Origin of the sequence: Pseudomonas sp. NFX71 (assembly GCF_048079215.1) — a bacterium.
Taxonomy (GTDB): Bacteria; Pseudomonadota; Gammaproteobacteria; order Pseudomonadales; family Pseudomonadaceae; genus Aquipseudomonas; species Aquipseudomonas fluorescens_B.
Window position 1 is genome coordinate 1,509,986 of the sequence record NZ_CP182230.1, and the last position, 55,390, is coordinate 1,565,375.

Here is a 55,390-nt window from a genome sequence, read left to right on the forward strand (position 1 = left end):
AAGTCGGACGCACCTTGTTTGGCGCTGAACGCCAGCAGTTCAGTGATATCCATAGCACTCCTCAATTCCAGTAGAATGCCGCCAACCTCAGACCGCTGGCGCCTCTTGAATGTCCACGATAGCAGACAACATTGCACTGGTTAGTTCACGCATCCGGGCTGCCGCCCTTGCCGCCCACCGTGACGAGCACAGCGTCCAGCTATTGGCCGTGAGCAAGACCAAGCCCGCTGACGCCGTGCGTGAAGCCCACGCCGCCGGCCTGCGCGACTTTGGCGAGAACTACTTGCAGGAAGCCTTGGGCAAACAGCTCGAATTGACCGACCTGCCCTTGATCTGGCACTTCATCGGCCCCATTCAATCGAACAAGACTCGCGCTATCGCCGAGCATTTCGACTGGGTGCATTCCGTGGATCGTTTGAAAATTGCACAACGCCTGTCCGAACAACGTCCTGCCGATCTGCCACCATTGAACATCTGCATCCAGGTCAACGTCAGCGGTGAAGCCAGCAAATCCGGCTGCACCCCGGCCGACCTGCCCGCCCTGGCCCACGCCATCAGCGAACTGCCGCGCCTGAAGCTTCGCGGGTTGATGGCGATTCCCGAGCCGACTGAAGATCGCGCCGCCCAGGACGCTGCTTTTGCTGCCGTGCAAAGCCTGCAAGCCAGCCTGAACCTGCCGCTCGACACACTTTCCATGGGCATGAGCCACGACCTCGAGTCGGCCATCGCCCAAGGCGCCACCTGGGTCCGCATCGGAACGGCCCTGTTTGGTGCCCGCGACTACAGCCAGCCTTGAACAATGGCTGACACCACTCTTTATAAGGACCTGACATGAGCAAGACTCGTATTGCCTTTATCGGTGCCGGCAACATGGCCGCCAGCCTGATCGGCGGCCTGCGCGCCAAAGGTCTGGACGCCGCGCAGATCCGCGCCAGCGATCCGGGCGCTGAAACCCGCGCCAAAGTGAACGCCGAACAAGGCATTGAAGTATTCGCTGACAACGCCGAGGCCATTCAAGGCGCGGACGTGGTCGTGCTGGCGGTCAAACCCCAGGCGATGAAAGCCGTGTGCGAAGCGATTCGCCCAAGCTTGAAACCGAATCAACTGGTGGTGTCCATCGCCGCCGGCATCACCTGCGCCAGCATGAACAACTGGCTCGGCGCCCAACCGATCGTGCGCTGTATGCCCAACACTCCGGCGCTGCTGCGCCAGGGAGTGAGCGGTTTGTTCGCCACTGCCGAAGTGACCGCAGAGCAACGTCAGCAGGCGCAAGAGCTGCTGTCGGCCGTCGGCATCGCCTTGTGGTTGAACGAAGAACAGCAACTGGACGCCGTCACTGCCGTGTCCGGCTCGGGCCCCGCATACTTCTTCCTGCTGATCGAAGCCATGACCGCTGCCGGCGTGAAGCTGGGTCTGCCGGCGGACATCGCCGCGCAACTGACCCTGCAAACCGCGCTGGGCGCCGCGCACATGGCGGTTGCCAGCGATGTCGACGCTGCGGAACTGCGCCGTCGCGTGACTTCGCCCGCCGGCACCACAGAAGCTGCAATCAAATCGTTCCAGGCTGGTGGCTTCGAAGCCCTGGTAGAAAAAGCACTCGGCGCCGCTGCGCACCGCTCGGCCGAGATGGCCGAACAATTGGGTCAATAAGGAGCCTTACATGATTGGATTGAACACTGCAGCGGTCTACGTGCTGCAAACCCTCGGCAGCCTGTACCTGCTGATCGTGCTGCTGCGCTTTGTGCTGCAACTGGTGCGGGCGAACTTCTACAACCCGCTGTGCCAGTTCGCCGTCAAGGCCACTCAGCCATTGCTCAAGCCGCTGCGCCGGATTATCCCGAGCATGTTCGGCCTGGACATGTCCTCGCTGGTACTGGCGATCCTCGTGCAACTGGCGCTGATGGCCCTCACCCTGCTGCTGACCTACGGCACCACCGGCAACCCGCTGCAGCTACTGATCTGGTCGCTGATTGGCGTGACCGCGCTGTTCCTGAAAATTTTCTTCTTCGCGCTGATCATCAGCGTGATCCTGTCGTGGGTCGCACCGGGCAGCCACAACCCTGGTGCCGAGCTGGTGAACCAGATCTGCGAACCGGCCCTGGCGCCGTTCCGCAAGATCCTGCCCAACCTTGGCGGCCTGGATATCTCGCCGATCCTGGCGTTCATGGTGCTGAAGCTGATCGACATGCTGGTGATCAACAACCTCGCCGCGATGACGATGATGCCGGAAATCCTGCGTCTGCTGATCTGACCCGGTGAGCTACTTTCGCTGGGACGGTGACGACCTGATTCTGGAGTGTCATCTGCAACCGGCAGCCCGCAGCGATGATTTCTGCGGGTTGCACGGGGATCGATTGAAGATTCGCCTGACGGCGCCGCCGGTTGAAGGCAAGGCCAACGCGTACCTGATAGCGTTTCTGGCCAAGGCGTTCGGAGTGTCCAAGAGCCAGGTGAGCTTGATCAGCGGCGAGTTGAACCGGCAGAAACGGGTGCGAATCTGTTCGCCGAAGAAGCTGCCGGAGTTGCCGGATCTGGCGCGCCCGACTGGTTGACCGAGGCGTGGCTTGCCCGCGATGGCCGCGCCTCGGTCTTACGGGGGAAAAATCAGGCCCGGCCTTTGCTTGCCGCTAACCCCACCGGTCTTTAGACTTACGCCTCATTTCAACGAGAGCAGGGTCGATGCCAACTGCCTTTCCCCCCGATTCTGTTGGTCTGGTGACGCCGCAAGTGGCGCACTTCAGCGAACCCCTGGCCCTGGCCTGCGGCCGTTCGCTTCCGGCGTATGACCTGATCTACGAAACCTACGGCACGCTGAACGCCACGGCGAGCAACGCCGTGCTGATCTGCCACGCGTTGTCGGGCCACCATCACGCGGCGGGTTTCCACAGCCCCGACGACCGCAAGCCCGGTTGGTGGGACAGCTGCATCGGTCCCGGCAAGCCGATCGACACCAACAAGTTCTTCGTGGTCAGCCTGAACAACCTCGGCGGCTGCAACGGCTCCACCGGCCCGAGCAGCGTCAACCCGGAAACCGGCAAGCCGTTCGGCGCCGATTTCCCGGTGCTCACCGTGGAAGACTGGGTGCACAGCCAGGCGCGCCTGGCAGACCGACTCGGCATCAGCCAATGGGCCGCCGTGATCGGCGGCAGCCTCGGCGGCATGCAGGCCATGCAGTGGAGCATCACGTACCCCGATCGCATTCGTCACTGCCTGGCCATCGCCTCGGCTCCGAAGCTGTCGGCGCAGAACATCGCTTTCAACGAAGTCGCACGCCAGGCGATCCTCACCGACCCTGACTTCCACGGCGGCTCATTCCAGGAAGCGGGCGTGATCCCCAAGCGCGGCTTGATGCTGGCGCGGATGGTCGGGCACATCACCTACCTGTCCGACGATTCAATGGGCGAGAAATTCGGCCGTGGCCTCAAGAGCGAAAAGCTCAACTACGACTTCCACAGCGTCGAGTTCCAGGTTGAAAGCTACCTGCGTTATCAGGGCGAGGAGTTCTCCGGGCGTTTCGATGCCAACACTTACCTGCTGATGACCAAGGCGCTGGATTACTTCGACCCGGCGGCGAACTTCGACGATGACCTGGCGAAAACCTTCGCCGGCGCCTCGGCCAAGTTCTGCGTGATGTCCTTCACCACCGACTGGCGCTTCTCCCCTGCCCGCTCGCGGGAACTGGTGGACGCATTGATGGCGGCCAAGAAAGACGTTTGCTACCTCGAGATCGACGCTCCGCAAGGCCACGACGCCTTCCTGATTCCGATCCCGCGCTACTTGCAGGCGTTCAGCAATTACATGAACCGCATTACGTTGTGAGAAAGCCATGAGAGCTGATCTGGAAATCATCCAGGAATGGATCCCCGCCGGCAGCCGCGTGCTCGACCTCGGTTGCGGTGACGGCGAGCTGCTGACGTGGCTGCGGGACAACAAGCAAGTCACCGGCTACGGCCTGGAAAATGACCCGGACAACATCGCCGAGTGCGTGGCCAAGGGCATCAACGTGATCGAGCAGGACCTGGACAAGGGCCTGGGCAACTTTGCCAGCAACAGTTTCGACATCGTGGTCATGACCCAGGCGCTGCAAGCCGTGCACTACCCGGACAAGATCCTCGACGAAATGCTGCGCGTCGGTCGCCAGTGCATCATCACCTTCCCCAACTTCGGTCACTGGCGCTGCCGCTGGTACCTGGCGAGCAAGGGCCGGATGCCGGTGTCCGAGTTTCTGCCGTACACCTGGTACAACACGCCGAACATCCACTTCTGCACCTTCGAAGACTTTGAAGCGTTGTGTCGCGAACGTGACGCGAAGGTCATTGATCGGCTTGCCGTGGATCAACAGCATCGGCACGGGTGGGCCAGTAAGCTATGGCCTAATCTGTTAGGTGAGATCGGTATCTACCGCGTCAGCAGCCCCGGGCTGCAAGACCACAAGGTCGCGGTCTGAACCACGACATTCCAAGGAGAACGATAATGGGTCGTCTAGCGCTGTTTGTACTCACTGCCTGCCTGAGCGTCACCGCCATGGCTGCCGATGCCATCAAAGGTGACCGTCAGGAAAAGTTCGGTGATTTGACGGTGCATTACAACACCTTCAACTCCACCTTCCTGACACCGGACATCGCCAAGGCCGCGGAGCTCACCCGCAGCAAGAATCAAGGCGTGATCAACGTTTCGGTGCTCAAGGATGGCAAGCCGCAGATGGCTCAAGTGAGCGGCACGGTCAAAGACCTGACCAGCCAGTCCGTACCACTGAAATTCAAACAGATCACCGAACAAGGCGCGATCTACTACATCGCGCAGTTCCCGGTCGATCAGCAGGAAGTCCGCACCTTCGAGATCAAGGTGCAGAACGGTGACAAAATCAACACCATCAATTTCAACCAAGAGCTTTTCCCCGGCGAATGATCAACTTCACGCAACTCGTACTGGCCAGCCACAACGCCGGCAAACTCAAGGAACTCCAGGCCATGCTTGGCGGCTCGGTGCAACTGCGCTCGATCGGCGAGTTCAGCAGCGTCGAGCCTGAAGAAACCGGCCTGTCGTTCGTCGAGAACGCCATCCTCAAGGCCCGTAATGCCGCGCGCATTTCCGGCCTGCCGGCACTGGCCGACGACTCGGGACTGGCGGTGGATTTCCTCGGCGGTGCGCCGGGGATCTACTCGGCCCGTTATGCCGACGGCCAGGGCGATGCGGCGAACAACGCCAAACTGCTCGATGCCCTGAAAGACGTGCCGGAAGCCGAGCGCGGCGCGCAGTTCGTCTGCGTCCTGGCGCTGGTGCGTCACGCCGACGATCCATTGCCGATCCTTTGCGAAGGTCTGTGGCATGGCCGCATCCTGACCCAAGCCAGCGGTGATCACGGATTTGGCTACGACCCGCTGTTCTGGGTGCCGTCGCGCGATTGCTCCAGCGCCGAGCTAAGCCCGAACGAAAAGAACCTCATCAGCCACCGCGCCCGTGCAATGGATCTGCTGCGCCAGCGTCTAGGCCTGATATGACCCATGAATCATCCGCGTCGCCGCTGATTTTCGGCGGCGCCGCACAATCGCCCCGGGCGGCCTTGCCTTTGTTGCCTCCCCTGGCGTTGTACATCCACATCCCGTGGTGTGTGCGCAAATGCCCTTATTGCGACTTCAACTCCCACACCGCCAGCCCGGTACTGCCGGAAGATGAGTACGTCGACGCGCTACTCGCTGACCTCGATCAGGATCTGCACGCCGTTTACGGCCGTGAATTGAGCTCGATCTTCTTTGGTGGCGGCACGCCGAGCCTGTTCAGCGCCGAAGCCTTGGGCCGATTGCTCAAGGGCGTCGAGCAGCGCATCCGGTTTGCCAGCGACATCGAAATCACCCTGGAGGCCAATCCGGGGACGTTCGAGCAAGAGAAGTTCGTCGCCTACCGCGCATTGGGCATCAATCGCTTGTCGATCGGCATCCAGAGCTTTCAGGAAGAGAAACTCAAGGCACTGGGGCGGATTCACAATGGCGATGAAGCGGTACGTGCCGCCGGCATGGCCCGCGAGGCCGGGTTCGATAACTTCAACCTGGACCTGATGCACGGTTTGCCGGATCAGTCGCTGGACGACGCCCTGAGCGACCTTCGTCAGGCCATCGCCCTGAAACCGACCCACTTGTCCTGGTATCAACTGACGCTGGAGCCGAACACGGTGTTCTGGAACCAGCCGCCGACGCTGCCGGAAGACGACATGCTGTGGGATATTCAGGAAGCCGGTCAGGCGCTGCTCGCCGAACACGGTTACGTGCAATACGAAGTCTCCGCCTATGCCCAGCCCGGTCGTCCGGCGCGGCACAACCTCAACTACTGGAGTTTTGGCGACTTCATCGGCATCGGCGCCGGCGCTCACGGCAAGCTCAGTCACCCGGACGGGCGCATTGTGCGCACCTGGAAGACGCGCCTGCCGAAGGACTACCTGAACCCGGCGAAAAGCTTCAAGGCTGGCGAGAAGGCACTGACCAATGATGAAATGCCGTTCGAGTTCCTGATGAACGCCTTGCGCCTGACCGAGGGCGTCGAATCGCGACTGTACCCGGAGCGTACCGGGCTGAGTCTGGAAAGCTTCGCCGAAGGCCGCCTCGAGGCCGAACAAAGCGGCTTGTTGCAGGTCGAACCGTCACGTCTGGCGGCCACCGAGCGCGGGCAACTATTCCTCAATGACTTGCTGCAGACATTTCTGAGCTGATTTCAGCCTTAAGGGAAAACGAATGGATTTGATACTCGACCTGCTCGCCACCGTCTCCCGCTGGAGCCGCAGCAACCTGTCAGAAATCTCGCTGGCGCTGGTGGGCTGTTTGCTGGTGCTGTTCGGCGCGGACATCAAAGGCTGGGTCGATCAACGCCTGGGCAGCATCGCCGGCGCCTTGCGCGTCCCGCTGATGGCCTTGGTATGCATGGTCGGCAGCGGTCTCGCGCTGATCTACGCCACGCCGTGGATCATCAAAGGCCTGAGCCAGTTCAACAACTACAGCCTGGCGCCGGTGTTGTTGGTGGTATTGGTGCTCATCGGCGTCGTCGCCGACCGCCGCTGACTTCAGCTACAACCGAAAACAACTGTGGGAGCGAGACCGGCTTGCCGGTCTCGCTCCCACAGTTTGTATTGCGTAGGGCTTAGGACTGCTTCTCGAACTTCAGGTCCCACACGCCATGCCCAAGACGTTCGCCGCGGCGTTCGAACTTGGTGATCGGGCGCTCGGCCGGGCGCGGAACGCACTTGCCGTCTTCCGCCAGGTTGCGATAACCCGGCGCAACGCTCATCACTTCCAGCATGTATTCGGCGTACGGCTCCCAGTCGGTGGCCATGTGCAGAATACCGCCGACCTTCAACTTGCTGCGCACCAGTTCAGCGAACGACGCCTGAACGATACGGCGCTTGTGATGCCGGCTCTTGTGCCACGGGTCGGGGAAAAACAGCATCAGGCGATCGAGGCTGTTGTCGGCGATGCAACGGTTGAGCACTTCGATCGCGTCGCAATCGTAGACCCGCAGGTTGGTCAGGCCCTGAGTCAGCACGCCATTGAGCAGCGCGCCGACACCCGGGCGGTGCACTTCCACGCCAATGAAATCCTGTTCCGGCGAGGCCGCGGCCATTTCCAGCAGCGAATGGCCCATGCCGAAACCGATTTCCAGCGAGCGCGGTGCCGAGCGGCCGAACACCTGGTCGTAATCCACCGGCGCGTCGGCCAATGGCAGCACAAACAGCGGCGTGCCTTGATCCAGGCCTTTTTGCTGGCCTTCGGTCATGCGCCCGGCGCGCATCACGAAACTCTTGATGCGGCGGTGTTGGCGCTCGTCGCCTTCTTCCGTCTGGATTGGCGTGTCGTTTGATTCAGTCATCAATGGCTCTTACTTGATCAGACCATCCAGCGGCGAGGAGGCGCTGGCATAGAGTTTTTTCGGCATGCGGCCGGCGAGGTAGGCCAGGCGGCCCGCGACGATGGCGTGTTTCATGGCTTCAGCCATCATGATCGGCTGCTGGGCATGGGCGATGGCCGAGTTCATCAGCACCGCTTCACACCCCAGTTCCATGGCGATGGTGGCGTCGGAAGCCGTACCGACACCGGCATCCACCAACACCGGAATCTTGGCTTCTTCGAGGATGATCTGCAGGTTGTACGGGTTGCAGATCCCCAGGCCCGTGCCGATCAGACCGGCCAGCGGCATGACCGCGATAACGCCGATTTCCGCCAGTTGACGGGCAATGATCGGGTCATCACTGGTGTACACCATCACGTCGAAACCTTCCTTGACCAGCACTTCGGCGGCCTTGAGGGTTTCGATGACGTTGGGGAACAGGGTTTTCTGGTCCGCCAGCACTTCCAGCTTCACCAGGTTGTGACCGCCGAGCAGCTCACGGGCCAGGCGGCAGGTGCGCACTGCCTCGGTAGCGTCGAAGCAACCGGCGGTGTTCGGCAGGAAGGTGTAGCGATCCGGCGACAGGACTTCGAGCAGGTTCGGTTCGCCCGCATTCTGGCCGAGGTTGGTACGGCGCACGGCGAAGGTGACGATCTCGGCACCCGAGGCCTCGATGGCCAGGCGGGTTTCTTCCATGTCGCGGTACTTGCCGGTGCCTACCAGCAAACGCGACTGGTAAGTACGACCGGCCAGGACGAAGGGCTTGTCGCTACGAACGATGCTCATGGGAAATCCTCTGTAGGGGTGAGGTTCTTGCAGAATTCTGTGCCCTTAGGGGCCGGGCGACTAGCCGCCGCCGATGGCGTGCACCACTTCGACGGAATCGCCGTCGTTCAGCGTGGTTTCTGCGTGCTGGCTGCGCGGGACGATATCCAGATTGAGTTCGACCGCCACCCGGCGTCCGGTCAGATCCAGACGGGTCAGCAGGGCCGCAACGGTTTCACCGTCGGGCAGTTCAAGGGATTCGCCGTTCAACTGAATGCGCATGCCGAATGCCGCCATCATTTTTAGGGGCAGGCATTCTAGCCCGATCAGTCTTGGCGACCCAAGCCATTCGTCATGAAATGGACCGCCCGGTCAGCTCAACCGCCAGGCGGCAAGGCCCAGGCAGAGCCAACCCACCAGAAATGCCAGGCCGCCGAAGGGTGTGATGATCCCGAGCTTGCTGACGCCGGTCAGGGTCAACAGGTACAGACTGCCGGAAAACAGCAGGATGCCAATCGCAAACGAGGCGCCGGCCCAAGTGATCAGTCGACCCGGAATCTGTGTGGCCAGCAGCGCGATACCCAGCAATGCCAAGGTGTGCACCAATTGGTAAGTGACGCCGGTGTGGAAGATTGCCAGGTATTCAGGCGTCAGCCGGTTTTTCAGGCCATGGGCGGCGAACGCGCCAAGGGCAACGCCAGTAAAGCCGAAAAAAGCGGCCAGCATCAGAAAGCCACGCAGCATGAAGAACTCCAGTCAGACTCGATCAACAGGGTCTGTATAATGGCCCGCTCAACGGGTTCGGCCAAGCCATCTCTATGCTGCGTTTATTTTTACGACGATTCACGAAGGCCCTGCTCTGGTTCGCGGGTGGCAGCGTATTGCTGGTTCTGATTTTTCGCGTGGTGCCGCCACCGGGTACGGCGCTGATGGTCGAGCGCAAGATCGAATCCTGGATCGACGGGGAGCCGATTGACCTGCAACGCACCTGGAAACCCTGGGATGAAATATCTGACGACCTTAAAGTCGCAGTGATTGCCGGCGAAGATCAGAAATTCCCGGAGCATTGGGGTTTTGACCTGGGTGCGATCCGGGCCGCACTGGCCCACAACGAGCTGGGCGGTTCGGTGCGCGGTGCCAGCACCTTGAGCCAGCAAGTCTCGAAAAACCTGTTTTTGTGGTCCGGGCGCAGTTGGTTGCGCAAAGGGCTGGAAGCCTGGTTTACCGGGTTGATCGAGGTGTTTTGGCCCAAGCAGCGGATTCTTGAGGTTTACTTGAACAGCGTCGAGTGGGATGACGGCGTGTTTGGCGCGGAAGCGGCGGCCAGGCATCACTTTGGTGTTGGCGCTCGTTCTTTGTCGCGCCAGCAAGCGAGTTTGCTGGCTGCCGTTCTACCCAATCCAAGGGTGTGGAGCGCGAGTCATCCGACCAATTATGTTGCGCGGCGGGCTGGGTGGATTCGGCAGCAGATGAGTCAGCTAGGTGGTGATAGCTATCTGCTGGGGCTCAACGATTCACGCCGGGCGCCTTGGTCCCAATAACACCGCAAATCCCCTGTGTGAGCGAGCCTGCTCGCGATAGCGGTAGATTATTCAACATCTGTACCGACTGACCTGACGCCATCGCGAGCAGGCTCACTCCCACAGGGGCCGGCGCCAGCCGGATAAATGGGCAATAAAAAACGCCCCGATCAATGATCGGGGCGTTTTTTATTGCCTTCTCGCAGGTTACGCAGCGATCGACAACTTGAGCTTGTTCATCGCGCTCTTCTCAAGCTGACGAATACGCTCGGCCGACACGTTGTACTTCTGCGCCAGGTCGTGCAGCGTGGCTTTCTCTTCAGCCAACCAGCGCTGATAAAGAATGTCACGGCTGCGGTCGTCCAGCACTTCCAGCGCTTCGTGCAGGTTGTGGTTGGAGTTGTCGCTCCAGTCGGCATCTTCCAGTTGACGGGCCGGGTCGTACCGGTGGTCTTCCAGATAGTTGGCCGGCGACTGGAAAGCACTGTCGTCGTCCGCTTCTGCGGCCGGGTCGAAAGCCATGTCATGGCCGGTCAGGCGACTTTCCATCTCGCGCACTTCCCGCGGCTCTACGCCGAGGCTTTCCGCCACACGGTGGACTTCCTCGTTGTTCAGCCACGCCAGACGTTTCTTCTGGCTGCGCAGGTTGAAGAAGAGCTTGCGCTGGGCCTTGGTGGTCGCGACTTTCACGATGCGCCAGTTGCGCAGGATGAACTCGTGGATTTCCGCCTTGATCCAGTGCACAGCGAACGAAACCAGACGCACACCCATTTCCGGGTTGAAGCGCTTCACGGCCTTCATCAGGCCGACGTTGCCTTCCTGGATCAGGTCAGCCTGAGCCAGGCCGTAGCCGGAATAGCTACGGGCGATATGTACGACAAAACGCAGGTGGGCGAGCACCATCTGCCGAGCCGCCCCCAAATCCTGCTCATAATAGAGACTCTCGGCCAGTTCACGCTCCTGCTCCGGCGTCAGCAATGGAATGCTGTTGACGGTGTGCACGTAGGCCTCCAGGTTCGCACCCGGGACCAGAGCATATGCAGGTTGCAAAGAATTGGTCATACGAAAAAACCTCCGACTTACAAACTCGTGCAGTTCAGCACTGCGAAAATTGACCGGAAACCGAAGAACAAGTTCCCTGAACCCATAAACGCTGAAAGGTCAATACGAGCAAAATGATACTACTTAGGCGCAAGCTCCCTCAGGTGGCGTGCGACTGCAATCCATGCACCGATATACCCTAACAGCACCGCGCCAAGCAAGAGCGACAGACCGTCGGCAACCGGCACTCCGGCCAGCGCGAAATCACTGCCGTACAAACCCGCCAGCCCGACTACCGCGTCGTTCAGCCAGTTCAGGCCGAACGCCAATACACCCCAGGAAAGCAACCCCGCACCGAAGCCATACAGCGCGCCCATATACAGAAAGGGCCGGCGCACATAACTGTCAGTGCCGCCGACGAGTTTAATCACTTCTATCTCTGTGCGGCGGTTTTCAATATGAAGACGAATGGTATTGCCTATCACCAAAAGTAATGCAGAAACCAGAAGCACGGTCAGACCGAAGACAAAACGGTCGCCCAGCTTCAGGATAGCTGCCAGACGCTCGACCCAGACTAGATCAAGTTGTGCCTGTTGTACCTTCGGCAGCTCGGAAAGTTTTTGTCGTAATGCTTCAAGCGCAGGCTTGTCGACTTCGTTCGGCGTCACCAGTACCACGCCTGGCAAGGGGTTTTCCGGCAACTCCTTCAGCGCCTCGCCCAGTCCGGACTGCTGCTGAAACTCTTCCAGCGCTTGATCACGGCCGACATATTCAGCATCGGCGACGCCGGGAATGCCTTTGATCTGGTCGCGCAACGACTCGCCTTCAGCCGGGCTGGCCTCAAGTTGCAGGTACAGGGAAATCTGCGCCGCACGCTGCCAGGAACCGCCGAGACGCTCGACGTTGCTTAGCAAAAGTGACAGGCCCATCGGCAAACTCAGGGCCACCGCCATCACCATGCAGGTGAAGAAACTACCGATGGGCTGCTTGCCCAGGCGACGCAAACTGTCCAGCAGACTGGCGCGATGGCTTTCGACCCAGGCGCGGAACAGCGTGGCAAAGTCCGGGCCGTCGTCATCGTCGCGTTTTTTCTTCTGCGGTTGCGGGTCGGCGGCTTTCGGCGCCACGCGCTCGGAAACCTTAGGGCTGCGTGTCGCACTCATACGCCGGCCTCCCCGTCGCCGATCAGTCGGCCGCGTTGCAGGGTCAACATGCGATGACGCATGCGAGCGATCAAGGCCAGGTCGTGACTGGCGATCAGCACGCTGGTGCCCAAGCGGTTGATGTCTTCGAACACGCCCATGATCTCGGCCGCCAGACGCGGATCGAGGTTACCGGTCGGCTCATCCGCCAACAGCAGCGCCGGCCGGTGAACGATGGCGCGGGCGATGCCGACGCGTTGCTGCTGGCCGGTGGACAGGTCGCCGGGGTACAGATCGGTTTTATCCGACAGCGCCACCCGCTCCAGGGCCGAATCCACACGCTTGGCGATCTCGGCCTTGGAAAGACCGAGGATCTGCAGTGGCAGCGCGACGTTATTGAACACGGTGCGATCGAACAGCAACTGGTGATTCTGGAACACCACGCCAATCTGCCGACGCAGGAAGGGAATTTGCGCATTGCTGATGGTGCCGAGGTCCTGGCCGGCCAGCAGCAACTTTCCGGTGGTCGGACGCTCCATCGCCAGCAGCAGCCGCAACAAGGTGCTTTTACCAGCGCCGGAGTGGCCGGTCACAAACAAGAACTCGCCCCGACGGACTCGAAAGCTCAGCTCATGCAAGCCGACGTGACCGTTCGGGTAGCGTTTACCGACCTGTTCGAAACGAATCATGAACGCTCCCGCTCGGCAAACAATGCCTGGACAAAGGGTTCTGCTTCAAAAGTGCGCAAGTCATCGATGCCTTCACCGACGCCGATGTAGCGAATCGGCAGGCCAAACTGCTTGGCCAGGGCGAAAATCACCCCGCCCTTGGCGGTGCCGTCGAGCTTGGTCAGCGCCAGGCCGGTCAGTTCGACGGTCTGGTTGAATTGCTTGGCCTGGTTGATCGCGTTCTGACCGGTGCCGGCATCGAGCACCAGCAGCACCTCGTGCGGTGCGTCGGCGTCGAGCTTGCCGATCACCCGGCGAACCTTCTTCAACTCTTCCATCAAATTGTCTTTGGTGTGCAGACGACCGGCGGTGTCGGCGATCAACACGTCAATGCCACGAGCCTTGGCCGCCTGCACGGCGTCGAAGATCACCGAAGCCGAGTCGGCGCCAGTGTGCTGGGCGATCACCGGAATCTTGTTGCGCTCGCCCCAGACCTGCAATTGCTCGACCGCCGCGGCACGGAAGGTATCACCCGCCGCGAGCATGACTTTCTTGCCTTCGAGTTGCAGTTTCTTCGCCAGTTTGCCGATGGTGGTGGTCTTGCCGGCGCCGTTGACACCGACGACCAGAATCACGAACGGTTTGTTTTGCGAAGTGATTTTCAGCGGCTGCTCGACCGGCTTGAGCATTGCCGCCAGTTCAGCCTGCAGGGACTTGTAGAGAGCGTCGGCATCCGCCAGCTCTTTACGCGCAACCTTTTGGGTCAGGCGCTGGATGATGACCGAAGTGGCTTCAACGCCGACGTCGGCCGTCAGCAAACGGGTTTCGATGTCTTCGAGCAGCTCGTCATCGATGATCTTCTTGCCGAGGAACAGGCTGGCCATGCCTTCGCCGATGCTGGCGCTGGTCTTGGACAGGCCTTGCTTGAGGCGAGCGAAGAAACCGGCCTTGGTTTCTTCGGTGCGCGCTGGCTCGGCGGGTGTTTCGACCGGCACGACCGGCGCGGCGGCCACGGGAGCGACGACCGGTGCGGGCTCTGGCGCTGGAACAATAGGAACAACCGGAGCGGCTGGAGCGACGAAGGCTGGAATCACAGGCTCCGGAACAACCGGCGCAGGCGCGGCCACAACAACCGGCTCAAGAGTCGGTTCAACCACCGGAGCCTGAATCGGCTCAGGCGCGAACGCAGTCGGCGCTGGAATCGGCGGCGTAATGTGCGGTGCCAATTCGTCTTCGACCAAAGCCACCGGCTCTTCCGCCACCGGCAATGTCAGCCACGGCTCGGCGGCTGGTGTCAGCGGCTGTTCGGCCACGACCTCAGCTTGCGCCTCAGCCATCGGTTGCAGCACCGGTTCGGCATTCGGCAGGACAATCGGCGCCAGCTCTTCTTCTATTACAGGCGCCGGGGCTGGCTCAGGGAGTGGCTGTGGCTGTTCGACGACGGTTTCCTGCGGCTTTTTGCGCAGCCATCCGAACAGGCTTTTCTTCTCGCCAGCCGCAGCTGGGGCTTTCTTGTCGTCGTTGGAACCAAACATGGAGGACGGCTATCTCACGGTAGCGACGCGCCAAAGGGCGCCTCGGCAAGTAAATATTCGATGCAGAACAGACTGCGATTGACCCCGCTTGTTCACGCGCAACATTTTGTAGAGGTGCAAATGGCGCCTTACAAAAACGATTTCACGAAAGACTGATGCGGCAAAATCGGCGAAAAGGTGGAGTTTAGCTGATAAAACGTAGCCTTCTGCCGCAAACCCATACAACCTGATCAAACGCAATGGCCTGATAGGCGTGGCCGCCAGTAAAACGGATCAGTATCCTAGCACCCTCTCGCCCGCCGACGCTAAGACCAAGCGGGCAGCTCAACAGGTTTAAAAAACGAATGAATGCTCTAGCCCGCCGCGCTGCAGGCCTGCTGCTCAGCACAGTTTGTCTGCCACTTTCAGCCCTCGCTGCCGATCCGCAACCCACCCACGAATTCACCCTCGACAATGGCCTGAAGGTCGTCGTGCGTGAAGACCATCGTGCGCCGGTGGTGGTTTCCCAAGTCTGGTACAAGGTCGGTTCAAGCTACGAGACACCGGGGCAAACCGGCTTGTCCCATGCGCTGGAACACATGATGTTCAAGGGCAGCGAGAAAGTCGGCCCCGGCGAGGCCTCGCTGATCCTGCGCGACCTCGGCGCGGAAGAGAACGCGTTCACCAGCGACGACTTCACTGCCTACTATCAAGTGCTGGCCCGCGACCGTCTGGGCGTGGCCTTCGAACTCGAAGCGGACCGCATGGCCAGCCTGCGCCTGCCGGCTGACGAATTCGCCCGCGAAATCGAAGTCATCAAAGAAGAACGCCGCTTGCGCACTGACGACAAGCCGATGTCCAAGGCCTACGAACGCTTCAAGGCCATGGCTTACCCGGCCAGCGGCTATCACACGCCGACCATCGGCTGGATGGCGGACCTCGACCGCATGAAAGTCGAAGAGCTGCGCCACTGGTACCAATCCTGGTACGTGCCGAACAACGCCACGCTGGTGGTGGTCGGCGACGTGACCCCGGAAGAGGTCAAAACCCTGGCCCAGCGCTATTTCGGTCCGATCGCCAAGCGTGATGTGCCGCCGGCGAAAATCCCGATGGAACTGGCCGAACCCGGCGAGCGGCAGATCACCCTGCATGTGCAGACGCAATTGCCGAGCCTGATGCTGGGCTTCAACGTACCGAGCATCGCCACCGCTCAAGACAAGCGTTCAGTCAACGCCTTGCGCCTGATCTCGGCCCTGCTCGACGGCGGCTACAGCGGACGCATCCCGACACAACTGGAACGCGGCGAAGAGCTGGTGTCCGGCGGCTCGTCGAGCTACGACGCCTACACCCGCGGCGACAGCCTGTTCACGCTTTCGGCAACGCCGAACACCCAGAAGAACAAAACCATGGCCCAGGCCGAAGCCGGGTTGTGGAAGCTGCTCGAACAGCTGAAAACCACCGCGCCATCGGCCGAAGAGCTGGAGCGCGTGCGGGCCCAGGTGATTGCCGGCCTGGTTTACGAGCGTGACTCGATCACCAGCCAGGCGACCGCCATCGGCCAACTGGAAACGGTCGGCCTGTCGTGGAAGCTGATGGACACCGAACTGGCCGAACTGGAAAGCGTCACGCCAGAGGACATCCAGAAAGCCGCCAAGCTGTATTTCACCCGCGAACGTCTCAGCGTCGCCCATGTCCTGCCACTGGAGACGACTCATGAGTGAGCGTAAAAAACCACGTCTGGCCCTGATTGGCCTGATTGCTGTTGCCCTGATCGGCTCCGCGGCCTTCTATTTCTCGAAGACTGACGAATCCATCGCCAGCGAAGCCCTCGACAAGGCCAAGTCCAGCCAGAAGCTGCAATCGCTGGCCGAACTCGACGGCAAGGCGCCGAGTCGCCGCACGCTGGACGTACAGACCTGGAACACGGCCGAAGGCGCCAAGGTGCTGTTCGTCGAGGCCCGCGAGTTGCCGATGTTCGACATGCGCCTGATCTTCGCCGCCGGCAGCAGCCAGGACGGCGATGCGCCGGGCCTGGCCGTGCTGACCAACGCAATGCTCAACGAAGGCGTGGCCGGCAAAGATGTTGGCGCCATTGCCCAGGGCTTTGAAGGCCTGGGTGCCGACTTCGGCAACGGCGCGTTCAAGGACATGGCACTGGCCTCGTTGCGCAGCCTCAGCGCCGCGGACAAACGCGAGCCCGCACTGAAACTGTTCTCCGAAGTCGTCGGCAAACCGACCTTCCCCGCCGATTCGTTTGCGCGCATCAAGAACCAGATGCTCGCCGGCTTCGAATACCAGAAACAGAACCCCGGCAAACTCGCCAGCATCGAGCTGATGAACCGCTTGTACGGCGACCACCCTTACGCGCATTCCAGCGATGGCACGGCGAAAACCGTTCCAGCCATTACCCTGGCTCAGTTGAAGGCGTTCCATGAGAAAGCCTACGCCGCCGGCAACGTGGTGATTGCGCTGGTGGGCGACCTGTCCCGCGCCGAAGCCGAGGCGATGGCTGCGCAAGTCTCCGGCGCGCTGCCGAAAGGCCCTGCCCTGGCGAAATTGCCGCAACCGGACGAGCCAAAAGCCAGCATCGGCCACATCGAGTTCCCGTCCAAGCAGACCAACCTGATGCTCGCGCAACTGGGCATCGACCGTGACGACCCGGATTACGCCGCGCTGTCCATGGGCAACCAGATCCTCGGCGGCGGTGGGTTTGGCACCCGTTTGATGAGCGAAGTGCGCGAGAAGCGCGGCCTGACGTACGGCGTGTATTCGGGCTTTACCCCGATGCAGGCGCGCGGCCCGTTCATGATCAATCTGCAGACCCGTGCCGAGATGAGTGAAGGCACGCTGAAACTGGTGCAGGATGTGCTCGCCGACTACCTTAAAACCGGACCGACCGAGAAAGAACTCGACGACGCCAAGCGTGAACTGGCCGGCAGCTTCCCGCTGTCCACCGCCAGCAACGCGGATATCGTCGGCCAGCTCGGCGCGATGGGGTTCTACAACCTGCCGTTGAGCTATCTGGAGGACTTCATGCAGCAGTCCCAAAGCCTGACCGTCGAGCAAGTCAAAACGGCACTGAACAAACACCTGAGCACGGACAAAATGGTCATCGTCAGCGCTGGCCCGACCGTGCCGCAAAAGCCGTTACCGGCCCCTACTGATAAACCTGCCGAGCAGCCGCTCGGGGTTCCGGAGCATTAATGGCCACTCGTCCTAAAAAACCTGTTCACAACGTGCACAACGGCGTGAATCAACTGCGCATCATCGGCGGTGAATGGGGCAGCCGAAAGCTGAGCTTCCCCGATGCACCCGGCCTGCGCCCCACGCCAGACCGAGTGCGTGAAACCTTGTTCAACTGGCTTGCACCGTATGTGCCCGGGGCCAAGGTCTTTGACCCGTTCGCCGGCAGCGGCGCGCTGTTCCTCGAGGCGCTGTCCCGTGGCGCGGCGATGGGCCAGGCGCTGGACGCCAGCAACATCGCCGTCTCAAGCATCAAGGAACATCTGGGCACCCTGCGCTGCACCACCGGCCAGATCCAGACGGCCGATGCCCTGCGCTACCTGGAAACCCAGCCAGCAGTGGCTTACGACCTGGTGTTCCTCGATCCGCCGTTCAACCAGAACCTGTTGCCCACCGTCTGCACTCTGCTGGAAGAGCGCCAATGGCTGGCGAACGACGCCTGGGTGTACACCGAGAGCGAAACCGCCCCTTCGACGCTTGGTTTGCCGGCGAACTGGCGCCTGCACCGCGAGCAGAAATCCGGGCGCGTCTACTACTCGCTGTGGCAGCGAAGCACTGAAGTGTCTTCTTAAAGCAATCACCTGGACGGCAAACCGTCCGTCCAGGGCGCCCTCCCGCTTTCTCAAACAGCAACATACCCGGTTTGCCTGATTCTTTTCCTTTAGTTCATTGTGAACTTGCGAAACAACTCGCATGGACGCAAAGGACTATTAACGGAATGAAAGTATTAACTAACGAGACAACTTCCAGTTCGACTACCGAGTTCACACTCGATAATGGCCTCAAGGTCATTGTGCGCGAGGACCATCGGGCCCCGGTGGTCGCCTCCCAGGTCTGGTACAAGGTCGGCGCCAGCTACGAACCTCCGGGTCAGACAGGCCTGTCCCACGCGCTGGAACACATGATGTTCAAGGGCAGCAAAAAAGTCGGCCCGGGCAAAATCCTGCCACTGCTGCGCGAGCTCGGTATCCAATTCAACGCCGTCACCGGTAACGACTTCACCGCGTACTACCAAACGCTGGCTCGTGATCGTCTGGGCGTGGCCTTCGAACTGGAAGCGGACCGCATGGCCAATCTGCTTCTGCCGGCCGACGAATTTGCCCGGGAAATCGAAGTCATCAAGGAAGAACGTCGTCAGACCACCGACGACAAACCAATGGCCAAGGCCTACGAACGCTTCAAGGCCATGGCCTACCCGGCCAGCGGTTACCACACGCCGACCATCGGCTGGATGGCTGACCTCGACCGGATGAAGGTCGAAGAACTGCGTCACTGGTATGAGTCCTGGTATGCGCCGAACAACGCCACGCTGGTGGTGGTCGGCGACGTGACCGCGGACGAAGTCAAAGCCCAGGCCCAGCGCTACTTCGGCCCGATCGCCAAACGCGATGTACCGGCCGCGAAAAGACCGCTGGAACTGGCCAGGCCCGGTGAGCGCCAGATGACTCTGCACGTGAAGACGCAATTGCCCAGCCTGATGCTGGCCTTCAACGTGCCGAGTATCGCGACCGCCAAAGACAAGCGTTCAGTGCATGCCTTGCGCCTGATTTCGGCCTTGCTCGGCGATGGCCACAGCGCGCGCATCCCGACGCAACTGCAACGCGATGAAGAGCTGGTGTCCGACGGTACGTCGAGCTATAGCGCCTACACCCGGGGCGACAGCCTGTTTCTCCTGTCGGCAACACCCAACAGCCATAAAAACAAAACCATCGCCCAGGCCGAAGCCGGTTTGTGGAGGCTGCTGGACCAGCTGAAAACCACGCCGCCGACCACTGAAGAACTGGGACGCGTACGCGCACAAGTCATCGCCGGGCTGGTTTACGAGCGCGACTCGATCACCCGCCAGGCCAGCGCTATCGGCCGACTGGAAACGTTCGGACTGTCATGGAAATGGATGGACACCGAACTGGCCGAGCTGGAAAGCGTAACGCCAGAAGACATCCAGAAAGCCGCCACGTTGTATTTCACCCGCGAGCGGCTCAGCGTCGCCCATATCCTGCCAATGGAGGCCAATAAAGAGGATGGGGATGAGTCCGGCGAAGGCGAAGTGCCAGACAAGGAGAACTCCAGCCAAATGCTGCAATCGCTGGCTGAGCTCGACGGCAAGGCGCCAAGTCATCGCCTGCTCGACATGCAGACCTGGAATACCACCGAAGGCGCCAACGTGTTGTTCGCCGAGGCCAGAGGGTTACCGATGTTCGACGTGCGTCTGACCTTCGCTGCCGGCAGCAGCCGGGATGGAGACACTCCAGGCCTGGCCATGCTGACAAACTTGATGCTCAACGAAGGTGTTGCGGGCAGTGATGCCAACGCTATTGCCCAGGGTTTCGAAAGCCTGGGCGCACAGTATGCCCCCGGCACTGATCTGGATACGGCGCAAGTCTCCCTGCGCAGCCTCAGCGCCAAGGACAAACGCGATCCGGCACTGACCCTCTTCGCCGAAGTCGTAGGCAAGCCAACCTTCCCTGACGACGCGCATGCGCGCCTGCGCAATCAGACCCTCGCCGCTTTCGAAGATCAGAAGCATGACCCGGGCAAACGGGCGAGCCTGGAGTTGATGAACCGCTTGTATGGCGATCATCCGTACGCGCATGCCAGCGATGGCACGGCGCAAGCCATTCCGTCCATCACCCCGCCCCAGCTGCGCGCGTTCCACGAAAAAGCCTACGCGGCCGGCAACGTGGTGATCTCGTTGGTGGGTGACTTGTCCCGTGCCGAAGCGGAAGCCATTGCCGCGAAGATATCCGCGACCCTGCCCGAAGGCCCGGCCCTGGCGAAAGTCCCGCAACCGATGGAACCCAATGCCAGCAAAAGCCACATCGAATTCCCATCGCAACAGACCATTCTGATGCTCGCACAACTGGGCATCGACCATGACAATCCAGACTACGCGGCACTGTTCATGGGCAACCAGATCCTTGGCGGCGGTTTCGGCACTCGACTGATGAGCGAAGTCCGCGAAAGACGTGGCCTGACGTACGGGGTTGTTTCAGCCTTCACGCCGATGCAGGCGCGCGGTCCGTTCATGATCAAACTGCAGACCCGCGCCGAAACAAGCGAAGGCACGCTGAAACTGGTACAGGACGTGCTCGCCGACTACCTTAAAACCGGCCCGACCGAAAAAGAACTGGCTGATGCCAAACGCGCGTTGGCCGGCAGCTTCCCGCAGTCCACTGCGAGCAACGCACACATCGTCGCGAAACTGGCGTCTATCGGCTTTTACAACCTGCCGTTGAATCATCTGGACGACTTCATGCAGCAGTCCCAGCGCCTCACCGTAGCGCAGGTCAAAACCGCATTGAACAAACACCTGAGCATGGACAAATTGGTCATCATCAGCGCAGGACCGACCGTCCCGCAAAAGCCATTGCCGGAGCCTGCAGATAAACCTGCCAGGTAATTGCTCAATCTGTCAGGCGACTTTCGCAGCATCGGCCAGCAGAAAACCGAGCGACTCTACTGTTCGTTGTGGCAACGTATGGCAGAGATCGCCGGTTAACCCACCGGCCTGAAAAGGTGCGCACAGGTTGCGCACCGCTGCATCGAGAGCCATCGTGTCTTTTCCGCCAGAACGCTTCACCCCCGCCTTCGGCCTTGGCAACCCGCACTTGCAAACCTTGTGGGGACCGCTGTGGCGCAAAACCACGCACATCGAACGCGAGCGTGAACGCTTGTGGCTCGAGGACGGTGATTTCCTTGACCTGGACTGGCACGGTCCGCACCGCGCCGATACGCCGCTGGTGCTGGTGTTGCACGGCCTGACCGGTTCCTCCAATTCACCTTACGTGGCCGGCGTGCAGAAAGCACTGGGCGCCCAGGGCTGGGCCAGCGTCGCGCTGAACTGGCGCGGCTGCTCGGGGGAACCGAATCTGTTGCCACGCAGCTACCATTCCGGTGCCAGTGAAGACCTCGCCGAAGCCATCAGACACCTGCGGGCCAAACGACCGCTCGCGCCGCTGTACGCGGTCGGTTATTCCCTCGGCGGCAACGTTTTGCTCAAACACTTGGGCGAGACCGGCAGCGACAGCGGCGTGGTCGGCGCCGTGGCAGTGTCGGTGCCGTTTCGGCTCGATCAGTGCGCCGACCGTATCGGCCAGGGTTTCTCGAAGGTGTATCAGGCGCACTTCATGCGCGAGATGGTCGCCTACATCAAGAACAAGCAGCGGCAGTTCCAGCATGACGGGCGCGAGGATGGCCTGGCGAAGCTGGCCGCCCTGGGCTCGCTGGAAAACATGCGCACCTTCTGGGATTTCGATGGCCGGGTCACCGCGCCGCTGCATGGTTTCACCGATGCTCAGGATTACTATCGCCGTGCCTCGAGCCGCTATTTCCTTGGGGACATTCGCACGCCGACGCTGATCATTCAGGCCGCCGACGACCCGTTCGTGTTCCCTCACAGCCTGCCGTCAGCCGAGGAATTGTCCGCCTGCACCCAGTTCGAGCTGCAAGCCAGGGGCGGGCATGTCGGCTTCGTCGATGGCACGTTCCGGCAACCGGGTTACTACCTGGAACGGCGCATCCCGCAGTGGCTGGCCGCCGTGGGTCGTGGTTAAATCGATGGATACCGATCAGGGCGAGTCGATCCATTTCTGGCAAACGGCACCGTTGGCCGGGGTAGAGTTGTTGTCTGCGCGCTACATCGAACACCGCTTCGCCCCGCATGTGCATGACGGTTACGTGATCGGCATGATCATGGCCGGCGCTCAGCGTTATCGCTATCGCGGCGCCGAACACCTGGCGGGCAGCGGCACGCTGGTGTTGATCAATCCGGATGAATTGCACACTGGGCACAAGGGCACGGAAGACGGTTGGCTGTACCGGGCGTTTTATCCCGACAGCGGGCAGATTCTCTCGCTGCTGACCGAGCTGGAACTGCCAACCCACACCTTGCCGGCGTTTGGCGCCACGCTGTATCGCGATCCGGATCTGGTCAAGGGCTTCTGCCAACTGCACCGGCTGCTCGAAACACCGTCAACCGCCCTGCAACAGCAGACCGCCTGGCGGGAGTTGATGCTGTCGTTGCTGCAACGTCACGCCGCTGTCCCGGACGCCGGCAAACCCGGCAAGGAACACCGCGCGGTGACCCTGGCCAAGGAACTCCTGCAGGCGCAATTGGCGGCGCCGCCTTCGCTGGAAGAACTCGCGGCAGCGGTGAACCTGTCGCCGTTCCATTTCGCCCGGGTGTTCCGCCGCGCCACTGGCATGCCACCGCACACCTGGCTGATACAGCAGCGCATCGCCCGGGCACGAGGGTTATTGCAGAGTGGCTGTCTGCCGCTGCAAGTGGCCACGCAATTGGGATTTGCCGACCAGAGTCATCTGAATCGGCAGTTCAAGCAGGTTTACGGAGTGGGCCCGGGGGCGTATCGCAGAGCCCGACTTTAGAAACAAAAAGATCGCAGCCTTCGGCAGCGCCTACAGTGGGAATGCGCAGGCGCTGCCGGAGGCTGCGATCTTCTGATCTTTACTCGCCGGTGGCGACGCCCCGCGCAGGTTCGTTGATCCACTCGCTCCACGACCCGGCATACAACGATCCCAACGGATATCCCGCGAGGCACAACGCAAACAGGTTATGACACGCCGTCACGCCAGAGCCGCAGTACGCCACCAGATCATTCGGTGAACGATTGCCCAGTTTCTCGGCAAACCGCTGCTTGAGCTGATCGGCCGGCAGGAAATGCCCGTCGCTGCCAAGGTTGCCGGTGAACGCCGCGCATTGCGCGCCGGGAATGTGCCCGGCAATCGGGTCGATCGGTTCCACTTCGCCCTTGAAACGCGGCAAGGCCCGGGCATCGAGCAGGGTCATCGCGGGTTGGCCGAGACGTTGCTGAAGCTGTTCGGCGCTCAGGATCAGCCCGTTGTCCGGCGTCCCGTTAAAGGTGCCACGTTCAACACCAGAGGCATCGAGGCTCAGGGGCAAACCCGCCGCGTGCCAGGCCTTGAGCCCGCCATCGAGAATGAACACGCCGTCGCGCTTGCCCAACCAGGCCAGCAACCACCAGGCCCGCGCCGCATAGGCGCCGGGACCATCGTCATACAAAACCACTTCGCTGTCGGCGTTGATGCCCCAGGCCTGCAAACGCTCGATCAACTCTCCAGGCTCGGGCAACGGATGGCGCCCGGTCACTCCTTTGACCACTGCCCCGCTCAAGTCGCGCTCAAGATCGGCAAAACTCGACCCGGCGATATGCCCTTCGGCATAGCTGCGCTGGCCGTAATCCGGGTCTTCGAGGGCAAAACGACAATCCAGAATCACCAACCCTGGCTGCTCCTTTTTCAGGTCCAGTGCTTGCGGGCTGATCAATTGCGCAATGGGCATAACGGGCTCCAGTGATTAGGCGATGTCTGATCCTACTGTACTTCTTCCAGGGCTTGCGCCAGCGGCACGTAAAACTCCTCGAACAAGGCGTTGACCGCATCGCGGGACTGATCCGTGACAAACCCGGCTTCCAGCACCAGCACCTGGTACACCCCACGCTTGATTGCCTGTTCGCTCAGGTGATTGGAGTTCTCCCGCGTGGTGCACAGGAAACGCACCCAGGACGTCAGGATGATCCAGGCGTTGAGGGTCAGGGATTCGATCTGTACCCGATCCATCTTCAAGATGCCGGCCTCGACGAACCCTTTGTAGATCGCCGTGCCCTGGATCACGCAGCGCTGGGAAAAACGCCGATAACGGGCGGCCAGTTCCGGATCGCTGTCGAGCAAGTGCTCGAGGTCACGGTGCAAAAACCGGTAGCGCCACATGGCTGCCAGCAACTCCTGGAGGTAGTAACGCTTGTCCTCCACCGTCGCGGCGCGCCCTTGGGGCGGGCGCAGGAAGCTGTCCACCAGGCTTTCATACTCACTGAACAATACGGCGATGATCGCCTGCTTGTTGGGGAAGTGGTAGTACAGGTTGCCCGGGGAAATTTCCATGTGGGCAGCAATGTGGTTGGTGCTGACGCTGCGCTCGCCCTGCTGATTGAACAGCTCCAGGCTGTTCTGCACGATGCGCTCGCTGGTTTTGATCCGTGGGGCCATGGCTTGAGCTTTAATTCAGAGGGCGTTGCCGGGCATCTTACGACCTATCCGCCCGTGGATAAAACATCGCTGCGCCAGGATGTCATTTGACTTTCTAGAGCATAGACTCTAAAAAGCTCGTCACAACAATAAATCCGGAGATGACCATGTCTGCTGAAATTGCCTACCTCCAGAATCTGCAGCAGCCACTGGAAGAACTCCAAACCCTGTTCGAGGCCCAGCGTGCAGCCTATGCCGCCAACCCGATGCCCCCCGCGGCGCAGCGCCAGCAATGGCTCAAAGCGTTGCGGGATGTGTTGAGCACTGAACGCCAGGCGCTGATCGACGCCATCAGCCAGGATTTCAGCCACCGCAGCGCCGATGAAACCCTGCTCGCCGAACTGATGCCGAGCCTGCACGGCATTCACTACGCCAGTCAGCACCTCAAGGGCTGGATGAAGCCGTCACGGCGCAAAGTCGGTGTTGCCTTTCAGCCCGCCTCGGCCAAAGTCGTTTATCAGCCGCTGGGCGTGGTCGGAGTGATCGTGCCCTGGAACTACCCGCTGTATCTGGCCATCGGCCCTTTGGTGGGTGCGTTGTCGGCGGGCAATCGGGTGATGCTCAAACTCAGCGAGTCGACCCCCGCCACCGGCCTGCTGCTCAAGGCTTTGCTGGGCCGGATCTTTCCCGAAGACCTGGTGTGCGTGGTGCTCGGCGAGGCCGATATCGGCGTGGCGTTCTCCCGCCTGCGTTTCGACCACCTGCTGTTCACCGGCGCCACCAGCATCGGCAAACATGTGATGCGCGCGGCCGCCGAGAACCTGACGCCAGTGACGCTGGAACTGGGCGGAAAATCCCCGGCCATCGTTTCCCGGGATGTGCCATTGAAAGATGCCGCCGAACGCATCGCCTTCGGCAAGACGCTCAACGCCGGGCAAACCTGCGTGGCCCCGGACTACGTGTTGGTTCCGGAAGACCGCGTGGGCTCTTTCATCGAAGCCTATCGCCAGGCAGTTCGCGGATTTTACCCGACCCTGGCTGACAACCCGGACTACACCGCGATCATCAATGACCGACAACTGGCCCGGCTCAATGGCTACATCAGCGATGCCACCAGCAAAGGCGCGCTGCTGATTCCGTTGTTCGACCAGGGTCAGGGGCGCCGCATGAGCCATAGCCTGCTGCTCAACGTCACTGACGAGATGATGGTGATGCAGGACGAAATCTTCGGTCCTCTGCTGCCGATCGTTCCGTACAAGGACCTGGATGAAGCATTTGCCTACATCAGCCAGCGACCTCGTCCGTTGGCGCTGTATTACTTCGGCTACGACAAGCGCGAACAAAACCGCGTCCTGCACGAGACCCATTCCGGTGGCGTGTGCCTGAACGACACGTTGCTGCATGTTGCCCAGGACGACATGCCGTTCGGCGGCATCGGCGCCTCGGGCATGGGCCATTACCACGGCCATGAAGGCTTCCTGACATTCAGCAAGGCCAAAGGTGTGCTGATCAAACAACGCTTCAACGCGGCGAAGCTGATCTACCCACCGTACGGCAAAACCATCCAGAAACTGATCCAGAAGCTGTTTATCCGCTAACGATCAAATTCTTCGGGTAATAACAATAATGAGCCCAAGCCTGTCCGATACACCCGCGCTGTCACGGCGCGGCCTGCTCAAGTTCAGCCTCGGCGCGAGTGCTTTCCTGGCCACGGCCGGGCTAGGCGCGAGCCTCAGCGGATGTTCGTCGAGCATTCCGGCTGACGGTTTCGCGATGCTGCGCAGCGGCGATCTGCTGTTTTTGCGGGCGTTGATTCCGGTGATGCTCGAGGGGGCCGTGGTCGCCGGGAGCCTGCCGAGGGCGGTAGACCAGACCTTGCACAGCCTGGATAACAGCCTGAATCACCTGTCGCCGGAAATGCTCAAGCTGACCCGGCAGTTGTTCGATGTGCTGGGGATGGCCGTGACTCGTGGGCCACTGACCGGGATCTGGGGCAGTTGGGAAAACGCCAGCGCCGACGAGATCAGGCACTTTCTTGATCGCTGGGAAAACAGCTCGTTGAGCCTGTTGCGCATGGGGCACAGCTCGTTGCTGCAACTGGTGATGATGGCGTGGTACAGCCGAGTGGAATCGTGGGCGCATTGCGGGTATCCCGGGCCCCCCAAGGTTTGAGACCGAGGCTTGCCCTCGAAGGCGTCAGCCGCATCACCACAGCCTCCAAAAACAATAAGAGAACCCGAACATGCCCGTACCCGATCCGTTCCGCGAAGGCATGGCCCGCGGCTGGAAAACCCACGACGGCTCGCAACTGACCGAAGACCTGGCCCTCGAAGCGGACGTCGCGATCATCGGCAGCGGCGCCGGTGGCGGGACGACGGCTGAAATCCTCAGCGCCGCCGGCTACAAGGTGTTGCTGATCGAAGAAGGCCCGCTCAAGACCAGCAGCGATTTCAAGTTGCTCGAGGACCAGGCCTATACCAGCCTTTATCAGGAAGGCATCGGCCGCATGAGCAAGGACGGCGCGATCACCATCCTTCAAGGCCGGGCGGTGGGCGGCACTACGCTGATCAACTGGACGTCGAGCTTTCGCACCCCGGACGCGACGCTCGAACATTGGGCCAGGGAGCACGACGTCAAAGGCCACAGCCCCACGGAGATGGCGCCATGGTTCGAGAAAATGGAACAGCGTCTCGGTGTCGCGCCGTGGATGGTTCCGCCCAACGCCAACAATGACGTGATCCGTAAGGGCTGCGAGAAGCTCGGTTACACCTGGCACGTCATCCCGCGCAACGTGCGTGGTTGCTGGAACCTCGGTTATTGCGGCATGGGCTGCCCGACCAACGCCAAACAATCGATGATGGTGACGACGATTCCGGCGACCCTGGAAAAGGGGGGTGAGCTTATTTATCTGGCTCGCGCGGAAAAACTGGTGATCAAGGACGGCAAGGTCACGAGCCTGCAGTGCGTGGCGATGGACGACCGTTGCGCCACCCCCACGGGCAAGACGATCACGGTGAAGGCGCGGCATTACGTACTGGCCGGCGGCGGGATCAACAGCCCCGCGCTGCTATTGCGCTCGGATGCGCCAGACCCGCACAAGCGGCTGGGAAAACGGACCTTTCTGCATCTGGTCAACATGTCCGCCGGGCTGTTCGACGAGGTGATCAATCCGTTCTACGGCGCGCCGCAGTCGATCTACTCCGACCACTTCCAATGGCAGGACGGCACGACCGGCAAGATGGCTTACAAACTCGAAGTGCCACCGCTGCACCCGGCGCTGGCGGCCACCCTGCTCGGCGGTTTCGGCAAGGAAAACGCCCGGCACATGGAAAACCTGCCCCACACCCACGCCATGCTGGCGCTGCAGCGCGATGGTTTTCACCCGGACAGCCCCGGCGGCAGTGTCGAGCTGCGCGGTGACAACACGCCGGTGCTCGACTACCAGGTTTCAGCCTACGCCTGGGACGGTTTGCGCCGCGCGTTCCACAGCATGGCCGAGATCCAGTTCGCCGGTGGCGCCAACGCCGTCATGCCGATGCACGCCGACGCGCGCTACGTGAAAACCCTGGCCGAAGCACGCACGCTGATCGACGGTTTGAGCCTTGAGCTGTATCGCACTCGCCTGGGCAGTGCCCATGTGATGGGCGGTTGTGCCATGGGTGAAGACCCGAAAAATGCCGTGACCGACAGCCTTGGCCGGCACCATCAACTGAGCAACCTGTCGATCCACGACGGCTCGCTGTTCCCCACCAGCATTGGCGCGAACCCGCAATTGTCGGTCTACGGGCTGACGGCGCAACTGGCGACTTCGCTCGCCGAACGTTTGAAAAACCCGTGAAAAGAGCGAATATTCCCATCGTCTATAGTGCTTTCTTACCCAACAGGCGACTTGGCCGACCGGGAAGGCTGCGATACCATCCGACTCCCCAACGGACTCCCGCCAGGACGACGCGATGAACCGAGTGTTGTACCCAGGTACCTTCGACCCTATTACCAAGGGCCATGGCGACTTGGTCGAACGCGCCGCGCGCCTGTTCGATCATGTGATCATCGCCGTCGCTGCCAGCCCGAAGAAAAACCCGTTGTTTCCCCTGGAACAGCGTGTGGAGCTGGCCCGCGAGGTCACTAAACATCTGCCGAACGTTGAAGTCGTCGGCTTCTCGACGCTGTTGGCGCATTTCGCCAAAGAGAAGAACGCCAACGTGTTCTTGCGTGGTTTGCGCGCAGTGTCAGACTTCGAATACGAATTCCAGCTGGCCAACATGAACCGTCAGCTGGCGCCGGACGTTGAAAGCCTGTTTCTTACGCCGTCCGAGCGTTATTCGTTCATCTCCTCGACGCTGGTCCGTGAAATCGCGGCCCTGGGCGGCGATATCACCAAGTTCGTCCACCCTGCGGTGGCGGACGCCCTGACCGAACGCTTCAAGAAGTAGGAGCTGCCGCAGGCTGCGATCTTTTCACTTTATCGCGGCCCGCGTGCACTGCGCCCGCCAATGCGGCACAATTGCGCGCATTGGTTTATTGCGCCCGGGCCTTGCGCCCCGGCTGGAGTTAGCATGTCCCTGATCATCACCGACGATTGCATCAATTGCGACGTCTGCGAACCCGAGTGCCCGAACGCCGCCATCTCCCAGGGCGAAGAGATCTACGTGATCGACCCGAACCTGTGCACCCAGTGTGTCGGCCACTATGACGAACCTCAGTGCCAGCAGGTCTGCCCGGTGGATTGCATTCCACTGGACGAGGCGCATCCGGAGACTGAAGAGCAGTTGATGGAGAAGTACCGGAAGATTACCGGCAAGGCTTGAGAGCCTGAAAAGATCGCAGCCCTCGGCAGCGCCTACAGATACTTTGCGATCGCCTGTAGGAGCTGCCGAAGGCTGCGATCTTTTGATTTTTCCTTCCTCACTCCCGCTGCTCAAACCCCTCCCCGATACACCCCAGGCACCGCACGAACGCCGCCTTCGCCGGATCAACCACCAGCGCCTGCCCCGCATCGCCGACATTGCCGCCCAGTGCGGTAAACGGCAACGACACCACAAATGCCCCCGCGCCGATCACTGTTGCCGCGACCAGCAAAGGTCGGGCAATCAGCAAATCGCCGAGCATGGCGTAGGCCGGAGGGTTCTGGATGGTGTAGCGCGGATCACCGCTGCCGGTATTTGCCGCCAGCACTGGCGTACCAACGCTCAGCAACACAACGACGGCAGCGGTTCGAAGCAGGTTCATGGCGCGGTCCTATAACAGTGAGAACACTGACTATAGACCGTAGGAAATATCAGCTCTGACAGCGCGGGCAAAAGACGCTGGCACGCTGCCCGAGCTTGACTTCCCGCAGCTCTGTCCCGCACACCTTGCATGGCTGACTGCCACGGCCGTACACGAACAGTTCCTGCTGGAAATAACCCGGCTGACCGTCGCCGCCGATAAAGTCGCGCAACGTCGTACCGCCGCGCTCGATGGCGGCGGCCAGAATGCGTTTGATCTCGATGGCCAGCTTCAGATAGCGCGCCCGGGAAATGCTCTTGGCCTCGCGGCGCGGGTCGATACCGGCCGCAAACAACGCTTCGGTGGCGTAGATATTGCCGACGCCGACCACCACCGCGTTGTCCATGATGAACGGCTTGACCGCCATCGAACGCCCGCGGGACTGCTGGAACAAGCGCTCGCCGTCGAACAGGTCGGTCAACGGCTCCGGCCCCAGGCGAATCAACAGTTCGTGGTTGAGCGGGTCGAGGCTCCAGAGCATCGCGCCGAACCGGCGCGGGTCGGTATAACGCAGGGCCAGGCCCGATTCCAGTTCGATGTCCACATGCTCATGCTTGGCGGCCGGCATGCCGACTTCCACCAAACGCAAATTGCCCGACATCCCCAAATGACTGATCAACGTGCCCACTTCGGCATTGATCAGCAGGTACTTGGCGCGCCGTTCCACCAGCACGATACGCTGGCCGGAGAGGCGCACATCCAGGTCTTCAGGGATCGGCCAGCGCAGGCGACGGTCACGCACGATCACCCGGCTGACGCGCTGGCCTTCCAGGTGCGGCGCAATACCGCGGCGGGTGGTTTCGACTTCCGGCAGTTCAGGCATGGTGCTCTCGAATCAGGCTTTCACCACACTCAGCGGTGAGCGCCGAGGTCGCGAATCGTTTGTTTGAGGGTTTCGAAGTCGTAGTCCGAAAGGCCGACGTAATCGAGCACCAGCGCCGAAATGCTGTTCCATTCGTGGTCATCGTTCTGGTTGCCCAGTACCCGGTAGGACGCACAAATGTGCTCGGCCATCTTCAGGATCGCCAGCAGGTTTTTCAGCTGGCTGTTGCGCGAAGACTCATCGCTGAAAATCGCCAGTGCATTGTGGTGATTGGCGATCGCTGTGCTCACGTGCTCAGGCAGACGCCAGGATTTGGCCGTGTAGTAACCGACCACCGCGTGGTTGGTATTGAACACCCGGTTTTCGGTGTCGACTATGCGGCATTCAGCACTGGCGTTGGCGTAGGCTTCTTCCAGAACAGTCATGTAGTTGGGGAAGCGCTGCAACATCAGCGGCACGCCGCAATCGTGGAACAGGCCCAAGGCGTACGCTTCATCGCCGGCCTGGACGCCGATGCGCTTGGCCAGGGTCAGGCAAGTCATCGCCACGTCCTGAGCGGTGTCCCAGAATCGGTTCAGGGTGACGATGGTGTCATCGTTCATTTCGCCCTTGATCGACTGCGCGTTGATCAGGTTGATGATCGAACGGCTACCCAGCAGATTCACCGCACGCTGGATCGAGGCGATCTTGTTGCTCAAGCCGTAATACGGCGAGTTGACGATTTTCAGCAGGGAACCAGAGAGGCCCGGGTCCTGGGAGATCAGCTTGGCGATCACCTCCAGATCCGGGTCGGGCATGTACTGCTCCATCTGCAGATCCACCATGATCTGCGGCTGGGCCGGCACGCTGATGCCTTGCAGGGACTGTTGGATCTGTTCGGTGGTCAGCTCTTGGGACATAAGTACACACTCTGGGACAGGTGGCGATTCTAACCTTTATAAAGTTGGATCCGACACCATGGTCGGCTCATCATCTGAAGTTTCATAAAATTCCCAATCCGTCTCCTGAGCGCAATGCATTTCCCTGTGGCGAGGGAGCTTGCTCCCGCTCGGCTGCGAAGCAGACGTAAATCCAGCGAATGCAGCCGCCTGATGTACTGCAACAGCCGTTTTCGGGACGGCTCCGCCGTCCAGCGGGAGCAAGCTCCCTTGCCACATGTCCACCTCCAAACCTGGCAGCGCTGCAACACGCTATACTCCCGCTCTTTTTTCCGGAGCGACGTCATGTCCCTGCCTAGCCTGCGCCTCAAAGCCAACGCCGACCGTCGCCTGCGAAACGGTCACTTGTGGGTCTACAGCAACGAAATCGATGTGGCCGCCACCCCTTTGCACGGTTTCAAGGCCGGCGACCAGGCGATCCTCGAAGCGGCCGGCGGCAAACCGCTGGGCATCGTCGCCATGAGCCCGAACAACCTGATCTGCGCCCGCCTGCTGTCGCGCGACATCAAGTTGCCGCTGGACAAATCGTTGCTGGTGCATCGTCTGAACGTTGCCCTGTCCCTGCGTGATCGCCTGTTCGACAAGCCGTTCTATCGCCTGGTCTACGGCGACTCCGACCTGTTGCCAGGCCTGGTGGTCGACCGTTTCGGCGACATCCTGGTGGTGCAGATCGCTTCGGCGACCATGGAAGCGCATAAAGATGACGTGATCGCGGCGCTGACCCAAGTGCTCAAGCCAAGCGGCATTCTGTTCAAGAACGACTCCGCCGCCCGTGACGCCGAAGGCCTCAACCGCTACGTCGAAACCGTGTTCGGCCTGGTGCCGGAGTGGGTGGCGCTGGAAGAGAACGGCGTGAAATTCGAAGCGCCGGTCATCCAGGGCCAGAAAACCGGCTGGTTCTACGACCACCGCATGAACCGCGCACGCCTGGCCCCTTACGCCAAAGGCAAACGCGTCCTCGACCTCTACAGCTACATCGGCGGCTGGGGCGTGCAAGCGGCCGCCTTCGGCGCCAGTGAAGTGTTCTGCGTCGACGCGTCGGCCTTCGCCCTCGATGGCGTGGAACGTAACGCTGCGCTGAACGGTTTTGCCGAGAAAATGACCTGCATCGAAGGCGACGTTTTCGAAGCCCTGAAAGAGCTGAAAGCCAGCGAAGAACGTTTCGACGTGATCGTGGCCGACCCTCCGGCGTTCATCAAACGCAAGAAAGACATGAAAAACGGCGAAGGCGCCTACCGTCGCCTGAACGAGCAAGCCATGCGCCTGCTCAGCAAGGACGGCATCCTGGTCAGCGCTTCGTGCTCGATGCACCTGCCGGAAGACGACCTGCAGAACATCCTGCTGACCAGCGCCCGCCACCTGGACCGCAACATTCAGATGCTGGAGCGTGGTGGCCAGGGTCCGGACCATCCGGTGCACCCGGCGATTGCTGAAACCCGTTACATCAAGAGCATTACTTGCCGGTTGCTGCCAAACAGCTAACAACACGAAACACTGTAGGAGCGAGCTTGCTCGCTCCTACAACTGATTCGGAAGTTTCCTGCGCCCTCATGCATTGACTTCCATATCCATCAGGTCAACTCTCGGCCCCCTCACGGATCGAGAGCGTTGTTGATGAACCCTTCCACGCATACCGCGAAAAAATCGTCGCTCATCCTGCTTTTGATGACGATGACGCTACTGGGTGTATTCCCGCTGGACGTCGTACTCCCGTCCTTTCCCGCGCTCTCTGACTACTTCCAGACCTCAGCCTCCGACATTGCCCTTTCGGTCAGTCTGTTCGCCATCGGTCTTGCGCTATCGGTGGTGCTGGTCGGACCGTTGTCGGATTTGTGGGGGCGCAAGTCCCTGTTGCTGACCGGTATCGCCATCTCGGTGGTCGGTGCAACCGGTTGCCTGCTTTCCAGCGAATACAGCGGGTTCCTGGTGTTTCGAGTCATTCAGGCCGTGGGTTGCGGTTCCTTTGTGCTGTCGCAGGCGCTGATCCAGGATCTGTTCGTCGGCAAGGAACAGGAACGAATCAGGATCTGGATGACCACCGCCGCGGGGGTGTTCATTTCCATCTCGCCGCTGCTCGGAACCTGGCTGCAAATGCATCTGGGCTGGGAGGGCAGCTTCTATGTCTTTATCGCGTTGGCAGCGATTGTCTGGATAAAGGCTGGCGTCTTGCTCAAGGAGAGCCCACGCAGTCGGAATGCGGCGCCCGGTCGTTTTTTCAGTGCCTATTGGCGGCTGTGTTCCGACCTGCGCTTCATGGGTTACTGGCTTATTTCCGGCCTGGCCTTCGCCTGCCATTTTTCATTCATTGTCATGTCACCGATCATTTTCATGGAACGCCTGGCACTCTCGCCCTACGAATTTGCCTGGACATTGTTGCTGTACGGCGTGGCCTATGTGTTCGGCGGGATAGTCGCCAGTGCGCTGCATCGGCGTCTGCCGGCCAATTCGCAGATCGTGATCGGCCTGGGGCTTATCGCACTGTCGGGGTTGGTCATGCTGTGGCTGGCGAATCAGTTCGGGCTCACTGCCGCTGCGGTGCTGATCCCCATGCTCATTTGCACGGCCGGCACCACCATTGCCCGGCCTATCGCCAACTCCAAAGCCATGACCCTTTATCCACAGGATGCCGGTACGTCCTCATCGGTCGGCGGCGTCATGATCTTCCTCTGCGGCGGGGTGATCAGTGTGGTGATCAATCTCGCGTCCGCAGATCTCACCACGGCACTCGCCTTGTGTTTCCTGGTCCTGAGCGCGGCAGGCCTTGGTTTGAACGCGCTGATCATGCAGCGCAATCTGGCGCTGAACGCGAGTTGATAAACGCCGGTCGTCATCCCGCACACGCCACGGTTGCCGGATCAATGCTTCCCGGCATTCCCTCCTGACGCCAGCCGTGTAGAATCGCGACATTCATCGCCAGTCATCCCCCGGCGGGTTTATGAGCTCAAGCTGAAGCGCGCGGCGATCCCGCAAAGTTATCGGCAACTTCCGGACACACGGCCATTTCTGAGTGTTCCAGACGTCAATAGAAGCTCACTTCCCTTTTGATACCTGATTAGCCGCCCGGAGTGCTTCATGCCTGATTACCGCTCGAAAACATCCACCCACGGCCGCAACATGGCCGGTGCCCGCGCACTGTGGCGCGCCACGGGGATGAAAGATGACGACTTCAAAAAGCCGATCATCGCCATTGCCAACTCGTTCACCCAATTCGTACCGGGCCACGTCCACCTCAAGGACCTGGGCCAACTGGTCGCCCGCGAAATCGAACGCGCCGGCGGTGTAGCGAAAGAATTCAACACCATCGCTGTCGATGACGGCATCGCCATGGGCCACGACGGCATGCTGTATTCGCTGCCGAGCCGCGAGATCATCGCCGACTCCGTCGAATACATGGTCAACGCCCACTGCGCCGACGCCATCGTCTGCATCTCCAACTGCGACAAGATCACCCCCGGCATGCTGATGGCTGCCCTGCGCCTGAACATCCCGGTGATCTTCGTCTCCGGCGGCCCGATGGAAGCCGGCAAGACCAAACTGGCCAGCCACGGTCTCGACCTGGTCGACGCCATGGTGATCGCCGCCGACTCCAGCGCCTCTGACGAGAAAGTCGCCGAGTACGAGCGTAGCGCCTGCCCGACCTGCGGTTCGTGCTCCGGCATGTTCACCGCCAACTCGATGAACTGCCTGGTTGAAGCCCTGGGCCTGGCCTTGCCGGGCAACGGTTCGACCCTGGCGACCCACAGCGACCGCGAGCAACTGTTCCTGCAGGCTGGCCGCACCATCGTCGAGCTGTGCAAGCGTTACTACGGTGAGAACGACGAGTCGGTATTGCCGCGCAACATCGCCAACTTCAAGGCGTTCGAAAACGCCATGACCCTGGACATCGCCATGGGCGGTTCCACCAACACCATCCTGCACTTGCTGGCCGCCGCCCAGGAAGCCGAGATCGATTTCGACCTGCGCGATATCGACCGTCTCTCGCGCAACGTGCCGCAACTGTGCAAAGTCGCGCCGAACATCCAGAAGTACCACATGGAAGACGTGCACCGCGCCGGCGGGATCTTCAGCATCCTCGGCTCGCTGGCCCGTGGCGGCCTGCTGCACACCGACCTGCCGACCGTGCACAGCAAGACCCTGGCCGAAGGCATCGCCAAGTGGGACATCACCCAGACCGACGACGAAGCGGTGCATCACTTCTTCAAGGCTGGCCCGGCGGGCATCCCGACACAAACCGCGTTCAGCCAGTCGACCCGTTGGGAAACCCTGGACGACGACCGTGAAAACGGCTGCATCCGCAGTGTCGAACACGCTTATTCGAAAGAAGGCGGCCTGGCCGTTCTCTACGGCAACATCGCGCTGGACGGCTGCGTGGTGAAAACCGCCGGCGTCGACGAGTCGATCCACGTGTTCGAAGGCAACGCGAAGATCTTCGAAAGCCAGGACAGCGCCGTACGCGGCATCCTCGCGGACGAAGTGAAGGCCGGCGACATCGTGATCATCCGTTACGAAGGCCCGAAAGGCGGCCCGGGCATGCAGGAAATGCTGTACCCGACGTCCTACCTGAAATCCAAAGGCCTGGGCAAAGCCTGCGCCCTGCTGACTGACGGTCGTTTCTCCGGCGGTACTTCGGGCCTGTCCATCGGCCACGCTTCGCCGGAAGCGGCTGCCGGTGGCGCGATTGGCCTGGTGCAGGACGGCGACAAAGTGCTGATCGACATTCCGAACCGCTCGATCAACCTGTTGATCAGCGACGAAGAAATGGCCGGGCGCCGTGCCGAACAGGATCAGAAAGGCTGGAAGCCTGTGGAAAAACGTCCACGCAAGGTGACCACCGCACTGAAGGCCTACGCCCTGTTGGCGACCAGCGCCGACAAGGGTGCTGTGCGTAACAAGGCGATGCTTGACGGGCTGTAAGCGTCAATCGCAGAAATAAAAATGCCCCGCCAAGTGCGGGGCATTTTTTTGCTCTCGAAACCGGTTTGGCAACAGGCACACCAGTGACTGTGATACCGCCATCGCGGGCTTGCCCGCGATTGGAGCGACTCGGTCCTACTGGATTTCAGCCGGCGTCACGATCACCCAGTTCTTGTCCGCCGTCACCGGCAATCCTTCCTTGGCCTGGGCCGCAGCGTTTTTGGCCATCATGCCGTTAATCTGGGTCATGTATTTGTCCTTGCGGTTGACCCACAAGTGGATGCCGCCCTTGGCCACGTCGACGCTGTGGAACAGCATGTAACCGTCGCTGGTTGGGGTATCACCGCCCACCAGTACCGGTTTTTTCCACTCATCGATGTAGGTCAGGATCGCCGCGTGCTTGCCGGCCATCCAGGTCGCTGGAGTCCACAGATACGGGGTCAGTTCGAGGCCGAGGTTGGCCTTCTCGTCATACTTGCCGGCGGTGATCTGTTTGCGCGCGGTGGTCAGCTCGCCGGACTTTTGATCCTTGAGCAGCAGGCTCACCCCGATCACATTCTGCGGTTTGACGTTGTAGCCGTACTTCGGATCGGCAGCGACCATGCGCACCAGCTCTTCGGAGGCGGCGGTCATCACGTAGACCTCGATGCCGTTCTCCATCAGTTTGTTGTAGAGCTCTTGCTGGCCGGTGAAGATTTTCGGCGGGTTGACGTCGAGGTTCTTGACCACGTCGCCTTCGTAATAAGTCGCGGGCACCGGTTTGCCGGACGCCATCAACTCGTCGACATAGCCTTTGAGTTCTTTAAGTGTGAAACCGGAGAACACCTGGGCGACCCATGGGTAGCAAACCATGTCGTCGACTTCACAGAGGCGGTAGTAGTAGCTGAACAGGCTTTCCTTGTGGTCGGCAGTGTCCTTGAACGGCATCAGTTTCAGGGAGGGGTCGAGTTTCTCGCGGGTGATCAGGCCCTTGTTTTCCATGTACGGCAGCAACGACTCTTCGAGGTCGTAGCGGTAACTGGTGTTGTCCATGTCGAACACCGCGTAGTTACCCTTGTTGGCGTTGGCCGCGATCATGGCGTCCAGCGCCTTCGCCTGATCGGCGGGCCAATGCTTCAAGTCCGTGGCGAACGCCTGGCCGGCGAGGCCAAGGCAAAGTGCAGCGAGCAGAAATTTCGGCGCGAGCTTCATCGACAGTTCTCCCTGATTCAAAGATATCGACGCTAACAAATACGTGTGACAGTCCTCGTCTGTCAGCGACCGCTCGCGTCCCTTTCGCGTCAGCTGCATCCCTGACAGCGACACCCGCTTATTCCAAAAACGACAGTTATCAGACTTTTTTGGTATTAAATCATTGTAAATCAAGCTGTTAGGCTTGCCGGTTCGCAACTGCCCCGGAAGGCAGTTGGCACATGTCTAATGGGAGTTCCAATGAACCTGCCGCTGATTCTCAACCTGCTGGCGTTCCTCGCCCTGCTCTTCGGTCTCGCGCAAACCCGTCACACGACGTGGAGCCTGGCTAAAAAAGTCCTGCTCGCTTTGGTGTTGGGCGTTGTGTTCGGTGTCGCACTGCACACGATTTACGGTGCCGGCAATCCGGTGCTGAAAGCGTCGATCGGCTGGTTCGATCTGGTGGGCAACGGTTACGTGCAGTTGCTGCAAATGATCGTGATCCCGCTGGTGTTCGCCTCGATCCTCAGCGCCGTGACGCGCCTGCACAATGCTTCGTCGCTGGGCAAGATCAGCTTCCTGACCATCGGCACGCTGCTGTTCACCACTGCCATCGCGGCGCTGATCGGTATCGGCCTGACCAACCTGTTCGGCCTCACGGCTGAAGGCCTGGTGGCCGGCACGCAGGAAATGGCCCGTCTGCAAACCATTCAGAGCGACTACGCGGGCAAGGTCGCCGACCTGAATGTGCCGCAGTTGCTGTTGTCGTTCATCCCGCAAAACCCGTTCGCCGACCTGGCGCGGGCCAAGCCGACGTCGATCATCAGCGTGGTGATTTTCGCCGCGTTCCTCGGCGTCGCCGCTTTGCAATTGCTGAAGGATGATGTCGAGAAAGGTCAAAAAGTGATCAACGCCATCGACACTCTGCAAGCCTGGGTGATGCGCCTGGTGCGCCTGGTGATGAAGCTGACTCCGTACGGCGTATTGGCCCTGATGACCAAAGTGGTCGCCGGTTCCAACCTGCAAGACATCATCAAGCTCGGCAGTTTTGTGGTGGTGTCCTACATCGGCCTGGGCCTGATGTTTGTGGTCCACGGCGTGCTGGTGTCGGTGGCCGGGATCAACCCGCTGCGCTTCTTCCGCAAAATCTGGCCGGTGCTGACGTTTGCCTTCACCAGCCGTTCGAGTGCAGCGACGATTCCGTTGAGCATTGAGGCGCAGACCAGCCGCCTGGGCATTCCGCAGTCCATCGCCAGTTTCGCCGCTTCGTTCGGCGCGACTATTGGCCAGAATGGCTGCGCCGGTCTGTACCCGGCAATGTTGGCGGTGATGGTGGCGCCGACCGTGGGCATCAACCCGCTGGACCCACTGTGGATCGCGACGCTGGTGGCGATTGTGACGCTGAGCTCGGCCGGCGTGGCCGGTGTGGGGGGTGGCGCAACGTTCGCGGCGCTGATCGTGTTGCCGGCGATGGGCTTGCCGGTGTCACTGGTGGCGTTGCTGATTTCGGTTGAGCCGCTGATTGATATGGGGCGTACGGCGTTGAACGTGAGCGGTTCGATCACGGCCGGGGCGATTACCAGCCAGATCATGCAGCAGACGGATAAAGCGCTGCTGGATGCGGATGAGCATTCGGCGTTGGCTCACGCTTAAATTCTTTAGCGTCTGAACTGGCCTCATCGCCAGCAGGCTGGCTCCCACAGGGATTTTGGGTGTTCACACAATCTGTGTTTCACCCCAAACCCACTGTGGGAGCCAGCCTGCTGGCGATGTTTTTAAGCCTTTTCCCAGACTTCGAAGTTGTACGCCGGTTTGTCGCCTTCGGCCGGATTCGGGGTGTTAGACACCAACTTCCACTGCGTCAAATCAAACTCTGGAAACCACGCATCCCCTTCCGGGCTCAATGCCACGCGTGTCAGGTACAACCGATCCGCTTGAGCCATTCCTTGCGCATACAACTGCGCGCCGCCAATCAGCATCAACTCATCGACGCCCTGCTCCTTCGCCCACTCTTCAGCGCGAACCACCGCAGCTTCCAGCGACGGATAAACTTCCGCGCCTTCCAGCACCAGATCCGCCTGACGACTGACCACGATGTTCAACCGCCCCGGCAGCGGACGACCGAGGGAATCCCAGGTCTTGCGCCCCATGATGATCGGCTTGCCCAAGGTGGTGGCCTTGAAGTATTTGAAGTCCCCCGGCAGGTGCCAGGGCATGCTGTTGTCGACGCCGATCACGCGGTTTTCACCGAGGGCTGCGATCAGGCTGAGGGGGAGTGATTTAGTCATGCCGGCGAGGATACCAGAGCCTCCCGTACCCCGATAAGCGTCACAGCGGTTATGCTCACAGCTCGATTGAGCGACGGGATGCCGCGTGACTGAACTGAATAACCTATGGCTGACAGAAACCATCCGCCTGCGTGAAGAACACGCCGGCCCTCTGGATGACCTGGAAGCCAACAGACTGGCCCGCACTGCCGGCGGCGATCTGCCGACGAGGATTGCGCGCCGCGCCCTGTGGCTGGCCGAGCGCGATGGACTGACCGAAGCCCTCAGGCATTGGCTGCAAGGCGCACGACTGGCATTGATCGTCATGGCCGTGCTGTCCGTGGTCAGTGGCGCCGGGCTGGCGTTTGCCGCGATGGGTGACGGTCAGACACCGGTGAATGTGTTTTGGGCCTTGGGCAGTCTGCTCGGGCTGAACCTGATTCTGCTGCTGAGCTGGGCCATGGGCCTGGTGTTTGCCGGCGAACACGGCGCAACGCTGGGACGCTTGTGGTTGTGGCTCAGCGAAAAACTCGCCCGCGACGCCAAAGCCGCGCAACTGGCGCCCGCGCTGCTGTTGCTGCTGCAACGACAAAAACTCAATCGCTGGGCGCTCGGCGTGCTGGTCAACGGCTTGTGGTTGCTGGCGATGCTGAGCGCGCTGGTGATTCTGCTGATGCTGATGGCGACCCGGCGTTATGGCTTCGTCTGGGAAACCACCCTGCTCAGCACCGACACCTTCGTGACCATGACCCAAATGCTGGGTGCACTGCCCGCCGTGCTGGGGTTCAACGTGCCAACGATGGAGATGATCCGCGCCAGTGGCGATGCCGCGCTGAACATCGAAAGCGCCCGCCAGGCCTGGGCTACCTGGCTGGTTGGCGTGCTGGTGATTTATGGCATTGTGCCGCGCCTGCTCTTGGCGTTGTTCTGCCTGTGGCGCTGGAAAAGCGGCCGCGCAAACCTGCATCTGGACCTGAACCTGCCCGGTTACGCCCAACTGCGCGAACGCCTGATGCCCACCAGCGAACGCCTGGGCATCAGCGACGCGGCGCCCGCGCAACTTCATCGGGTGGAAAGCGCTGTCAGCGATCTGCAAAGCGATGGCGCACTGCTGGTGGCCATTGAGCTGGACGAACAACGCCCATGGCCGCCACAACTGCCTGAAAACGTGAGCGACGCGGGCATCCTCGACAGCCGTGAATCGCGTAACAAACTCCTCGAACAGCTCAGCCGTTTTCCTCCGGCCCGCCTGGCCATCGCCTGCGATCCACGGCGCTCGCCGGATCGCGGCAGCCTCGCCTTGATCGCCGAACTGGCCCGCAGCGCCAGCGCTACCCGCGTCTGGTTGCTGCAAGCGCCGCCCGGCGAAGCGCTGGATGCCGAGCGCCTCGGCGACTGGCACGTGGCGCTGCAGCAACTGAATCTGCCCTTCGCCGACTGCGCGCCGCTGAACTGGCTGGAGACCGGTCATGACTAATTCGTGGAAAGCGCCGTTGAAGCTCGCCGTGGTCGGCCACACCAACGTCGGCAAAACCTCGTTGCTGCGCACGTTGACCCGTGACGTCGGTTTCGGTGAAGTCTCCCATCGCCCCAGCACCACGCGACACGTCGAAGGCGCGCGGTTGTCCGTGGACGGCGAGCCCTTGCTCGACCTGTTTGACACGCCGGGGCTGGAAGACGCCATCGCCCTGCTCGACTACCTCGAGCGCCTGGAACGTCCCGGTGAACGCCTCGACGGCCCGGCGCGGCTGGCGCGCTTTCTTGAAGGAAGTGAAGCCCGGCAGCGTTTCGAGCAAGAAGCCAAAGTGCTGCGGCAACTGCTCACCTGCGACGCCGGCCTCTATGTGATCGACGCCCGCGAACCGGTGTTGGCCAAATACCGCGACGAACTGGAAGTGCTCGCCAGCTGCGGCAAACCGTTACTGCCGGTGTTGAATTTCGTCAGCAGTGCCAACCACCGCGAACCGGACTGGCGCGAAGCGCTGGCACGGTTGGGCTTGCACGCCCTGGTGCGTTTCGACAGCGTGGCGCCGCCGGAAGATGGCGAACGTCGGCTCTATGAAAGCCTCGCGCTGCTGCTGGAAAACTCCCGCGAGCAACTGGAACGACTGATCGCCGATCAGCAAGCCCAGCGCCTGGCCCGCCAACAAAGCGCGGCGCGGCTGATTGCTGAATTGTTGATCGATTGCGCAGCGTGTCGGCGCAGCGTGGTCAGCGATGCGGAACAGGAACAGCAAGCCATCAGCGAACTGCGCAAAGCCGTTCGGCAACGGGAACAGCGCTGTGTCGAAGCGTTGCTCAAGCTCTTCGCCTTCCGCCCTCAGGACGCGGCGGCCAGTGATCTGCCGCTGCTCGACGGTCGTTGGGGCGATGATCTGTTCAATCCGGAAACCCTCAAGCAACTGGGCGTGCGGGTCGGCGGAGGTATCGCGGCGGGGGCGGCGGCCGGGGCCGGGGTGGATTTGCTGGTCGGCGGTTTGACCCTCGGCGCGGCGGCACTGGCCGGCGCGATTGCCGGCGGCGCGCTGCAAACCGCACGCAGTTATGGCAGCCGGTTGCTGGGCAAGATCAAGGGTCAGCGAGAGTTGACGGTCGATGACAGCGTGTTGCGGTTGTTGGCATTGCGTCAGCGGCAATTGCTTCAGGCGTTGAATGCACGTGGGCACGCGGCGATGGACAGCATTCAAGTCGCCACGCCGCAGGACAAGAGTTGGCGCGAAGGCAAACTGCCCGAAGCCCTGAACAAGGCTCGGGCGCATCCGCAGTGGTCATCACTGAATCCGCAGGCGAAGTTGAGTCAGGCGGAGCGGCAGGAGCAGGTTGAGGTGTTGGCGCAGCAGCTGTAAAACTACAGTGTCTGGGCCGGCCTCATCGCGCCTCGGCGCCTATGCCCTAAGCCCTAAGCCGCCATCAGGCGCAAGGCCTTTTCCTTCAAAACGCCAAGATCAATCACCGGCACCCACATCTCCTTGGCCAGCTCATCCCACTGCCGCATCCGCAAACTGACGGCGCACAACGGGTCCTGCTCGAACGCTTCAGCCTCTGCCTCGGTCATCACCCCGCCTTGGTATTCCAGGGTCCGGCGGCTGGCTTCGCTCAAGCGATCGTAGTACCCGGGCTCTTTGAGTGTCAGATAACGCTTGGCTTGCACGTGGTATTCCACCAGCCGCGCCATGCGTTCGCTGAAGCCTGCGCGGCGCAGATAATCAGCACCCAACCGCTCATGGCTGACCACGCCGAAACCACCCATGTTCTCGGCGCTCTCGGCGCAAATGTGTCCGATGTCGTGAAAGAACGCCGCCAGCACCACTTCGTCATCGAAGCCTTCGGCCATGGCCAGTTGTGCGGCCTGGGACATGTGCTCGATCTGCGACACCGGCTCGCCGATGTAATCACTGTCGCCAAAACGCTCGTACAGCGCGAATACCTCGTCGATCACTTGCTCAGTGCGGTCCATCAACGCTCTCCCAATACAGTCGCGACATTACGTTCTGCCATGGCCGGCCCGACACTCATGCCGACGCCCGTGTGCATCAGCGCCACGCTCACGCCCGGCATCGGCCGCAGGAATGAAAACGGTCCTGGCCCGCGTGAACCATAGACACCCTGCCAGCGCTCGACCACTTGTACCTTGCAGCGCAACGTCTGCTCGGCCAGTTCGATCATCCAGTCGTCCACTTGCTCGGCGTTGAATGGCGAGGGGTCGCGGCCATAGTGATGGGAGTCGCCGATGATCAGTTCGCCGTAAGGCGTCGGGCTGATCAGCAGGTGAATACCGTTTTCGTGCAGGTGCGGCTCTTCACGCAGGATCTGCGCCTGCACCGCCGCCGCTTCCGGCAGATCGGCGAAGGCGCCGTAGTGCACGCAACTCAAACCGGTGAGCAGTGCGTGTTGCAGATTGAGGTTGATCTGCGGGCGGGCGCGGAGCATTTGCAGGCGGCAGATTTGCGGGTTGAGCGCGGCCATCGGCTCGGCGAGCAAGGTCTGATAATCATGGCCGGAGCAGATGATGATCTGCTCGGCGCTGAAGGTGCCGGCGGTGCTGTGCAAACGGCCCGGTTCGATGTCGCGCACGAGGGTGGAGAAGTGAAACTCGACGTTCATTTCGCGGCGCAGGTAATCGATCAATGCCGGTATCGCTTCGCGGGAATACAGTTGTTGATCGTCCATGCCATGCAACGCGGCGCGATGATGGCTGAACTGGCCGCCGTACAGATCGCGCAATGCAGCACCGCGCAGCAGGTCGACGCGGTAACCGTGTTCCACGGCTCGTCCGGCGCAAAAAGCTTCCAGCAGGTGTTCCTCCGCCTCGGTGCGGGCGAACAGATACGAGCCGTTGCGCTTGAGCTGCAGGCCGGCCAGTGGCGCCCATTGCCCCCAGATCTCGCGGCTGGCCTTGGCCAGTTCCAGCATCGGGCCTGGCGGTTGGCCGGTGACGAGGGCCTGGCCGAAGTTGCGCACCGAGGCGCCGAGCGGGGTTTCGCTGCGTTCGAAAACCGTGACCTTGAGGCCGCGCCTGGCGGCAGCGTAGGCGTGGGACAGGCCGAGAATGCCGGCGCCTACGATCAGCATGTCGTTGTGGTGTGTCATTAAGATAATCCCGATTTTGTGGCGAGGGAGCTTGCTCCCGCTGGTCGCGAAGCGGCCCCAAAATAAGGGCCTGCTGCGTAGTCCAGCGGGAGCAAGCTCCCTCGCCACAGGATGTGAGTCAGTTACTTGGCAGCCACTTTCTCGGACTTGCCGTCATAGCGCTTGCGCCACTCGGTCAGGATCTCGTCGCGATTCTTCGACGCCCAGGCAAAGTCGTTCTTGATCAAACGCTGCTCGTAATCCGCCGGCAGTTCAGTCTGCGGCTTGGCAATCCCCGGCTGCGCAAGCACCGCGAAGTTCTCTTTATAGAGCTCCATCGCCGCCGGACTGGCCGAGAAGTCAGCCAGTTTCTTCGCCGCGTCTTCATGCGGTGTGCCCTTGATCACAGCCGTCGCTTCAATTTCCCAGCCCAGGCCTTCTTTCGGCAAAATGATGTCCAGCGGCGCACCCTGGCGCTTCAACTGAACAGCCGGGTATTCAAAGGAAATACCAATCGGGAACTCCCCCGCCGCTGCCAGTTTGCAAGGCTTGGAGCCGGAGTGAACGTACTGGCCGATGTTCTGGTGCAGGTCGTCCATGTACTGCCAGCCCTGCTTCTCACCGAAGGTTTGCAGCCAGGCGCTGACATCGAGGAAACCGGTGCCGGACGAGGCCGGGTTGGGCATGACGATCTTGCCTTTGTACTCAGGCTTGGTCAGGTCCTGCCAGCTCACGGGTTTGGTCAAACCCTGTTTTTCCGCTTCGACGGTGTTGAAGCAAATGGTCGCGGCCCACACGTCCATGCCGACCCAGGCTGGCGGGTTGGCGGCGTCGCGGTAGTTGCCGCCGATCTTGCCCAGGTCTTTCGGCGCGTAGCTTTGCAGCATGCCTTGCTGATCGAGGATCGCCAGGCTCGATGCGGCAAGACCCCAGACGGCGTCAGCCTGTGGCCGGGCTTTTTCGGCCAGCAGCTTGGCGGTGATGATACCGGTGGAGTCGCGTACCCACTTGATCTCGACGTCCGGGTTGGCCTTTTCGAAGGCTTCTTTGTAGGTCTTCAATTGTTCGGCTTCGAGGGCGGTGTACACCGTCAACTCGGTTTTCGCCGCGAAGGCGTTCAGGCTGAAAGCGGTGAGGACAGCAGCGGCCAGGGCCATAGGCTTGAACATGATCTTTTCCTGTTTGAGTTGAGGTTTGCGGGATGGGAAATCAGTGACCGGGTGCGGTCTGGCGCCACGCCTGGGAACGGCGCAGCAAACCGCGCGAGGCCCAGGCCAGCAGCAGGGACACGCCCGCCGAGGTGAACAGAATCAGGGTCGACATCGCCGCCGCGCCGCCGACGTTGCCGGCGTCATCCATGTTCAGCACCGCCACCGCCGCAAGAATGGTGTCGGGGCTGTAGAGGAAGATCGCCGCCGAAACGGTGGTCATGGCCGAGACGAACAGATAGCGCACGATGTCCAGCAGCGCCGGCAGGCAAATCGGTACGGTGACCCGCAAGTAATGCCGATACAGCGGCGCCTTGAGCGACAGCGCGGCGGCTTCGAACTCGGCGTCGAGCTGGCGCAGCGCGGTGGTCGCGGTCATTTGCGCGGTGGTCAGATAGTGAGCAATGGTGCAGACCACCAGCAGGGTCATGGTTCCGTAAAGCACATGCAGCGGGTTGTCGGTGAGGTTGAAAAAGAACACGTAACCCAGGCCCAGCACCAGCCCTGGCACCGCCATCGGTACGAAACTGAGCATGCGCAATGTCAGATTCAGTCCGCGCTGGCCTTTGGTTTTTTCCATCAGGTACGCGCCGGTGAAGATCAACGCACTGCCGATCAACGCCGTGCACAGGGCCATCTTCACGCTGTTGCCGTAGGCCAGCCAGCCACCGCCCGCCGTGTCGTTGAACTGGTAATGGTTGAGCGACAGCGACAGGTTGTACGGCCAGAATTTCACCAGCGACGAGAACACCGCCATGCCGAACACCAGCAGCAATACCGCGCAGATCAGCAGCACGATGGCGAGATAGAAGCCGTCGCGCAGTTTCGATGGTGCAGGTTGAAAGACCTGCGCCCGACCGCTCATGGAGTCGCCGTGACGCCGACGCAACCAGGCATCGACACCGAAGCTGAACAGCGCCGGCAGCAACAGGACCATGCCGATCAATGCACCGCGACCGAACTGTTGCTGGCCGACCACGGCTTTGTAGGCTTCCAGTGCCAGCACCTGATAATCGCCGCCGACCACCACGGGCACACCGAAGTCGGTGATGGTCAGGGTGAAGACGAGGCAGAACGCCGCGAACACCGCCTGACGCGTCGCCGGCCAGGTGATGCTGCGGAAGGCTTTGGCCGGACTGGCGCCCATGCTGGAGGCGGCATCGAAGAGGCGCGCATCCGCCAGGGACAGGGCCGACAGCAAAATCATCAAGGCGTGTGGGAAGGTGTAGATCACCTCACCGAGAACGATGCCCCAGAAGCCGTAGATATTGTCCGAGAGCAAACCACGCAACAGGCCCTGGTTGCCGAACAGGTAAACCAGCGCAATCCCCGGCAACATCGAAGGCGCCATCAATGGCAACAACGACAGGCCACGCCAGAGGCCTTTGCCCGGTATCAACGTGCGTTGCAGGGCGTAGGCAAACAGGTAGGCCAGCGGTACGACAATGGCCGCCACGCTGAGGGAAACTTTCAGGCTGTTGCCGAGCAACCAGTGGAAATTCGCACTGGTGACCAGTTCACGCGCAGCCACCAGACCACCGCCCTGCCCGGCCTCCGGACTGAAGCCACGCCAGAAGATCGCCAGCAATGGCATCAACACGGCGATGCCGAGCAACACCAGCAACAAGACTTTGCCGCCGACCACGAACACCCGGTCGCCGATCTCGGCGCGGGAGGCCTGCCGAACCTGCTTGTGCGGTATCGGCAGCGCGATGTTCGCGCTCATCAGGCAAACACCTGCAGGCTGCGCGGCGGCAAGGCGACCATGATCTGCTGGGCGCCGAGTCGCGGCATGGCTTCCGGCGCCAGTTCCGCGAGCAAGGCGTGGCCCGGCAGTTGATCGAGTTCGAAACTCATTCGGCAGCGGTTGCCGAGGAAGGTGATTTCGCGAACCTTGGCCGGGAACAGGTTTTCCTCATGCACCAGCGGGTTGACATTGATCGCTTCAGGGCGACAGAACAAACGGCCCGAGGCGGTTTTGGCGCTGCCGTCTGCCAGGCGCAGGCTCATCCCGCCGACCTGGGCGTGACTGTCGCTGCTGCGGCTGAATGGCAACCAATTGCCCTGACCGACAAACTCCGCCACGAACGGCGTGGCCGGACGATCGTAGATTTCCTGTGGCGTGGCGTACTGCTCAACCTTGCCGTTGTTCATCACCGCGATGCGGTCAGCCATCAGCATGGCCTCGTCTTGATTGTGCGTGACCATCAGGGTGGTGATGCCGAGGCTGCGTTGAAGTTGACGCAGTTCGGTGCACAAGTGCTCGCGGACCCGGGCGTCGAGGGCCGACATTGGTTCGTCCAGCAACAACAACGACGGCGCCGGCGCCAGGGCGCGGGCCAGTGCGACACGTTGCTGCTGACCGCCGGACAATTGGCCGGGGTACTTTTTCTCACTGCCGATCAGGCCGACCAGCTCCAGCATCTGACCGACGCGCTTGCGCACTTCATCGCGACCGCTGCCGGCAAGGCCATAGGCAATGTTCGCTTCGACAGTGAGATTGGGGAACAGCGCGTAGGACTGGAACAGAATGCCGTAGTCCCGAGCCTGCGGTGCCAGGTGGGAAACGTCGCGATCACCGAGGTACAACTCGCCGCTGTCCTGTTTCTCCAGACCGGCGATGCAACGCAACAGCGTGGTTTTGCCACAACCCGACGGGCCCAGCAGGCACACCAGTTCACCGGCCGCCACGTCGAGGGAAACGTTATCCAGCGCAGTAAAGGCGCCGAAGCGTTTCTGCACGCCACGCACCCTCATCGGGGCGCCGGGATTGGTCAGGGCAGTTGCGATCGAGTGGTTCATGGACAGGCCTCATCAAGCAGATGAAGGCCATCCTAAGGAGGCAATGCGTCCGTCATGTGGCAGTGAGGCAAAAACGGCCGATAGTGGTATTCGGGGATTTGGGTTGGATAGCACAGGCAATGAATAACCTGTGGCGAGGGAGCTTGCTCCCGTTGGATTGCGCAGCAGGCCCCTTCTTTTCAGGGGAAAGGAGGCCGCTTCGCAGCCCGGCGGGAGCAAGCTCCCTCGCCACAGGGATTTATGCTGGGGCCATTTCCTGCGCCAGGCCGAGAAATGCTGCCGGCAGACGCGCACCCTTTCGCTCCTTGAGGCAGTACAAATACTCCGGAATCTGCGGCGCGTTCTCGAGGGTCAGCACACGCAATTGCGGATCATGCGGCACTTCCTGCCGGGCAATGATGCTGATCCCGATGTTGCGCAGCACCGCCTCGCGGATCGATTCACGGCTACCAATCTCCAGCAACGGCCCGAAACTCACCCCGGCGGTGGCCAGCAACTCCTCGGTCAGACGCCGGGTGGTCGAGCCCGGCTCGCGCATCAATAAGGTATGCCCGGCCAACGCGCTGAGCGGCACATGATCGTGCACCGCCAACGGGTGATGGCGATGCACCGCCAACACCAACGGATCGCTGCCAAGGACCCGGCGAATCAGGCGCGCGTCGTCGAGCAGTTGCGAGGACGCGGCGACATCGACCCGGTAATCCTCCAAGGCTTCCAGCACCTGCTGCGAATTGCCGATTTCCACCGACACTTCCACTTGCGGCAAGCGCTCGCGAAAGGTCTTCACCAGATCGAGAATGTAATACGGAGCGGTGGCGGCGATGCGCAACGTGCCCTGGACCTGGCCGCTGTTGCGCAGGAAAAACTCGATGTCGGCTTCCTGCTGCAATAGCGCCTTGACCATCGGCAGCAACCGCGCACCTTCATCGCTGACGCTGAGGCGGCGGCCGCCACGGTAAAACAGCTCGACCGAGTACTGGCTTTCCAGATTGCGGATCTGCGTGGTGACCGTGGGCTGGCTCAGGCCGAGCTTTTTCGCCGCCAGGGTAATGCTGCCCAGGCGGGCCACCATGTAAAACGCCTTCAGCTCGGCACTCAGCACACCCGCTCCTCATCGATTATTTGCGCAACAGACGCAAACCGTTGAACACCACCAACAGGCTCACGCCCATGTCGGCGAACACCGCCATCCACATGGTGGCGATCCCGGCGAAGGTTACCCCAAGAAAGATAGCCTTGATGACCAAAGCGAGGGCGATGTTCTGTTTGAGGATGCTCGACGTCTGCCGCGACAAACGTATGAACGTGGGAATCTTGCGCAGATCGTCGTCCATCAGGGCGACATCGGCGGTTTCGATGGCAGTATCGGTGCCGGCCGCGGCCATCGCAAAACCGATTTCCGCCCGGGCCAGTGCCGGAGCATCATTGATGCCGTCGCCGACCATGCCAACGTTATGACCCTGTGCATAAAGGGCTTCGATGGCTTGCAGTTTGTCGGTCGGCAGCAGATCACCCCTGGCCTCGTCGATGCCGACTTGCGCAGCAATCGCCTGGGCGGTGTGGACGTTGTCGCCGGTGAGCATCAGGGTCTTGATGCCCAGATCGTGCAGCTGCTGGATCGCCTCACGGCTGGATTCCTTGACCGTATCGGCCACGGCGAACAGCGCCAGCGGACCGGAGTTGTCGAGCAACAGCACCACGGACTTGCCCTGTTTCTCCAGTGCAAACAGCTTTTCTTCCAGCTCTGGCGAGCACAGGTTCAGCTCTTCCACCAGGCGGTGGTTGCCCAAGTGGTAAGTCTTCCCGTCGATCTCACCGCGTACCCCGCGACCGCCCAGTGCTTCGAAGTTATGCACAACGAGCGGCGCAGAGGTTTTATCCACTGCGGCGTTAGCAATCGCCAACGACACCGGGTGGTCCGAGCGTCCGGCCAACGCCGCTGCAATTGCCGGCGCCGAGGCATCGGCCGTGGGATCAAGCGACAGGTAATCCGTCTGAACCGGCTTGCCGTGGGTGATCGTGCCGGTCTTGTCCAGCGCCAGATAGTCGAGTTTGTAGCCACCCTCCAGGTACACGCCGCCCTTGACCAGAATCCCTTTGCGCGCCGCCGCCGCGAGGCCGCTGACGATGGTCACCGGGGTGGAAATCACCAGTGCGCAGGGGCATGCGACCACCAGCAATACCAGCGCGCGGTAGATCCAGTCGAACCAGACTGCGCCCATGAACAGCGGCGGAATCACTGCCACCGCGAGGGCAAAGATGAACACGGCGGGGGTGTAGATTTTCGAAAACTGGTCAACGAAGCGTTGGGTCGGTGCTCGTGCGCCTTGCGCCTGTTCCACGGCGTGGATGATCCGGGCCAGGGTCGAATGGTTTGCGGCGGCGGTTACGGAAAACTCCAGAGATCCCGCCTGGTTGATAGTGCCGGCGAACACCTTGTCGCCAATGGTTTTCTCAACCGGCAGGCTTTCCCCGGTGATCGGCGCCTGATTGATGGTCGAACTGCCCGATATGACTTCGCCGTCCAGACCAATCCGCTCACCGGGCCGCACCCGCACCCGGGCGCCCGGCTCGATGGATTTCACGTCTTGCAAGATCCAGCTGCCATCGGCCTGCAACACCGTGGCCTGTTCCGGGGTCATCTGCATCAAGCCGCTGATGGCGTTACGCGCGCGGTCCAGGGACTTGGCCTCGATCAACTCGGCCACGGTGAACAGGAACATCACCATCGCCGCTTCCGGCCACTGTCCGATCAGGATCGCGCCGGTCACCGCGATGCTCATCAATGCATTGATGTTCAGGTTGAGATTTTTCAGCGCGATCCAGCCCTTCTTGTAGGTGCTGAGACCGGCGCTGAGGATCGAGATCAACGCGATAACCGCCACGACCCAATTGGGCGCCGCGCTGGTGAAGTGAATCACTTCGGCGGCGAGCGCGGTCACGCCGGACAACGCCAATGGCCACCACGGCTTTTTCTCGGGCGCTGGAACTGGCGCTTCGACGCCCTGCTCCAGCGGCTCGGCCTGCATGCCGAGGGACTTGATTGCGTCGATGATCGGCGCGGTGCTCGGCAGGTCGTGGGTCACGCCCAGCACGCGGTTGATCAGGTTGAATTCGAGCTGCTGCACACCCGCGAGCTTGCCGAGTTTGTTCTGGATCAGCGTCTGCTCGGTCGGACAGTCCATCGCGTCGATGCGGAAACTGCTCAACCGCGCGTTGGCAGTTGAGTTTTCACTGAGCTTGATCAGCGACGGCGCCGCCGCTTTGGAAGAACAGCAGGAATCCCCGTGACCGCCATGGTCATGCTTCTGCACAGGCTGCAGCTTGTGGCCGTGATCGTGATCGTGATCGTGATCGTGATCAGCCTCGGGTTTGTGGGTGTGAAGGGAATCGCTCATTGGTTGCGTCCATGAAGGTGCCTGTTGCCAAGTAAAGACCCTGTAGCCACTATAGGGTCAAGCACCCATTTGGAGATTGCCGTCATGAAGATCGGAGAACTGGCGAAACTCACCGACTGCGCCGTGGAAACCATCCGCTACTACGAGCGCGAAAACCTGCTGCCGGAGCCGGCCCGCAGTGACGGCAACTACCGCGTCTACACCCAGGCCCATGCCGAGCGCCTGACTTTCATCCGCAACTGCCGCACCCTCGACATGACGCTGGAGGAGATTCGCAGCCTGCTGGCCTTGCGCGACAGCCCGCAGGATCAATGTGAGAGCGTGAATGCGCTGATCGACGAACATATTCATCACGTCAAAGCACGGATCGACGGGCTGCTGGCGTTACAGGCGCAACTGCTCGACCTGCGCCAACGCTGTGGCGAAGGGCCGGATATTGATCAGTGCGGGATTTTGCAGCGGCTGGAAGTGAGTGGCGGTGTGGTAGCGACGGAGGTTGAACAGTCGCATGTGGGCCGAAGCCACGGCCACTAAGCACATCCCAAAACCCAATGTGGGAGCTAGCTGCCTGCTAGCGATAGCGCTTTTTCAGTCACATCAGTGTTGGATGTGCCGTCGCTATCGCTAGCAGGCTAGCTCCCACAGGGGTATGGCGTGCAGATTGTCAGACCGCCATCGGCGCGGTCATTGGGGCGTGATGCTCGTAACCCTCGAGCGAAAAATCACTCGGCTCGATCAACTCCAGCCATTCCGGCTGATAAACACCCGTCTTGGCGAACTCCGGCACACGATCACTGATCACCAGTTTCGGCATCGGGAAAGGCTCGCGCTTGAGCTGTTCGTTCAGCATGTCCAGATGGTTTTCGTAGACGTGCGCATCACCGATGAAATAGGTGAACCAGCGCGGCGTGTAGCCGGTCAGGCGACCGATCAGGCTCAGCAGCGCGGCACCTTCGGTGAGGTTGAACGGCGTGCCCAGGCCCAGGTCGTTGGAGCGGATGTAGAGCGTCAGGGAGATTTCCCTGGTCTCGACATTCGGGTGGAACTGGTACAGCAAGTGGCACGGCGGCAGAGCCATTTCATCGAGTTGCGCAACGTTCCAGCCGTGGAACAGGATGCGGCGGCTGCCGGGGTCCTTGATGATGGTGTCGACGCACTGACGGATCTGGTCGATCGCCTTGTACAGCACCACGTAGGCCTGACCGTCTTCTTCACCTTCGGCGATCTGACGATAGCCCTGGCTCAGGGTCTGCTCGATAGCAGCCTTATTGCTGACCGGGATCTGCTTGTACGCCGGCCATTTGCGCCATTGCACGCCGTAGATCTCGCCGAGGTCGTCCTCACCCTGACGGAACGGGTTGGCCAGCCACTGCGCGTTTTCGTTGGCGTTCTGGTCCCAGACCTTGCAGCCCAACGCGCGAAATTCCGCAGCGTTGTTCACTCCACGCAGGAAGCCGCACATCTCGCCGATGGCCGATTTGAAGGCCATCTTGCGCGTGGTGATCGCCGGGAACCCTTCCTGCAGGTCATAACGCAGCATCGCGCCGGGAAAACTGATGGTGTTCACGCCAGTGCGGTTGGCTTGTTTGGTGCCGCTCTTGATGACGTGGGCGACCAGTTCGAGATATTGCTTCATGAGTTACCTGTGTCCTTGAAACCGGAGCCGTCGCTCCGGTATTCGAATTTATACGGCTGCCGCTGGAGTCGCCGGGGCGCGGTGATACGCCAGCCAGATCAGGAACAGACCGCCGACGATCATCGGCACGCAGAGCACCTGGCCCATGGTCAGCCAGTTCCAGGCCAGATAGCCCAGTTGCGCGTCCGGCACGCGGACGAATTCGACGATGAAGCGGAAAATGCCATAGAACAGCGCGAACATCCCGGACACCGCCATGGTCGGCCGCGGTTTACGCGAGAACAGCCACAGGATCAGGAACAGCGCCACGCCTTCCAGCGCGAACTGATACAGCTGCGACGGGTGACGCGGCAACTGCGCCGGGTCGCTGAACGGCGGGAAGATCATCGCCCACGGCACGTCGGTCGCCTTGCCCCACAATTCGGCATTGATGAAGTTGCCGATACGCCCGGCGCCCAGGCCGATCGGCACCATTGGCGCGACGAAGTCCATCAGTTGGAAGAACGACTTGTTGTTCTTTTTACCGAACCACAACGCCGCCAGCATCACGCCGATGAAACCGCCGTGGAACGACATGCCGCCCTTCCACACTTCGAAAATCAGCGTCGGGTTGGCCAGATAAGCACTCAGATCGTAGAACAGCACATAGCCCAGGCGACCGCCGACGATCACACCCATCGACATCCAGAAGACCATGTCGGAGAGTTTCTCCTTGGTCCAGGTCGGGTCGAAACGGTTGAGCCGGCGCGACGCCAGCAGCCACGCACCGCCGATGCCGATCAGGTACATCAGGCCGTACCAGTGGATTTTCAGCGGACCGATGGCCAGGGCCACCGGGTCGATCTGCGGGTAAGGCAGCATTGCGACTCCTCGTTAGAGTTGAAACCTTCAAAATTCCCGGGCGACGCTGCCACCTCAGGATTAAGCCAGGATTGTGCGGTGCGTCAGATCAGGAAACTCAAACCTACGCAGAACAGCAAAGCGGCGAACAGTCTTTTCAGCAACTTCGGCGACAGCCTGTGGGCCAATCGCGCACCGAGGCGGGCGAAAACCATGCTGGTCAGGGCGATCCCCAGCAGCGCCGGCAAATAAATAAAACCGAGACTATGGGCCGGCAGCAACGGATCGTGCCAGCCCAGAATCATGAAACTTAATGCACTGGCCAGCGCAATGGGCAGGCCGCACGCCGATGACGTCGCCACCGCTTGTTGCATCGGCACACTGCGCCAGGTCAGGAACGGCACGGTCAGCGAACCGCCGCCAATCCCGAAAATCGCCGAGGCCCAGCCAATCACGGTGCCGGCCAGGGTCAGACCGACTTTTCCCGGCACCGTTCGGCTGGCCTTGGGTTTGACGTCCAGCATAAGCTGCACGGCGATGATCAGGGCAAACACGCCGATGATTTTCTGCAGGTTGGGCCCGGAGATCGCTTCGGCGGTCAGCGCTCCGAAACCGGCACCCAGCAGAATGCCGACGGTCATCCAGGCAAAGATCGGCCAACGCACGGCACCGCGGCGATGGTGTTCGCGCACCGCGTTGACCGAGGTGAAAATGATCGTCGCCAGGGAGGTGCCGACCGCCAGGTGAGTCAGGATCGACGCATCGAAGCCCTGCAGGGTGAAACTGAACA

General features: G+C 61.1%; 55 protein-coding genes and 2 pseudogenes (2 of these 57 cut by a window edge). 30 read left to right on the forward strand and 27 right to left on the reverse strand.

Annotation, left to right across the window (positions count from 1 at the left end; translation table 11 throughout):
- A protein-coding gene (locus tag ACM1ZW_RS06960; RefSeq protein ID WP_017341273.1) for a type IV pilus twitching motility protein PilT crosses the window boundary here: on the reverse strand, positions 1-53 show its start. Its footprint begins 982 nt before the window's first position; only the first 53 of its 1,035 coding nucleotides appear in the window; its start codon is at positions 51-53; the stop codon falls past the left edge of the window.
- A gap of 56 nt (positions 54-109) precedes the next feature.
- Here ACM1ZW_RS06960 and ACM1ZW_RS06965 point away from each other — a divergent pair, with 56 nt between their 5' ends.
- From ACM1ZW_RS06965 to ACM1ZW_RS07010, 10 genes are all read left to right on the forward strand, one after another.
- Entirely contained in the window at positions 110-796 is a 687-nt protein-coding gene (locus ACM1ZW_RS06965) for a YggS family pyridoxal phosphate-dependent enzyme (protein ID WP_414880160.1), read from the forward strand.
- Positions 797-831: 35 nt separating this feature from the next.
- Entirely contained in the window at positions 832-1,650 is an 819-nt protein-coding gene (proC, locus tag ACM1ZW_RS06970) for a pyrroline-5-carboxylate reductase (RefSeq protein WP_017341275.1), read from the forward strand.
- A 10-nt stretch (positions 1,651-1,660) separates the two neighbouring features.
- Positions 1,661-2,251 (forward strand): YggT family protein, encoded by a 591-nt coding sequence (locus ACM1ZW_RS06975; RefSeq protein WP_017341276.1) that lies wholly within the window; start codon positions 1,661-1,663, stop codon positions 2,249-2,251.
- A 4-nt stretch (positions 2,252-2,255) separates the two neighbouring features.
- Entirely contained in the window at positions 2,256-2,552 is a 297-nt protein-coding gene (locus ACM1ZW_RS06980) for a DUF167 domain-containing protein (protein ID WP_017341277.1), read from the forward strand.
- A gap of 127 nt (positions 2,553-2,679) precedes the next feature.
- On the forward strand, positions 2,680-3,819 hold the full coding sequence (metX, locus tag ACM1ZW_RS06985; RefSeq protein WP_414880159.1) for a homoserine O-succinyltransferase MetX: 1,140 nt from the start codon (positions 2,680-2,682) through the stop codon (positions 3,817-3,819).
- A 7-nt stretch (positions 3,820-3,826) separates the two neighbouring features.
- The gene (gene metW / locus ACM1ZW_RS06990; protein ID WP_017341279.1) at positions 3,827-4,447 is read left to right on the forward strand and encodes a methionine biosynthesis protein MetW; all 621 of its coding nucleotides are present in this window, start codon (positions 3,827-3,829) and stop codon (positions 4,445-4,447) included.
- Positions 4,448-4,473: 26 nt separating this feature from the next.
- Positions 4,474-4,908, forward strand: coding sequence for a DUF4426 domain-containing protein (locus tag ACM1ZW_RS06995; protein ID WP_017341280.1), 435 nt, complete (start codon positions 4,474-4,476; stop codon positions 4,906-4,908).
- Positions 4,905-5,501 carry an RdgB/HAM1 family non-canonical purine NTP pyrophosphatase gene (gene rdgB / locus ACM1ZW_RS07000; protein ID WP_017341281.1) on the forward strand — a complete coding sequence of 199 codons (597 nt, stop codon included), beginning with the start codon at positions 4,905-4,907 and terminating at the stop codon, positions 5,499-5,501. The genes ACM1ZW_RS06995 and rdgB overlap by 4 nt, the downstream gene beginning before the upstream one ends.
- Entirely contained in the window at positions 5,498-6,703 is a 1,206-nt protein-coding gene (hemW, locus tag ACM1ZW_RS07005; protein WP_416740347.1) for a radical SAM family heme chaperone HemW, read from the forward strand. The genes rdgB and hemW overlap by 4 nt, the downstream gene beginning before the upstream one ends.
- A gap of 22 nt (positions 6,704-6,725) precedes the next feature.
- Positions 6,726-7,049, forward strand: a complete 324-nt coding sequence (locus tag ACM1ZW_RS07010) for a DUF3392 domain-containing protein (RefSeq protein ID WP_017341283.1) — start codon at positions 6,726-6,728, stop codon at positions 7,047-7,049.
- A gap of 79 nt (positions 7,050-7,128) precedes the next feature.
- Here the strand turns inward: ACM1ZW_RS07010 and trmB are convergent, their stop codons facing one another.
- The 4 genes from trmB to ACM1ZW_RS07030 all read right to left on the reverse strand — a co-directional run bounded on the left by trmB (position 7,129) and on the right by ACM1ZW_RS07030 (position 9,381).
- Positions 7,129-7,854, reverse strand: a complete 726-nt coding sequence (gene trmB / locus ACM1ZW_RS07015) for a tRNA (guanosine(46)-N7)-methyltransferase TrmB (RefSeq protein ID WP_017341284.1) — start codon at positions 7,852-7,854, stop codon at positions 7,129-7,131.
- 9 nt (positions 7,855-7,863) lie between these two features.
- Positions 7,864-8,658, reverse strand: coding sequence for a thiazole synthase (locus ACM1ZW_RS07020; protein ID WP_017341285.1), 795 nt, complete (start codon positions 8,656-8,658; stop codon positions 7,864-7,866).
- Between the two features lie 60 nt (positions 8,659-8,718).
- Complete coding sequence (thiS, locus tag ACM1ZW_RS07025) at positions 8,719-8,919, reverse strand: sulfur carrier protein ThiS (protein ID WP_162491065.1); 201 nt, start codon at positions 8,917-8,919, stop codon at positions 8,719-8,721.
- A 90-nt stretch (positions 8,920-9,009) separates the two neighbouring features.
- Positions 9,010-9,381 (reverse strand): DUF423 domain-containing protein, encoded by a 372-nt coding sequence (locus ACM1ZW_RS07030; protein ID WP_416740348.1) that lies wholly within the window; start codon positions 9,379-9,381, stop codon positions 9,010-9,012.
- A 74-nt stretch (positions 9,382-9,455) separates the two neighbouring features.
- Here ACM1ZW_RS07030 and mtgA point away from each other — a divergent pair, with 74 nt between their 5' ends.
- Entirely contained in the window at positions 9,456-10,178 is a 723-nt protein-coding gene (mtgA, locus tag ACM1ZW_RS07035; protein WP_017341288.1) for a monofunctional biosynthetic peptidoglycan transglycosylase, read from the forward strand.
- A 186-nt stretch (positions 10,179-10,364) separates the two neighbouring features.
- Here mtgA and rpoH read toward each other — a convergent pair whose 3' ends face one another.
- From rpoH to ftsY, 4 genes are all read right to left on the reverse strand, one after another.
- Positions 10,365-11,219, reverse strand: a complete 855-nt coding sequence (gene rpoH / locus ACM1ZW_RS07040) for an RNA polymerase sigma factor RpoH (protein ID WP_007897890.1) — start codon at positions 11,217-11,219, stop codon at positions 10,365-10,367.
- Positions 11,220-11,338: 119 nt separating this feature from the next.
- On the reverse strand, positions 11,339-12,361 hold the full coding sequence (gene ftsX / locus ACM1ZW_RS07045) for a permease-like cell division protein FtsX (RefSeq protein ID WP_017341289.1): 1,023 nt from the start codon (positions 12,359-12,361) through the stop codon (positions 11,339-11,341).
- Entirely contained in the window at positions 12,358-13,029 is a 672-nt protein-coding gene (ftsE, locus tag ACM1ZW_RS07050; protein WP_017341290.1) for a cell division ATP-binding protein FtsE, read from the reverse strand. The genes ftsX and ftsE overlap by 4 nt, the downstream gene beginning before the upstream one ends.
- Positions 13,026-14,543, reverse strand: coding sequence for a signal recognition particle-docking protein FtsY (gene ftsY, locus ACM1ZW_RS07055; protein ID WP_414880156.1), 1,518 nt, complete (start codon positions 14,541-14,543; stop codon positions 13,026-13,028). Before ftsY ends, ftsE begins: the two co-directional genes overlap by 4 nt.
- A 344-nt stretch (positions 14,544-14,887) precedes the next feature.
- Between ftsY and ACM1ZW_RS07060 the strand changes: the two genes are divergently transcribed.
- The 5 genes and pseudogenes from ACM1ZW_RS07060 to ACM1ZW_RS07080 all read left to right on the forward strand — a co-directional run.
- The gene (locus ACM1ZW_RS07060; RefSeq protein ID WP_017341292.1) at positions 14,888-16,243 is read left to right on the forward strand and encodes a M16 family metallopeptidase; all 1,356 of its coding nucleotides are present in this window, start codon (positions 14,888-14,890) and stop codon (positions 16,241-16,243) included.
- Positions 16,236-17,726, forward strand: a complete 1,491-nt coding sequence (locus tag ACM1ZW_RS07065) for a M16 family metallopeptidase (protein ID WP_017341293.1) — start codon at positions 16,236-16,238, stop codon at positions 17,724-17,726. Before ACM1ZW_RS07060 ends, ACM1ZW_RS07065 begins: the two co-directional genes overlap by 8 nt.
- Positions 17,726-18,337 carry a 16S rRNA (guanine(966)-N(2))-methyltransferase RsmD gene (gene rsmD / locus ACM1ZW_RS07070; RefSeq protein ID WP_017341294.1) on the forward strand — a complete coding sequence of 204 codons (612 nt, stop codon included), beginning with the start codon at positions 17,726-17,728 and terminating at the stop codon, positions 18,335-18,337. The genes ACM1ZW_RS07065 and rsmD overlap by 1 nt, the downstream gene beginning before the upstream one ends.
- Positions 18,338-18,519: 182 nt before the next feature.
- Positions 18,520-19,785: pseudogene (locus tag ACM1ZW_RS07075) on the forward strand (M16 family metallopeptidase); the annotation flags it as partial.
- 24 nt (positions 19,786-19,809) lie between these two features.
- Positions 19,810-21,165, forward strand: a pseudogene (locus ACM1ZW_RS07080) (M16 family metallopeptidase); the annotation flags it as partial.
- Between the two features lie 12 nt (positions 21,166-21,177).
- On the opposite strand, the gene ACM1ZW_RS07085 reads toward ACM1ZW_RS07080, so the two are convergent.
- A complete protein-coding gene (locus tag ACM1ZW_RS07085; RefSeq protein WP_414880154.1) occupies positions 21,178-21,318 on the reverse strand; it encodes a hypothetical protein in 141 nt (46 codons plus the stop codon).
- Between the two features lies 1 nt (position 21,319).
- Here ACM1ZW_RS07085 and ACM1ZW_RS07090 point away from each other — a divergent pair, with 1 nt between their 5' ends.
- Positions 21,320-22,318: a hydrolase gene (locus ACM1ZW_RS07090; RefSeq protein ID WP_414880153.1), complete on the forward strand. Its 999-nt coding sequence runs from the start codon at positions 21,320-21,322 to the stop codon at positions 22,316-22,318.
- A 4-nt stretch (positions 22,319-22,322) separates the two neighbouring features.
- Positions 22,323-23,150, forward strand: coding sequence for an AraC family ligand binding domain-containing protein (locus tag ACM1ZW_RS07095; RefSeq protein WP_414880152.1), 828 nt, complete (start codon positions 22,323-22,325; stop codon positions 23,148-23,150).
- Between the two features lie 79 nt (positions 23,151-23,229).
- On the opposite strand, the gene ACM1ZW_RS07100 is transcribed toward ACM1ZW_RS07095, so the two are convergent.
- Together ACM1ZW_RS07100 and ACM1ZW_RS07105 are read right to left on the reverse strand one after the other, a co-directional pair.
- Positions 23,230-24,084, reverse strand: coding sequence for a sulfurtransferase (locus ACM1ZW_RS07100; RefSeq protein ID WP_414880151.1), 855 nt, complete (start codon positions 24,082-24,084; stop codon positions 23,230-23,232).
- Positions 24,085-24,116: 32 nt separating this feature from the next.
- Complete coding sequence (locus tag ACM1ZW_RS07105; RefSeq protein WP_017341298.1) at positions 24,117-24,788, reverse strand: TetR/AcrR family transcriptional regulator; 672 nt, start codon at positions 24,786-24,788, stop codon at positions 24,117-24,119.
- Positions 24,789-24,934: 146 nt separating this feature from the next.
- Between ACM1ZW_RS07105 and ACM1ZW_RS07110 the strand changes: the two genes are divergently transcribed.
- The 5 genes from ACM1ZW_RS07110 to ACM1ZW_RS07130 all read left to right on the forward strand — a co-directional run bounded on the left by ACM1ZW_RS07110 (position 24,935) and on the right by ACM1ZW_RS07130 (position 29,575).
- Complete coding sequence (locus ACM1ZW_RS07110; RefSeq protein ID WP_017341299.1) at positions 24,935-26,365, forward strand: coniferyl aldehyde dehydrogenase; 1,431 nt, start codon at positions 24,935-24,937, stop codon at positions 26,363-26,365.
- A gap of 28 nt (positions 26,366-26,393) precedes the next feature.
- Positions 26,394-26,939 carry a twin-arginine translocation pathway signal protein gene (locus ACM1ZW_RS07115; protein ID WP_416740349.1) on the forward strand — a complete coding sequence of 182 codons (546 nt, stop codon included), beginning with the start codon at positions 26,394-26,396 and terminating at the stop codon, positions 26,937-26,939.
- Positions 26,940-27,009: 70 nt separating this feature from the next.
- Positions 27,010-28,605 (forward strand): GMC family oxidoreductase N-terminal domain-containing protein, encoded by a 1,596-nt coding sequence (locus tag ACM1ZW_RS07120; RefSeq protein ID WP_416740350.1) that lies wholly within the window; start codon positions 27,010-27,012, stop codon positions 28,603-28,605.
- A gap of 115 nt (positions 28,606-28,720) precedes the next feature.
- The gene (gene coaD, locus ACM1ZW_RS07125) at positions 28,721-29,200 is read left to right on the forward strand and encodes a pantetheine-phosphate adenylyltransferase (protein WP_007945531.1); all 480 of its coding nucleotides are present in this window, start codon (positions 28,721-28,723) and stop codon (positions 29,198-29,200) included.
- 123 nt (positions 29,201-29,323) lie between these two features.
- The gene (locus tag ACM1ZW_RS07130) at positions 29,324-29,575 is read left to right on the forward strand and encodes a YfhL family 4Fe-4S dicluster ferredoxin (RefSeq protein WP_003195146.1); all 252 of its coding nucleotides are present in this window, start codon (positions 29,324-29,326) and stop codon (positions 29,573-29,575) included.
- 97 nt (positions 29,576-29,672) lie between these two features.
- Here the strand turns inward: ACM1ZW_RS07130 and ACM1ZW_RS07135 are convergent, their stop codons facing one another.
- From ACM1ZW_RS07135 to ACM1ZW_RS07145, 3 genes are read right to left on the reverse strand one after another with little or no spacing between them, the layout of a single operon-like run.
- Complete coding sequence (locus ACM1ZW_RS07135; RefSeq protein WP_017341302.1) at positions 29,673-29,996, reverse strand: hypothetical protein; 324 nt, start codon at positions 29,994-29,996, stop codon at positions 29,673-29,675.
- 49 nt (positions 29,997-30,045) lie between these two features.
- Complete coding sequence (gene mutM, locus ACM1ZW_RS07140; RefSeq protein ID WP_017341303.1) at positions 30,046-30,858, reverse strand: bifunctional DNA-formamidopyrimidine glycosylase/DNA-(apurinic or apyrimidinic site) lyase; 813 nt, start codon at positions 30,856-30,858, stop codon at positions 30,046-30,048.
- Between the two features lie 29 nt (positions 30,859-30,887).
- Positions 30,888-31,703 (reverse strand): HDOD domain-containing protein, encoded by an 816-nt coding sequence (locus tag ACM1ZW_RS07145; protein WP_162491074.1) that lies wholly within the window; start codon positions 31,701-31,703, stop codon positions 30,888-30,890.
- 378 nt (positions 31,704-32,081) lie between these two features.
- On the opposite strand from ACM1ZW_RS07145, the gene ACM1ZW_RS07150 reads away from it, so the two are divergent.
- From ACM1ZW_RS07150 to ilvD, 3 genes are all read left to right on the forward strand, one after another.
- Positions 32,082-33,278: a class I SAM-dependent rRNA methyltransferase gene (locus tag ACM1ZW_RS07150; RefSeq protein ID WP_017341306.1), complete on the forward strand. Its 1,197-nt coding sequence runs from the start codon at positions 32,082-32,084 to the stop codon at positions 33,276-33,278.
- A 132-nt stretch (positions 33,279-33,410) separates the two neighbouring features.
- Entirely contained in the window at positions 33,411-34,610 is a 1,200-nt protein-coding gene (locus ACM1ZW_RS07155; protein ID WP_416740351.1) for a Bcr/CflA family efflux MFS transporter, read from the forward strand.
- A 258-nt stretch (positions 34,611-34,868) separates the two neighbouring features.
- Complete coding sequence (gene ilvD / locus ACM1ZW_RS07160) at positions 34,869-36,710, forward strand: dihydroxy-acid dehydratase (protein ID WP_017341308.1); 1,842 nt, start codon at positions 34,869-34,871, stop codon at positions 36,708-36,710.
- Positions 36,711-36,845: 135 nt separating this feature from the next.
- Here ilvD and ACM1ZW_RS07165 read toward each other — a convergent pair whose 3' ends face one another.
- Positions 36,846-37,901: a phosphorylcholine phosphatase gene (locus ACM1ZW_RS07165; RefSeq protein ID WP_017341309.1), complete on the reverse strand. Its 1,056-nt coding sequence runs from the start codon at positions 37,899-37,901 to the stop codon at positions 36,846-36,848.
- Between the two features lie 240 nt (positions 37,902-38,141).
- On the opposite strand from ACM1ZW_RS07165, the gene ACM1ZW_RS07170 reads away from it, so the two are divergent.
- On the forward strand, positions 38,142-39,533 hold the full coding sequence (locus tag ACM1ZW_RS07170) for an L-cystine transporter (protein WP_416740352.1): 1,392 nt from the start codon (positions 38,142-38,144) through the stop codon (positions 39,531-39,533).
- 122 nt (positions 39,534-39,655) lie between these two features.
- Here the strand turns inward: ACM1ZW_RS07170 and ACM1ZW_RS07175 are convergent, their stop codons facing one another.
- On the reverse strand, positions 39,656-40,168 hold the full coding sequence (locus tag ACM1ZW_RS07175; protein WP_017341311.1) for a dihydrofolate reductase: 513 nt from the start codon (positions 40,166-40,168) through the stop codon (positions 39,656-39,658).
- Positions 40,169-40,253: 85 nt separating this feature from the next.
- On the opposite strand from ACM1ZW_RS07175, the gene ACM1ZW_RS07180 reads away from it, so the two are divergent.
- Both ACM1ZW_RS07180 and ACM1ZW_RS07185 read left to right on the forward strand, forming a co-directional pair.
- The gene (locus ACM1ZW_RS07180; RefSeq protein WP_416740353.1) at positions 40,254-41,624 is read left to right on the forward strand and encodes a DUF2868 domain-containing protein; all 1,371 of its coding nucleotides are present in this window, start codon (positions 40,254-40,256) and stop codon (positions 41,622-41,624) included.
- Positions 41,617-42,993 (forward strand): GTPase/DUF3482 domain-containing protein, encoded by a 1,377-nt coding sequence (locus tag ACM1ZW_RS07185; RefSeq protein WP_017341313.1) that lies wholly within the window; start codon positions 41,617-41,619, stop codon positions 42,991-42,993. Before ACM1ZW_RS07180 ends, ACM1ZW_RS07185 begins: the two co-directional genes overlap by 8 nt.
- A gap of 53 nt (positions 42,994-43,046) precedes the next feature.
- On the opposite strand, the gene ACM1ZW_RS07190 is transcribed toward ACM1ZW_RS07185, so the two are convergent.
- The 7 genes from ACM1ZW_RS07190 to ACM1ZW_RS07220 form a co-directional block, all read right to left on the reverse strand.
- Complete coding sequence (locus ACM1ZW_RS07190) at positions 43,047-43,604, reverse strand: phosphonate degradation HD-domain oxygenase (RefSeq protein ID WP_416740354.1); 558 nt, start codon at positions 43,602-43,604, stop codon at positions 43,047-43,049.
- Positions 43,604-44,737, reverse strand: coding sequence for a TIGR03364 family FAD-dependent oxidoreductase (locus ACM1ZW_RS07195; protein WP_416740355.1), 1,134 nt, complete (start codon positions 44,735-44,737; stop codon positions 43,604-43,606). The genes ACM1ZW_RS07190 and ACM1ZW_RS07195 overlap by 1 nt, the downstream gene beginning before the upstream one ends.
- A 122-nt stretch (positions 44,738-44,859) precedes the next feature.
- Positions 44,860-45,885, reverse strand: coding sequence for a putative 2-aminoethylphosphonate ABC transporter substrate-binding protein (locus tag ACM1ZW_RS07200; RefSeq protein WP_017341316.1), 1,026 nt, complete (start codon positions 45,883-45,885; stop codon positions 44,860-44,862).
- Positions 45,886-45,925: 40 nt separating this feature from the next.
- Complete coding sequence (locus ACM1ZW_RS07205) at positions 45,926-47,650, reverse strand: putative 2-aminoethylphosphonate ABC transporter permease subunit (protein WP_416740356.1); 1,725 nt, start codon at positions 47,648-47,650, stop codon at positions 45,926-45,928.
- Positions 47,650-48,726 carry a putative 2-aminoethylphosphonate ABC transporter ATP-binding protein gene (locus ACM1ZW_RS07210; protein WP_017341318.1) on the reverse strand — a complete coding sequence of 359 codons (1,077 nt, stop codon included), beginning with the start codon at positions 48,724-48,726 and terminating at the stop codon, positions 47,650-47,652. The genes ACM1ZW_RS07205 and ACM1ZW_RS07210 overlap by 1 nt, the downstream gene beginning before the upstream one ends.
- Positions 48,727-48,964: 238 nt before the next feature.
- Positions 48,965-49,828 (reverse strand): LysR family transcriptional regulator, encoded by an 864-nt coding sequence (locus tag ACM1ZW_RS07215; RefSeq protein ID WP_414880142.1) that lies wholly within the window; start codon positions 49,826-49,828, stop codon positions 48,965-48,967.
- A 16-nt stretch (positions 49,829-49,844) separates the two neighbouring features.
- Positions 49,845-52,124, reverse strand: a complete 2,280-nt coding sequence (locus tag ACM1ZW_RS07220) for a heavy metal translocating P-type ATPase (RefSeq protein ID WP_416740357.1) — start codon at positions 52,122-52,124, stop codon at positions 49,845-49,847.
- 84 nt (positions 52,125-52,208) lie between these two features.
- Here ACM1ZW_RS07220 and cadR point away from each other — a divergent pair, with 84 nt between their 5' ends.
- Positions 52,209-52,658, forward strand: a complete 450-nt coding sequence (gene cadR / locus ACM1ZW_RS07225; protein WP_017341321.1) for a Cd(II)/Pb(II)-responsive transcriptional regulator — start codon at positions 52,209-52,211, stop codon at positions 52,656-52,658.
- Positions 52,659-52,788: 130 nt separating this feature from the next.
- Here the strand turns inward: cadR and ACM1ZW_RS07230 are convergent, their stop codons facing one another.
- From ACM1ZW_RS07230 to ACM1ZW_RS07240, 3 genes are all read right to left on the reverse strand, one after another.
- Positions 52,789-53,760, reverse strand: a complete 972-nt coding sequence (locus ACM1ZW_RS07230) for a thymidylate synthase (RefSeq protein ID WP_416740358.1) — start codon at positions 53,758-53,760, stop codon at positions 52,789-52,791.
- Positions 53,761-53,808: 48 nt separating this feature from the next.
- Positions 53,809-54,621: a prolipoprotein diacylglyceryl transferase gene (gene lgt / locus ACM1ZW_RS07235; RefSeq protein WP_017341323.1), complete on the reverse strand. Its 813-nt coding sequence runs from the start codon at positions 54,619-54,621 to the stop codon at positions 53,809-53,811.
- Between the two features lie 83 nt (positions 54,622-54,704).
- A protein-coding gene (locus tag ACM1ZW_RS07240) for a sulfite exporter TauE/SafE family protein (protein ID WP_253433382.1) crosses the window boundary here: on the reverse strand, positions 54,705-55,390 show its 3' portion. Its footprint extends 97 nt past the window's final position; 686 of the gene's 783 nt are visible here — the last part of the coding sequence; its start codon lies beyond the right edge, outside the window; it ends in the stop codon at positions 54,705-54,707.

Bases quoted from the DNA above. Each gene is read 5' to 3' on its own strand.
- ilvD (WP_017341308.1), top strand. From the start codon at position 34,869: ATGCCTGATTACCGCTCGAAAACATCCACCCACGGCCGCAACATGGCC.
- ftsX (WP_017341289.1), bottom strand. From the start codon at position 12,361: ATGAGTGCGACACGCAGCCCTAAGGTTTCCGAGCGCGTGGCGCCGAAA.
- ACM1ZW_RS07155 (WP_416740351.1), top strand. From the start codon at position 33,411: ATGAACCCTTCCACGCATACCGCGAAAAAATCGTCGCTCATCCTGCTT.
- ACM1ZW_RS07120 (WP_416740350.1), top strand. From the start codon at position 27,010: ATGCCCGTACCCGATCCGTTCCGCGAAGGCATGGCCCGCGGCTGGAAA.
- ACM1ZW_RS07230 (WP_416740358.1), bottom strand. From the start codon at position 53,760: ATGAAGCAATATCTCGAACTGGTCGCCCACGTCATCAAGAGCGGCACC.
- ACM1ZW_RS07010 (WP_017341283.1), top strand. From the start codon at position 6,726: ATGGATTTGATACTCGACCTGCTCGCCACCGTCTCCCGCTGGAGCCGC.
- ACM1ZW_RS07165 (WP_017341309.1), bottom strand. From the start codon at position 37,901: ATGAAGCTCGCGCCGAAATTTCTGCTCGCTGCACTTTGCCTTGGCCTC.
- ACM1ZW_RS07135 (WP_017341302.1), bottom strand. From the start codon at position 29,996: ATGAACCTGCTTCGAACCGCTGCCGTCGTTGTGTTGCTGAGCGTTGGT.
- thiS (WP_162491065.1), bottom strand. From the start codon at position 8,919: ATGCGCATTCAGTTGAACGGCGAATCCCTTGAACTGCCCGACGGTGAA.
- metX (WP_414880159.1), top strand. From the start codon at position 2,680: ATGCCAACTGCCTTTCCCCCCGATTCTGTTGGTCTGGTGACGCCGCAA.
- ftsY (WP_414880156.1), bottom strand. From the start codon at position 14,543: ATGTTTGGTTCCAACGACGACAAGAAAGCCCCAGCTGCGGCTGGCGAG.
- ACM1ZW_RS07065 (WP_017341293.1), top strand. From the start codon at position 16,236: ATGAGTGAGCGTAAAAAACCACGTCTGGCCCTGATTGGCCTGATTGCT.
- cadR (WP_017341321.1), top strand. From the start codon at position 52,209: ATGAAGATCGGAGAACTGGCGAAACTCACCGACTGCGCCGTGGAAACC.
- proC (WP_017341275.1), top strand. From the start codon at position 832: ATGAGCAAGACTCGTATTGCCTTTATCGGTGCCGGCAACATGGCCGCC.
- coaD (WP_007945531.1), top strand. From the start codon at position 28,721: ATGAACCGAGTGTTGTACCCAGGTACCTTCGACCCTATTACCAAGGGC.
- rpoH (WP_007897890.1), bottom strand. From the start codon at position 11,219: ATGACCAATTCTTTGCAACCTGCATATGCTCTGGTCCCGGGTGCGAAC.
- ACM1ZW_RS06965 (WP_414880160.1), top strand. From the start codon at position 110: ATGTCCACGATAGCAGACAACATTGCACTGGTTAGTTCACGCATCCGG.
- ACM1ZW_RS07060 (WP_017341292.1), top strand. From the start codon at position 14,888: ATGAATGCTCTAGCCCGCCGCGCTGCAGGCCTGCTGCTCAGCACAGTT.
- ACM1ZW_RS07085 (WP_414880154.1), bottom strand. From the start codon at position 21,318: ATGGCTCTCGATGCAGCGGTGCGCAACCTGTGCGCACCTTTTCAGGCC.
- lgt (WP_017341323.1), bottom strand. From the start codon at position 54,621: ATGCTGCCTTACCCGCAGATCGACCCGGTGGCCCTGGCCATCGGTCCG.
- ACM1ZW_RS07030 (WP_416740348.1), bottom strand. From the start codon at position 9,381: ATGCTGCGTGGCTTTCTGATGCTGGCCGCTTTTTTCGGCTTTACTGGC.
- ftsE (WP_017341290.1), bottom strand. From the start codon at position 13,029: ATGATTCGTTTCGAACAGGTCGGTAAACGCTACCCGAACGGTCACGTC.
- ACM1ZW_RS07100 (WP_414880151.1), bottom strand. From the start codon at position 24,084: ATGCCCATTGCGCAATTGATCAGCCCGCAAGCACTGGACCTGAAAAAG.
- metW (WP_017341279.1), top strand. From the start codon at position 3,827: ATGAGAGCTGATCTGGAAATCATCCAGGAATGGATCCCCGCCGGCAGC.
- ACM1ZW_RS07170 (WP_416740352.1), top strand. From the start codon at position 38,142: ATGAACCTGCCGCTGATTCTCAACCTGCTGGCGTTCCTCGCCCTGCTC.
- hemW (WP_416740347.1), top strand. From the start codon at position 5,498: ATGACCCATGAATCATCCGCGTCGCCGCTGATTTTCGGCGGCGCCGCA.
- mtgA (WP_017341288.1), top strand. From the start codon at position 9,456: ATGCTGCGTTTATTTTTACGACGATTCACGAAGGCCCTGCTCTGGTTC.
- ACM1ZW_RS07130 (WP_003195146.1), top strand. From the start codon at position 29,324: ATGTCCCTGATCATCACCGACGATTGCATCAATTGCGACGTCTGCGAA.
- ACM1ZW_RS06975 (WP_017341276.1), top strand. From the start codon at position 1,661: ATGATTGGATTGAACACTGCAGCGGTCTACGTGCTGCAAACCCTCGGC.
- ACM1ZW_RS07210 (WP_017341318.1), bottom strand. From the start codon at position 48,726: ATGAACCACTCGATCGCAACTGCCCTGACCAATCCCGGCGCCCCGATG.
- ACM1ZW_RS07095 (WP_414880152.1), top strand. From the start codon at position 22,323: ATGGATACCGATCAGGGCGAGTCGATCCATTTCTGGCAAACGGCACCG.
- ACM1ZW_RS07110 (WP_017341299.1), top strand. From the start codon at position 24,935: ATGTCTGCTGAAATTGCCTACCTCCAGAATCTGCAGCAGCCACTGGAA.
- trmB (WP_017341284.1), bottom strand. From the start codon at position 7,854: ATGACTGAATCAAACGACACGCCAATCCAGACGGAAGAAGGCGACGAG.
- ACM1ZW_RS07205 (WP_416740356.1), bottom strand. From the start codon at position 47,650: ATGAGCGCGAACATCGCGCTGCCGATACCGCACAAGCAGGTTCGGCAG.
- rsmD (WP_017341294.1), top strand. From the start codon at position 17,726: ATGGCCACTCGTCCTAAAAAACCTGTTCACAACGTGCACAACGGCGTG.
- ACM1ZW_RS07190 (WP_416740354.1), bottom strand. From the start codon at position 43,604: ATGGACCGCACTGAGCAAGTGATCGACGAGGTATTCGCGCTGTACGAG.
- rdgB (WP_017341281.1), top strand. From the start codon at position 4,905: ATGATCAACTTCACGCAACTCGTACTGGCCAGCCACAACGCCGGCAAA.
- ACM1ZW_RS07115 (WP_416740349.1), top strand. From the start codon at position 26,394: ATGAGCCCAAGCCTGTCCGATACACCCGCGCTGTCACGGCGCGGCCTG.
- ACM1ZW_RS07195 (WP_416740355.1), bottom strand. From the start codon at position 44,737: ATGACACACCACAACGACATGCTGATCGTAGGCGCCGGCATTCTCGGC.
- mutM (WP_017341303.1), bottom strand. From the start codon at position 30,858: ATGCCTGAACTGCCGGAAGTCGAAACCACCCGCCGCGGTATTGCGCCG.
- ACM1ZW_RS07185 (WP_017341313.1), top strand. From the start codon at position 41,617: ATGACTAATTCGTGGAAAGCGCCGTTGAAGCTCGCCGTGGTCGGCCAC.
- ACM1ZW_RS07105 (WP_017341298.1), bottom strand. From the start codon at position 24,788: ATGGCCCCACGGATCAAAACCAGCGAGCGCATCGTGCAGAACAGCCTG.
- ACM1ZW_RS07020 (WP_017341285.1), bottom strand. From the start codon at position 8,658: ATGAGCATCGTTCGTAGCGACAAGCCCTTCGTCCTGGCCGGTCGTACT.
- ACM1ZW_RS07220 (WP_416740357.1), bottom strand. From the start codon at position 52,124: ATGAGCGATTCCCTTCACACCCACAAACCCGAGGCTGATCACGATCAC.
- ACM1ZW_RS07200 (WP_017341316.1), bottom strand. From the start codon at position 45,885: ATGTTCAAGCCTATGGCCCTGGCCGCTGCTGTCCTCACCGCTTTCAGC.
- ACM1ZW_RS07150 (WP_017341306.1), top strand. From the start codon at position 32,082: ATGTCCCTGCCTAGCCTGCGCCTCAAAGCCAACGCCGACCGTCGCCTG.
- ACM1ZW_RS06995 (WP_017341280.1), top strand. From the start codon at position 4,474: ATGGGTCGTCTAGCGCTGTTTGTACTCACTGCCTGCCTGAGCGTCACC.
- ACM1ZW_RS07175 (WP_017341311.1), bottom strand. From the start codon at position 40,168: ATGACTAAATCACTCCCCCTCAGCCTGATCGCAGCCCTCGGTGAAAAC.